The organism is Streptomyces sp. NPDC043908 (assembly GCF_056435525.1).
On record NZ_JBWKEI010000011.1, the window covers coordinates 54,596 to 112,266 of the forward strand.

The window sequence follows — 57,671 nt, forward strand, 5'->3', positions numbered from 1 at the left end:
GAGGGAGCGCCCGCGCGAGGCGAGGAAGAAGGCGGCCTGCCCGTGCGTGCCGTGCCGGGCGAGCAACTCCTCGTACTCCGTGGTGCGGTGGACCAGCACCGCGCGCGGGGCGAGGCTCACCGCTCCTCACCGCCCGGGCGCGCCAGCTTGGCGAGCAGGCCGGTGAGCACGTCGGGGGAGAGGGTGAGGCTGTCGATCCGGGGCAGGTTCTCGGCCAGCCGGGTCGCGGTGAGCGCGTGGAGCGTCGCCGTGTCGGTGTCGGTGTGCACCCGCAGCCAGGCGGCCTGCGCCTGGGCGCGCGCCTCGCCGGTGGTGCGGGCGGCCTCGGCCTCGGCACGGGCGAGCCGGACCGTACGGGCGGCCTCGGCCTCGGCGCGTACCCCGTCGGCGGCGGCGTTCTCCTCGGCCTCGCGGCGGGCGTTGGTGCCGCGCTGCTCGACCAACCGCTCCTCCCTGCGGGCGAGTTCGATCTTGCTGGCCAGCTCGTTCTCGGCGATCGTGCGCTCGCGCTCGACGGCCACCGCCCGCCGCTCGTACGTCGCCCGGTCGGCCTCCTGCTGGATCTGCTCGCGGGCCGGGGTGCGCAGCGCCCGCTCCACCTCCGACTCGGGGCGGATGGCGACCACGCGTACGGCCACCACCTCGATCCCGGTGGCGGGCAGCCGGGGCTCGGCCGCGAGACCGTCCGAGATCCGCTCGCGCACCGCGGCCACCCCGTCGACGAGGGCCGCCGCCAGCGGGGTGCGGGCGAGGACGTCGAGCGCGTGCTGCTGGGCGGTCTCGGTGAGCAGGGTGGACAGCTGCTCCAGCGGGGCGCCGCGCCAGACGCCGCTGTCGGGGTCGACGGAGAAGTCCAGCCGGGCGGCGGCGACGGCCGGGTCGCTGATCCGGTAGGTGACGGTGGCCTGCACGGTGACGTCCTGGAAGTCCGAGGTGCGGGCGTGGAAGGCCATCGCCAGCTCCCGGTCGTCGACCGGCACTTCGGAGAGCGCGGCGCTCAGCGGCCGGAACCAGAAGCTGAGCCCGGGCCCGTCGTGGACGAGCCGGCCGCGCTTGTGGTGGCGGATGTGGGAGGTGGGGGCGGAGCGCAGATGACGCAGGCCCAGTCTGCGGTTGATGTCGGCCATGGCGGCGGGACCTCCTTGTTTTCGTCACGGCGACGATATTGGGTCGCGTGAATATCGTCAAGGTGACGAAAGTGGAGGGCCGGCCGTGCGGCTTTACTCGTCCGGTATGCGCGAAGCCGTTGACATGTACCGGCCGCGTCATGAATCTTGATGCTCGAAACCCAGCAGTTCCAAGCATGAACGCGCACGCACCGCACCCCTGTTGTTCGACAGCGGCTTCGGCGGCAGCTCGGAGACACCCCCGGGCGCGGCTCGGAAGCGGCTCGGTACGAACGGAGAACACTCCTTGCGGAATCTTCGACACCGCCCGGGGAGAGTGGCCGCCGCCGTGCTCGCGGCGGCCGCGCTCACCCTCACCGCCCTCACGGTCCCGGCCGCCTCGGCGGCCGACGCCGCCCCGCCGTCCGGCACGCTCGACGGCGCCTCCACGAGCGTCACCTGGCAGAGCCCGGTCTACCCCAAGGGCACGGTCGGCTCGCCCGACAAGTGCGGCACCCCCGCCGAGGACCCGGCCAACGCCGTCTGCGCCCGGTTCGACCTGACGGTGAACCCGCCCGCCGGTGAGTGGGACGACAACCCCGAGGGCGGGGTCCCCGTCTCCATCCAGTGGGAGAAACCCACCGACGACTTCGACCTCTACGTCTACGACGCGGCGGGCAGGAAGGTCGCCGAGAGCGCCGGGACCGCCGACCCCGAGGCCACGGTCATCCCCAGGGCATCGGGCACGTACCACGTGGTCGTCGTCCCCTACGACGTGCACGACAACTCCTTCACGGGCAAGGCCTATCTGCCCGAGGCGAGCGACGCCGGGAACCTCACCGGCTTCACCGGCGGGCAGGGCAGGTACGAGATCGCGGCGGGCGCGCTCACGGCGCGGGCCGAGTTCTTCGCCGACGACACCCTGCGCCTCCAGGCGTCACCCGACGGCGTCCTCGCCGACCCGCCGGGCAGCCGCATGATCCAACGGCAGCCGGAGCCGCGTCGGGCCACCACCTCCTTCGACGCGGGCGCCTACCACGGCATCCGGGCCGGGGGCACCGTCCTGCGCGTCTACAAGAAGCCCCTGCGGTTCGCCCTCTACAAGGCCGACAACCGCACCCCGATATGGCAGGAGGCCGACCCGCTGCGCTGGACCACCGGCGGGCTGCGCCAGAGCCTGGCGCGCGGCGCGGACGAGCAGTTCTTCGGCGGCGGCGAGCAGAACGGCAGCTTCTCCCATCGCGACCAGGTCATGAACGTCGGCAACAACACCAACTGGAACGAGGGCGGCTACAACAACTCCCAGCCGTTCTACGTCTCCTCGGCCGGCTACGGCGTCTTCCGCAACACCTTCACCCCGGGCGTCTACGACTTCGGCCCCCACGTCCGCACCGGCCAGCAGGAACGGCGCCTGGACGCCTACTACTTCACCGGCGACGTGAAGTCCGTGATCGGCAAGTACACCTCCCTGGTGGGCAAGCCGTTCATGCCCCCGGTGTACGGGCTCGAACCCGGCGACTCCGACTGCTATCTGCACAACGCCAACCGGGGTGAGCGGCACACCCTGGACGCGCTCAAGGTCGCCGACGGGTACACGCGGAACCGGATGCCGCTCGGCTGGATGCTCGTCAACGACGGCTACGGCTGCGGCTACGAGAACCTCGCCGAGACCGGCCGGGGCCTCAACGCGCACCACGCCCAGCTGGGCCTGTGGACCCAGGACGGCCTCGACAAGCTCGCCGAGCAGGTCAAGGCCGGCCAGCGCGTCGCCAAGCTCGACGTCGCCTGGGTCGGCAACGGCTACGGCTTCGCCCTGAACGCCTGCGACCGGGCGAAGGCCGGCATCGAGGACAACAGCGACGCCCGCGGCTTCGTCTGGCTGCCCGTCTCCTGGGCGGGCGCCCAGCGCTGCGGCGTGCTGTGGAGCGGCGACCAGAAGCTGAGCTGGGACTACATCCGCTGGCAGATCCCCACCTACGCGGGCGCCACCCTCTCGGGCATCGCCTACAACACCGGCGACGTGGGCAGCATCTACGCCCACGACCCGAAGATGTACGCCCGCGACCTCCAGTGGAAGGCGTTCCTGCCCGCCATCATGACCATGGACGGCTGGTCCAGCGACCTCACCACGCACCAGCCGCACGACCAGCAGCCCTGGCTCGACGGCGAGCCGTACACCTCCATCAACCGCAAGTACCTCCAGCTCAAGGAGCGGCTCATCCCGTACATGTACGGGCTCTCCCGGGAGGCGACGAAGACCGGTGTCGGCGCGGTCCGGCCGCTCTCCCTGGAGTACCCGGACGACCCGGACACGCTCGGCCCGAACGCGAAGTACGAGTTCCTGGCGGGCCCGGACTTCCTAGTCGCCCCGGTCTACAGCGACACCGAGGTGCGCGACGGGATCTATCTGCCCAAGGGCACCTGGACGGACTACTGGACGGGGAAGACCTACCAGGGCCCGACCACGGTCAACGGCTACAAGGCACCGCTCGACACCCTTCCGCTGTTCGTGAAGGGCGGCTCCATCGTGCCGATGTGGCCCGAGGGCACGCTCTCCTGGCAGACCCGGGACAAGGGCGAGATGGACTACGACATCTACCCGCGGGCGGGCAGGTCCTCGTACACGCTGTACGAGGACGACGGCGTGACCCGGCGGTTCGCGCAGGGAGCATCGGCCACCCAGAAGGTCCAGGTGCACGCGGCGGGCCGCGCCTCGGTCATCGAGGTCGGCCCCAGCGTGGGCACGTACGCGGGCAAGCCCTCGGCGCGCGCGTACCGCTTCACGGTGCACGCCGCGTCCGCGCCCGCCGCGGTGGCCATGGGCGGCGAGCGGCTGCGCCGCTACGGCTCGGCGCGGGAGCTGGCCGCGGCCGGGTCGGGGTGGTTCCACGACGCCCGGACCGGTGTGACGGAGGTGAGGACGGCCTCCGTCCCGACCGCGCACGGCTTCACGCTCACCCTCGTCTGACCCCACACGGACAAGCGGGGCCGCACGGGGTTTCCCGGCGCGGCCCCGCTTGTCCGTCAGCGCTCTCAGACCGGTACGCGCGCCGGTTCCGGGGCGCGTGGGGCCGGGACCTGCGGGGGCTCGGCGCCGGTCAGCATCAGCACGCCACGGGCGGCGACCGCCGCCGCCACCGCGGCCGTGAGCCAGCCGAGCGGGCCGCCGTGGAACCGCTCGCCCAGCAGGGCCACCCCGATCACGGCGGCCGCCGCCGGGTTGGCGAGGTTCACCACGGCGAGCGGCGCCGCGAGGCCGCCCCGGAACGCGGACTGCGAGAGCAGCAGCCCGCCCACGGCGAACGCCGCCACGAGCACGGCCAGCAGAGCCGTCTGCCACCAGGCGAGCGGGCCGCCCGGCAGCTCGCGGGCGAGCGAGGCGGTGACGGTCTGGGTGAGGGCGGAGCCCACACCGGAGGCGACACCCGAGGCGGTGGCGTGGCCGAGACCGACGCGGCCGTGGCCCTCCCCGGCCCGGGAGGCCGCCGCGATCAGGAGCGCGGTGGCCGCCGCGACCGCGAGCGCCTCCCGCAGACTCAGCGCGTCCCCGGGCGAGGCGGGCCCGGTCACCGCGATCAGTCCGGCCAGCCCCGCCAGCGTCCAGGCGGCGCCGCGCCACTCGCGGCGGGTGACCCGGCGCCGCTGGTAGTACGCGCCGATGGGCAGCGCGGCGACGAGCGTGAGCGCGCCCAGCGGCTGCACCAGGGTGAGCGGGCCGTAGTGGAGCGCGGCGACGTGCATCAGGGCGCCCGCCGCGTTGAGCCCGACGGCCCACCACCACTGGGGGCGGGCGAGCAGCGCGGCCAGTCCGCCGCCCCCGTCGGTGGAGGCCAGCCGGGACTGGGCGACGGCGGCGAGGGCGTACCCGGCGGCCGAGGCGAGCGAGAGCAGGACGGCGAGGACCGCGGACTCGTTCATCGCAGGGCCTCCGCGAGCACGGGCTCGTCGGCGGACCGGGGGGTGCCCGTGCGCCCGGAGGTCAGGGCGGATTCCGGGGCACGGGCGGTTTCGGGGGCCACGGCGGGCCGGGGGGCGGGGGCACGGCGTACCCGCACGGCGAGGGTGCGTCCGGTGCGTACCGGCGCCGGGCGCGGCACCAGGTACAGGGCGGCGCCGAGCAGCGCGGTCGCGACGAGCGCGTCCAGCCAGTAGTGGTTGGCGGTGCCGACGATCACCAGCAGGGTGAGCACCGGGTGCAGCAGCCACAGCAGGCGCCACCGGCCGCGGGTCGCGGCGATCAGACCGATCGCCACCATCAGCGCCCAGCCGAAGTGCAGCGACGGCATCGCCGCGAACTGGTTGGCCATGGTGTCGGTGTCCGGCGTCGCCGCGTACACCGACGGTCCGTACACCTGCGCGGTGTCGACGAGCCCGGCCGCCGCCAGCATCCGGGGCGGCGCCAGCGGCACCAGGATGTGCAGGGCGAGCGCGGCCGTGGTCACCAGGGCCAGGACCCGGCGGGACCAGAGGTAGTGGGCGGGCCGGCGGACGTACAGCCAGACCAGGAAGGCGACCGTCGCGGGGAAGTGGACGGTGGCGTAGAAGGTGTTGGCGACATGGATCACGGTGTCGTCGTGGAGCAGCAGGCGCTGCACCGCGCCCTCGCCGGGCAGATGGAGCGCGCGCTCCCAGTCCCAGACGCGGTCGGCGTTGTCGAAGGCGCGTGTCTCGTGGCCGTTGGCCACCTGGCGGCCGAACTTGTACACGAGGAAGAGCGCGGTCACGAGCAGCAGCTCGCGCACCAGGGGCGGCCGGAGGGTACCGGTCGTCTCCGGTCCGGTGGGACGCCGGGTCCCTGGACGTATACCGGCAGTCATTCTCCGGCCCCTCTGAGACGAGAATTCGAGCAGAAATCGGACAAGCAAACGTAGGAAGGCTAGATCGGATTTCATCGAGACGCAAACGTCTCGATACGTTTGCGTCTCGGAGGGGCGGGGCTTACGCTCGTACCAGCAGGAGCCCTGCCCCACGCACCGGAGGGACACGATGTCCACGCAGGCCGCGACGGCCGCCGCACGCCGCAGCAAGATCAGCCCCGAGCGGGAGCTGGAGCTGTACGAGGCGGTGCTGGACCTGCTGCGCGAGGGCGGCTACGACGCCGTGACCATGGAGGGCGTCGCCGCGCGCACCAAGTGCGGCAAGGCCACGCTCTACCGCCAGTGGAAGTCCAAGCCGGTCCTGGTCACCGCGGCGCTCGGCGCGAGCCGCTGCTCGTTCTTCACCGGGATCGACACGGGCACCCTGGCGGGCGACCTGCGCGAGGCGGCCCGTGCCGCGTCACGCGGCAAGGGCCGCGACGCCGAGCTGATGGAGGCCGTGGGCCAGGCCTATGTGATGCACCCCGATCTGCGCGAGGCGCTGCGCGAGACCGTCCTGAACCCGGAGATCGCGGCGCTGGACGCGATGCTGCGGCGCGGGGTGGAGCGCGGTGAGGTGGCCGCGGACAACCGCGCGATCGACTTCGTGGCGCCCGCGTTCATGGGCGTCCTGCGGGTGGAACGCCTCTTCGAGGACCGGTTCACCGGCGAGGACACACTGCTCGACTTCCTGGAAGCGGTCCTGCTGCCGGCGCTCGGCCTGGACTGACGCTCCGTCAACTCGCCCGGTTTCCCAAGGGGTTGGCGGCCCAGTCCTCCCCCGGCGCACGGGCTCGAAAGCCTCCGTCGCCCGCGGTCGCCCAGCCACCCCCCCCAAGGCCCGCACCCGGACGGTCCTGCTCAGACCGCCAGCACCCTGACCCCCGCGTCGGTGAACCGCGCGACCGTTTCCGCGGAGACCCCCGCGTCGGTCACCAGCGTGCCCACCTGGTCCGTCGCGCAGATCCGCGCGAAGGTCCGCCGCCCCAGCTTCGTGGAGTCGGCGGCGACCACGACCCGCTCGGCCCGCTCGCACAGCAGCCGGTTGATCCCCGCCTCGTCCTCGTCGTGGGCGGTCGCCCCGTGCGCCACGTCGAACGCGCCGACCCCCAGCACGGCCACATCCATCGTGATCTGGTTCAGTACGCCGCCGGCCAGCGGGCCCGTGAGTTCGTACGACTGCGGCCGGGCCACCCCGCCCGTCACCACGATCTTGAACTGCGGCCGTACCGCGAGCTCGTTGGCGATGTTCAGCGCGTTGGTCACGATCGTCAACGCCGGTGAACCGGAGGCGAGTTCCGGCCGCACGGCGAGGGCCCGCGCCACCTCCGTGGTCGTCGTGCCGCCGGTGAGCCCCACCGCCTCGCCCGGCGCGACCAGGTCCGCCACGGCCTTCGCGATGCGCTGCTTCTCCGAGGCCTGCCGGGCGGTCTTGTAGCGCAGCGGCAGTTCGTAACTGACCCCGTGGACGACCGCGCCCCCGCGCGTACGCACCAGCATCTGCTGCTCGGCGAGCTGGTCGAAGTCGCGGCGGATGGTCGCGGCCGAGACGCCGAGCACCGTCGCCGCCTCCTCGACGTCGAGGCGGCCCTGCTCCACGAGCAGTTCGAGCAGTGCCTGCCAGCGGGCGTCGCGCGACATCCGGATCCTCTTCTCTCCCGTGCTCTCTCGCACATCTCGCACCTGTGCCGCCATCAGCGCCGGTGACGGCCTTCGGGTGAAGGCGCCGATGACAGTGACGACGGTGATGACCGTAGAGATGCGACTTTAACCCACCCCCAGATGCTTGATTGTGCTCGAAAGCTAGCTATATTTTGCAGAAACATGCATCCGTCGACGGATCCAGAGGGAGTGGGAGCCCGGCATGAGCCATGTCGAGAACGAACTCAGCAGCCAGCCCGAGTGCTGGAAGCGCGTCGCCGAGCTGGCGGTGCACCACAAGGACGCCCTTCCCGCGCCGGGCGAGCGGGTCGCGATCGTCGGCTGCGGCACCTCGCTCTTCATGGCCCAGGCCGCCGCCGCGCTGCGCGAGGGCGCGGGCCAGGGCGAGACCGACGCCTTCGCCGCCTCCGAGTACCCGGCGGGCCGCTCCTACGACCGGGTGGTCGCCCTCACCCGCTCCGGCACCACCACCGAGGTCCTCGAACTCCTCACCCGGGTGCGCGGCGGCGCCCGCACCACCGCGATCACCGCCGACCCGGAGACCCCGGTGATGCGGGCCGCCGACGACCTCGTGGTCCTGGAGTTCGCGGACGAGGAGTCCGTGGTGCAGACCCGCTTCGCCACCACCGCCCTCACCCTGCTCCGCGCCCACCTCGGCCTCCCCACCGAGCAGGCCGTCGCCGACGCGCGCACCGCGCTGGCCGAGCCGCTGCCCGAAGGGCTCGTCGGCCGGAGCCAGTTCACGTTCCTCGGGCGCGGCTGGACCGTAGGGCTCGCCCAGGAGGCGGCGCTGAAGATGCGCGAGGCCTCGCTGTCCTGGACCGAGGCCTACCCCGCGATGGAGTACCGCCACGGTCCGATCAGCATCTCGACCGCCACCACCGCCACCTGGATGTTCGGCGAGGCCCCGGACGGCCTCGCCGACCAGGTGCGGGCCACCGGCGCCCAGTGGGTGGCCGGGCACCTCGACCCGCTGGCCGAACTCGTCCGGGCGCAGCGGCTCGCGGTCGCCGTCGCCGCCGCCCGGGGCCTGGACCCGGACCGCCCGCGCCACCTCACCCGCTCGGTGATCCTCGACGGCTCCTGACCCGGGCCCGACAACGCCACGAGCACGAGGACACCACAGAACAGGGGAAGCACGATGCCACTCGCCCGGACCGGGGCACTGGTCGCCGAAGCCGCCGCCAAGCGCGGCGCCGTCGCCGCCTTCAACATCATCACGCTGGAGCACGCCGAGGCCGTCATCGCCGGCGCCGAGGCCGCGCACTCGCCGGTCGTCCTCCAGATCAGCGAGAACGCGGTGACATACCGCTACGGCCGGGTGCTGCCGCTCGCCCGGGCCGCCGTCGCCGCCGCCGAGGCCGCCGCCGTACCGGTGGCGCTCCACCTCGACCACGTCAAACGCGACGACCTGCTGCGGCAGGCGGCCGACGCCGGGTTCAGCTCGGTGATGTACGACGGCGGCCATCTGCCGTACGAGCAGAACCTCGCCGCGACGCGTGCCGCCGCCGATTGGGCGCACACCCAGGGACTGTGGATCGAGGCCGAGCTGGGGGAGGTCGGCGGCAAGAACGGCCGGCCGCCGCTGGACGCGCACGCGCCCGGCGCCCGGACCGACCCCGGGGAGGCGCGCGCCTTCGTCGCGGAGTCCGGGGTGGACGCGCTCGCCGTCGCCATCGGCAACACCCACGCCATGACCACCCGCACGGCCGCGCTCGACCACGCGCTCCTCGCCCGCCTCGACGCGGCGCTGCACGTCCCGCTGGTGCTCCACGGCTCCTCGGGCGTCCCCGACGAGGAGCTGACGGCGGCGGTCGCCGGCGGTATGTCGAAGATCAACATCGGTACGGCGCTGAACATCGCCATGACCGACGCGATCCGCGCCTATCTCGCCGCCCATCCCGAGGCGGTCGACGCCCGCGGCTACCTCACCGTCGGGCGGCAGGCGATGGTGCAGGCGGTCACCCGGCTGATCGGGGTGCTGACCACGGAGGGGTGAGGCGGGGACCGGGACAGGGCGGGGCCGGGCGGGGCGGGCTTGTCCCGGGGTACGGACCCCGCCGCCCCGCCCCCGGACATGTCCGCCCCTACCGGTGCTCTTCCCCTACCGGTGCTCTTCCGCCGGAGAGCCGCTTCGTACACGATGAGCCTGTGGACAGGCATGAGCACGCACGGCTCGACGCGCTCCAGCGCGACCCCTATCCGCACTACGCGCGCGCCCGCCGCGCCGAGGGCCTGACCTTCGTCCCCGAACTGGACGCCTGGCTGGTGGCGCGCGACGCCGACGTACGCGAGGTACTGCGCCGCCCCGAGGCCTTCTCCTCGGCGAACGCGCTGCGCCCCGACGTCATCCCCGGCCCCGCCGTCCTCGCCGAACTCGGCTCCGGCTTCGGCGGCCGCCCGGTCGTCGTCACCTCCGACGGCCCCCAGCACCACCGGCTGCGCGCCCCCATCGTCCACGGCCTCTCGGCCGCCCGGGTCGCCGCCGTGCTGCCGTACGCCACCGAGCGCGCCACCGCCCTGGTGGAGTCGTTCGCGGGGCGGGGGCGGGTGGAGCTGATGGGGGAGTACGCGACGCTGCTGCCCGGGGACGTCGTCGGACGGCTGATCGGCCTGGACCCGGCGGACGTGCCGGTGGCGGTACACGGCGGCAACCGGGCCGAGGAACTGCTGTTCCGGCCGCGGGAGGAGCCGGAGCAGATCGCGGCGGCGCGGGACGTGGTGACGATGCAGCAACTGCTCGACACGTATCTGCGCGCGAGACGGGCCCGGCCGCGCGACGACCTGTGCACGGCGCTGCTCACCGCGCTCGCGCCCGGCACGGGTGAACTGACCCTGGAGGAGCGCCACGAAATGGTGGCCCACCTCCAGAACTTCCTCCTCGCCGGGCATCTCACGACGAGCGCGCAGATCGGCACGACGGTGCTGCACCTGCTGCGCCATCGCGCGCAGTGGGAGCTGCTCTGCGAGAAGCCGGAGCTGATTCCGGCGGCGGTCGAGGAGGCGGCGCGGTACGACTCCGCCCTTCAGGGGTTCCGGCGCATCACGACGCGGCCGGTGCTGCTGTCCGGGACGGAGCTGCCCACGGGCGCGGCCGTCTTCGTGGCCTTCGGCTCGGCGAACCGGGACGCGCGGCGCCACGAGCGACCCGACGTCTTCGACATCACCCGACCTGCCTCCCGCCACCTCGCGTTCGGCCACGGGGCCCACAGCTGCCCGGGCGCGCAGCTGGCGCGCGAACAACTCCGCATCACCATCCAACTGCTGACCAGCCGCTTCCCCACCCTGTGCCTGGCGTCCCCGGACGCACCGGTACGGATGAGACCAACGCTGATCCACCGGTCACCGGAGGTGCTGGAGCTGGCGTGGTGAGGGGTGTTGTGGGCGGTCTTTCGTCTGCGGGTGGGTGGTCGGCCGGTCGCGCAGTTCCCCGCGCCGCTTCGAGGCCGGGCCTCGTGCCCCTGAGGGGGACGGTGTGGCGGGGGGGAACAGGGACCGAAGGCCCCGTTCCTTCAGGGGCGCGGGGAACTACGCGACTAGCCCCCACCGGCCCGCAGGAGAAGACGAAAGCGGGGCCCGGGGGCCGCAGGCCACCGCGCAGGGGCCCGGGGACCTCGCCCCCGCCCACCCGCCTCCGGAGGATTCAGGGAAGGGGCGGGGTGGGGGAACTATCCTCGGCCCATGCCCACCCCCGCCGACCCCCTGCCCCCCCACACCCTGATCCTCGCCGGCACCACCGAAGCCCGCGAGCTCGCCACCGCCCTCGACGCCGTCGGCATCCGCGTCACCACCTCCCTCGCCGGACGCGTCGGCACCCCCCGCGCGCTCCCGGGCGAGCTCCGCGTGGGAGGGTTCGGCGGCGCCGGGGGGCTCGCGGTGTGGATGCGGGAGCACCACGTCACCGCGCTCCTCGACGCCACCCACCCCTTCGCCCACCGCATCAGCGAGAACGCCGCCGAGGCCGCCCGCCGCACCGGCATCCCGCTCATCGCCCTGCGCCGCCCCGGCTGGGCCCCGGGTCCGGGCGACCGCTGGCACAGCGTGCGCACCCTCGACGAGGCCGCCGCCCTGTTGCCCTCGCTCGGCCGCCGGGTGTTCCTCACCACCGGCCGCCTCGGCCTCGCCGCCTTCGTACCCGTCGGCGACAGCGGTCCCGACCCGCTCCGGTTCCTCGTCCGGTCCGTGGAGCTTCCGGACCCGCCGACTCCCCGCCACTGCCAAGTCATCCTCGACCGGGGCCCGTTCACCCTCGACGGGGAGCGGCGGCTCCTGCGGGAGCACCGCATCGACGTGCTCGTCACCAAGGACAGCGGTGGCCCCGCCACCGCCGCCAAACTCACCGCCGCCCGCGAACTCGGCCTGCCGGTCGTCGTGGTGCGGCGCCCCGAGCCGCCCGCGGGGGTCACCACCGTCCCGGACGTGGACAGCGTCCTCGCCCTGCTCAGTCCCGCCGCAACAGATACGTGTCCATGATCCAGCCCTTGCGCTCCCGGGCCCGCGCCCGCAGCTCCTCGATACGGTCGGAGACCTCCGACAGGCGCCCCTGAACCAGGATCTCGTCCGGCGTGCCGACGTAGGCGCCCCAGTAGATGTACGCGTCCTGGTCGAGGTGGCGGGTGAACGCCTGGCGCGCGTCGAGCATCACCACCACGTCGTCCACCCCCTCCGGCCAGCCCTCCGCGAGCCGCCGCCCGGTGGTGATCTGCACGGGCCTCGCGACCCGGTTCAGCCCCGTACGGTGCTTGGCCAGGAGCGCCGAGACGCTGCTGATGCCCGGCACCACCTCGTGGTCGAACTCCACCGCGCCCCGCTCCAGGATCTCCTCCAGGATGCCGAGCGTGGAGTCGTACAGCGCCGGGTCGCCCCACACCAGGAACGCCCCGCACTCGTCCTCGGCCAGATCGTCCACGATGAACCGCTCGTAGAGGTCGGCCCGGCGGCGCCGCCAGTCGTCGACGGCCGGTGAGTAGTCCGATGTCCTGCGGTCGCGCTCCGGGTCGCGCGCCTCGACCAGGCGGTACGGGCGCCCGCCGGCATGCGCGTCGAGAATGTCCCGGCGCAGCCCGGTCAGATCGGACTTCTCCTCGCCCTTCTCCATGATGAAGAAGGCATCCGCCTTGTTCAGCGCCTTGACGGCCTGGAGCGTCAGATGGTCGGGGTCGCCCGCCCCGATGCCGATCACATAGATCTTTCTCACGGCCCCGAGTCTGCCGCATCCGTACCACGGCGCGAACAGCGAGGCCTGTCGGGACGGGGGAGCACCGCCTATCCTCCGACCATGCGTGTCGCACTCTTCGTCACCTGCGTCAATGACGCGGTGTACCCGGCCACGGGCATCGCGACGGTGAGACTCCTCGAACGCCTCGGCGTGGAGGTCGACTTCCCGGCCGGCCAGACGTGCTGCGGGCAGGCCCAGTTCAACACCGGCTACCGCCGCGAGACCGAGCCGCTGGTGCGCAGGATGGGCGCGGTGTTCGAGGGGTACGACCATGTGGTCACCCCGTCCGGCTCCTGCGCGGCGATGGTCCGCGACAACTACCCCCGCCTGGCCCGCCGGGCCGCCGCCGAGGGCCGGGGCACCGGGCTCGGCGAGATCGCCCGGTCGCTGGTCCCGAGGGTGTACGAGCTGTCGGAGTTCCTGGTCGACGTCCTCGGCGTCACGGACGTCGGCGCGTACTTCCCGTACACCGTCACGTATCACCCCTCCTGTCACGGTCTGCGCGTGCTGGGACTCGGGGACCGGCCGCGCCGGCTCCTGGACGCCGTCAAGGGGCTTGAACTGCGGGAACTGCCCGGCGCCGAGGAGTGCTGCGGCTTCGGCGGCACCTTCGCCCTCAAGAACCCGGACGTGTCGGCGGCCATGGGCACCGACAAGGCGGACAGCGCGCTCGCCACCGGCGCCGAGGTGCTCTGCGGCGCCGACAGCTCCTGTCTGATGCACCTCGGCGGCATCCTGCGCCGCCGGGGCGACCCCCTGCGGGCCCTGCACCTCGCCGAGATCCTGGCCAGTACGGAAGCGGAGCCCTACGTATGAGCGGCACCTTCGTCGGCATGCCCGCCTTCCCGGCGGCGGCCAGGGAGGCGGTCGGCGACCCCGTCCTGCGCGCCAACCTCCGCCACGCCACCCACACCATCCGCGACAAGCGCGCCGCGGCCGTCGCCGAGCTGGCCGACTGGCAGGAGCTGCGCGAGGCGGGCCGGCGGATCAAGGACCACACCCTGCGCCACCTCGACCGGTACCTGCTGCGGCTGGAGGAGTCCGTCGTCCGCGCCGGGGGCACCGTCCACTGGGCGGCCGACGCCGACGAGGCCAACCGCGTCGTCGCGGACCTGGTCAAGGCCACCGGCGAGCGCGAGGTCGTCAAGGTCAAGTCGATGGCCACCCAGGAGATCGGCCTCAACGAGGCGCTGGCCGCCGAGGGTATCTCCGCGTACGAGACCGACCTCGCCGAACTGATCGTGCAGCTCGGCCACGACCGGCCGTCCCACATCCTCGTCCCCGCCATCCACCGCAACCGGGGCGAGATCCGCGACATCTTCCGCGAGGAGATGGGGAAGTGGGGCCGCCCCGCCCCGGAGGGCCTGAGCGACAGCCCCGCCGAGCTGGCCGAGGCGGCCCGGCTGCATCTGCGGGAGAAGTTCCTGCGCGCCAGGGTCGGGATCTCCGGCGCGAACTTCATGGTGGCCGAGACCGGCACCCTGGTCGTCCTGGAGTCCGAGGGCAACGGCCGGATGTGCCTGACCCTGCCCGAGACGCTGATCTCCGTCGTCGGCATCGAGAAGGTCATCCCCACCTGGCGGGACCTGGAGGTCTTCCTCCAGACGCTGCCGCGCTCCTCCACGGCCGAGCGGATGAACCCGTACACCACCATGTGGACGGGCACCACCGACGGCGACGGCCCCTCCGCCTTCCACCTCGTCCTGCTGGACAACGGCCGCACCGACACCCTCGCCGACGAGGTGGGCCGCCAGGCGCTGCGCTGCATCCGCTGCTCCGCCTGCCTCAACGTCTGCCCGGTGTACGAACGGGCCGGCGGCCATGCCTACGGCTCGGTCTACCCGGGCCCCATCGGCGCCATCCTCAGCCCCCAACTGCGGGGCACGGCCAGCGAGATCGACGCCTCGCTGCCGTACGCCTCCTCGCTCTGCGGGGCGTGCTACGAGGTGTGCCCGGTCGCCATCGACATCCCCGAGGTGCTCGTGCACCTGCGCGAGCGCGTCGCGGACGCGGGCGGCAGGGGCCACCGGCTGGAGAAGGCGGCCTGGAAGGCGGCGAGTTGGGCGATGGACCGGCCGGCCGTGATGGCGGCGGCCGAGCGGGCGGTGACCCGGACCCGGAGGGTGCACCCGGCCAACCCGCCCGGCGCCGGAGCGTGGACGGCGAGCCGCGCCCTGCCCGAGATGCCGCCGGAACCGTTCCGCGACTGGTGGAAGAAGAGGAACCGATGAACTCCCGCGACCGCGTCCTGGCCCGCGTCCGCGCCGCCGTGGCCGACGCCCCCGAGGCGCCGGAGCCCGCCCGCGACTACCTCACCGGTCACACCCCGGACGACGACCCCGGCGCCCTCGTCGACCTGCTGCACGCGAACCTGGCCGACTACCGCGCGCTCGTGCACCGCACGGACACCGAGGGCCTGCCGGCGCTGCTGGCGCGGCTGCTCGCCGAGCGCGGCGCGGCGACGGTCCTGGCGCCCCCCGGGCTGCCCCCGAGCTGGCTGAGCACGGCCGGGGCCGTACAGGTGCGGGACCGGGCCGCGTCCACCCCGGCCGAACTCGACGCGGTGGACAGCGTGGTGACCGGCTGCGCCCTCGCCATCGCCGAGACCGGCACCCTCGTCCTGGACGGCTCCCCGGACCAGGGCCGGCGCCGGATCACCCTCGTACCGGACCACCACATCTGCGTGGTGCGGGTGCCGGACCAGGTGGTGGCGTCGGTCCCGCGGGCGATGGGGCGGCTCGCTCCGACGCGCCCGCTGACCTGGATCTCCGGGCCGTCCGCGACGAGCGACATCGAGCTGGACCGGGTGGAGGGCGTGCACGGCCCGCGCACGCTGGAGGTGGTGCTCGTCGGCGACCGACCCCCTGGCGTCAGCGGGCCGGCCGGGACGCCTCGGCCGCCGCGCTGACCCCCCTGGCGTCAGCGGGCCAGCCTTGGTGCCTCGGCCGCCGCGTCCACCGGCCCGGGCAGCCGGCCGGCCAGCGCCCGGGCCCACTCGATGAGCCCGGCCCGGTCGATCCCGTACAGCGGTGTCCCCGCGTACCGCCCCAGCGAGTCCGCGCCCCGCGCGAGCAGCGCGGCGCCGCCCCTGGCGTTGCCGCGCGCCGCGTGCGTGAGTCCCACGGCGAGCTGGGCGAGCCCCCGCCACAGCTCCCGCTCGCTCTCCGGCCCCGCCTTCCAGGCGTCCTCGAACACCTCGTGCGCGTGGAACGGCATCCCCGCGTCGAGCAGCCGCTGCGCCTGAGTCACGGTCTCGCCCGGGGTGCGCGCCACGCCCTCCGGCTGCCGCTCCACTCCGGGCGAGCCGTACGGCAGGGGGCGCCCCAGCCCGTCCCTGGGCCGGGCGTTGCGCGCCCGCCCCTCGGCGTCCCGGTCCCGGCGCGAAGAAGTCTCCATGCGCCCATTGTCCCCCGCCGTCGCTCCCCGTACCGGAACACCGCCCTGAGTGAGGTATGGTTCTCATGCACGACCGGCCGGGGGAAACCCCAGGTCAGACGGGCACCGGGACGTGGCGCAGCTTGGTAGCGCACTTGACTGGGGGTCAAGGGGTCGCAGGTTCAAATCCTGTCGTCCCGACTTGCGTGGACGCGAGTCAGAGGCCGTATCGGAAACATCCGATACGGCCTTCCGGCATTTCCGGGGCCGTTGGGCGCCCCGTCACGGTCACCCGGGGCCGAGAAGAGGCCGCCACCCGGTCGTTCCGCCCCTTCGCGGCGGGGATTTTCCGGTAAGGCGCGCGGCCCCGATAGGGGGCCCAATTCCCAGGGCTAGGGGTGGTTTAGGGGAATGACTGTGCCCGGCGGGCGTGAGTAATGTTCGCCGTAATTCGGTAAACGGAAAAGGGTGCAGAAGTGGCTAACTTTGACCAGGAATTGAGTCTGCCGGCCTGGCCGCAGTACGGCGACGAGGAGCGCGAGGGACTCATCCGCGCCCTGGAGCAGGGCCAGTGGTGGCGCATGGGCGGCAGCGAGGTCGACACCTTCGAGGCCGAGTTCGCCGCGTACCACGGCGCTCCCTACGCCCTCGCGGTGACCACCGGCACGCACGCGCTGGAGCTGGCCCTCGAAGTGATGGGGATCAAGCCGGGCGACGAGGTCATCGTCCCCGCCTTCACCTTCATCTCCTCCTCGCAGGCCGTGCAGCGCTTCGGCGCGGTCGCCGTTCCGGTCGACGTCGACCTCGACACCTACAACATCGACCCGGCCGCCGCGGCCGCCGCCGTCACCGACCGGACCCGGGCGATCATGCCCGTCCACATGGCGGGCGTCGTCGCCGACATGGACGCCCTCGGCAAGATCGCCGCCGACGCCGGCATCCAGCTGGTCCAGGACGCCGCGCACGCGCACGGCGCCAGCTGGAAGGGCAACCGGATCGGCGAGCTCGGCTCGATCGCCGCCATGAGCTTCCAGAACGGCAAGCTCATGACCGCGGGCGAGGGCGGCGCCGTACTCTTCCCCGACCGCGAGTCCTACGAGCTCGGCTTCCTGCGGCACAGCTGCGGCCGCCCGCGCGGTGACCGCACGTACCGGCACGCCACCTCCGGCTCCAACTTCCGGATGAACGAGTTCTCGGCGAGCGTGCTGCGCGCCCAGCTGAGCCGGCTCGACGCGCAGATCGACACCCGCGAGGAGCGCTGGCCGCTGCTGTCCCGGCTGCTCGCCGAGGCCGGTGTGGTGCCCCAGGGCGACGACGAGCGCGTCGACCGCCACCCGCACTACATGGCCATGTTCCGGGTCCCGGGGATCACCGAGGACCAGCGCAACGCGCTCGTCGACGACCTGATCGCCCTCGGTCTGCCCGCCTTCGCCTCGTTCCGCGCGATCTATCGCACCAACGCGTTCTGGGAGCACTCGGCTCCCGAGGAGACGGTGGAGCAGATAGCCGCCCGCTGCCCCAACAGCGAGCTGATCAACGCGGAGAGCATCTGGCTCCACCACCGCACCCTGCTGGGCACCGAGGAGCAGATGCACCAGGTGGCCGAGCGCGTCGCCGCCGCCGTGGCCGCCCGGTGAGCGAGTCCGCCCCGCCGATACCGGTGGCCGTCGTCGGCCTCGGCTGGGCGGCCAGGGAGATCTGGCTGCCCCGGCTGCGACGGCACCCCCGCTTCACCGTCGCCGCCGTCGTCGACCCGGTCGCCGAGGCCCGAGCCCGGGTCGCCGAACTGGCCCCGGGCGCACGGGCCGTGGCCTCCATCGAGGACATCGACCCGGCCGAGGCACGCCTCGTGGTCGTCGCCGTCCCCAACCACCTGCACGCCGCCATCGGCGTCGGCCTGCTGGAGCGCGGGCACACCGTCTTCATCGAGAAGCCGGTCTGCCTCAGCTCCGAGGAGGCGCGCCGGCTCGTCGAGGCCGAGGCCGCCGGGGACGGGGTGCTGCTCGCGGGCAGCGCCGCCCGCGGGCGCGCCGACGTACGCGCCCTGTACGAGGCCGTGCGCGGCCTCGGCGCCATCCGGCACATCGACGCCTCCTGGGTCCGCTCGCGCGGCGTGCCCGGCGCGGGCGGCTGGTTCACCAACGGCGAACTCGCGGGCGGCGGCGCCCTGCTGGACCTCGGCTGGCACCTGCTCGACGTGGTCGGCCCCCTGACCGGCGACGCCGACGCCGAGCAGGTCGTCGGCGCCGTGTCGGCGGACTTCCTCGCGGACGCCCGGGCGGCGGCCGGGTGGCGCGGCGACACCGAGACCGGCCCGGCGGCCGGCGTCGACGTCGAGGACACCGCCCGCGGCTTCCTGGTGTACGACAACCGGATCTCCCTCGCGCTGCGCGCGAGCTGGGCCTCGCACGAGGAGTTCGACACCACCACGGTCACTGTCGAGGGCACAGCCGGCACCGCCACGCTGCGCTGCACCTTCGGCTTCAGCCCCCGCCGCTCCGGCGGCTCCCGGCTCCTGCTCACCCGGTCCGGCGAGACCACCGCGGTGCCGTTCGCCGAGGAACCCATCGGTACCGAGTACGACCGTCAGCTCGACGACATCGCGGACCGGCTCGCCGCCCCCGACAGCAAGGGCCGGGCGGCCCGGGAGGCCCGGCGCACCGTCGGTGTGATCGAGCGTCTCTACCGCTCGGCGGGCTCACCGCGCCACAGCGCGGAACCCGCCGCCGCGACGCGGGTCACGCGGTGACACCGCACCCGATCCGTACCGGCACAGCCACAGCTCAGGAGTTCTGATGAAGATCGACATCGCTTCCCTGGCACGCGAAGGCCGGCCGACCGCCGTCGTCTTCGACCTGGACGGCGTGCTCGTCGACAGCTTCGACGTGATGCGCGAGGCGTTCCGCATCGCCTACCGCGAAGTCGTCGGCGACGGTCCGGCCCCGTTCGAGGAGTACAGCCGTCACCTCGGCCGGTACTTCCCGGACATCATGCGGACCATGGGCCTGCCCCTGGCCATGCAGGAGCCCTTCGTGAGGGAGAGCTACCGCCTGGAGGGGAAGGTCCGGCTCTTCGACGGCGTCCGGGAGCTGCTCGCCGAGCTGACCGCGGGAGGCGTCCGCCTCGCCGTGGCCACCGGCAAGAGCGGCGACCGGGCTCGTTCCCTGCTGCGGCGGCTCGATGTGATCGACCACTTCGAGTACGTCATCGGCGGCGACGAGGCACCCCGCGCCAAGCCCGCGCCGGACATGGTGCTCAAGGCGCTGCGCCTGCTCGGGGTGGGCCCGCACGAGGCCGTGATGGTCGGTGACGCGGTGACGGATCTGATCAGCGCCCGGGGCGCCGGCGTCTCGGCCGTCGCCGCGCTGTGGGGGGAGACCGAGGAGAAGGAGCTGCTCGCCATGCTGCCCGACGCGGTGCTGCGCGAGCCGGCCGAACTGCTCGACCTGGTCCACGTACGCGTCGCCATCTGACCCCCCCTACGGGGAAGGGCCCGGAACGCTTCGGCGTTCCGGGCCCTTCCCCGTTTCCCCGGAGGGTTACGCCGCCACCGGGGCCTCGCCCAGCACCAGCTGGTACGCGGTCTGCGCGTCGCGGTGGTCCGGGCCGGTCAGCGCGGAGCGCAGCGCCCGGGCGGCCGAGGCCGCGGCCTCGGGGCCGATGCCCAGCCGGGTGTGGACCTCGTGGGCGTGGTCGAACAGCTCGTAGTTGAGGGTCGGGGTGGTCCGTACGGTGTGCCGAAGGTCCTGCGCGTACCGGGCCCACACCGGGCGCAGCACGGGGTCGAGGGCGGTGGAGGCGGTGGTCGCGAAGAGGGCCTGCGCCTCCTTGCCCGCCCGCTTGTGCAGGTCGCGGCGGGCCGTCGGAGCCAGGGCGCGGCTCCAGTGCTGCCACCCGAGGAAGAGGAAGGGCAGCCGGTCCCGCTCGGGCAGCAGCTCGGTGAGCAGCCGCAGGTGCAGGGAGGCGACGGAGAACTCGTCGGCGGGGGCGAGCCGCTCGCCCCCGAGCAGGCCGAGGGCCAGATCGCCGGTCAGGATCGACAGCGCCGAGGGGCCCGCGGCAGCGCGCTCGGGAGTGCGGGCCACGTCGACGGCGAGGCCGAGCCGCGCCGAGTCGCGGGTGAGCCGCCGCTCCAGCGCGTCGACCGCCTCGGGCACGGCCTCGAAACGCACCTCGATGCCGGCGGGCTGCTGCCCGGCGGCATCGACGTGGTGGAAGCGCCACCGGCCCGAGCGGTCGGCGGCGCGCAGTTGCTCCACGAGGCCGGGAACGAGGTCGGAGACGAACAGCCCGACCGGGTCGCCGGCCGCGCGGTGGCCCGTCGCGGGCAGCGGGCGGATGGACAACGAATGATGCGTCATCGCGGGAATTCCTCGCGCTTCTGGGGGCGGAATGAGGGAATGGCTCGTCACCGACCCTAGGCTTCGTTCTCCACCCCCCGACACCCTTGGAATCCCCTTATTCCGAAGGTGAATCCCCCCGGTCCGGAACGAGCCGGAAGAATTCCCGGTACGCGTCGAGCTGATGGTCCAGCATGTGCGTTCCCGGGTGGGCGGGGCGGCCCAGGAGCGCCGCCCGCTCCAGGAGGGCGGTGCGCGGCGGCTTCATGATGATGTCGGCGACCACGGCGCCGGCCGGCAGCCCGTCCGGCTCGAACGGCAGCGGATCGTCCGGCCGCATGCCCAGCGGGGTCGCGTTCACCGCCAGATCGGCGTCGGCCAGCCGGGGCGCCGCCGTGGCCGCGGCCCGGCCGGGCCAGTGCGCTTCGAGCCGGGCCAGGAGCGCGTCCACGCGCGCGGTGTCGGGGTCGGCGACGGACAGGCGCGCGACCCCGGCGGCGAGCAGGGCCGCCGCGATCGCGCTGCCCGCGCCGCCGGCGCCCACCAGGGCGACGCGCCGGCCCGCCGGTTCGTGGCCCGCCGCCCGCAGCCCGCCGACGAAGCCGGTGCCGTCGAAGTTCTCCGCGTACCAGGTGCCGTCCGGGTCGCGGCGCATCGCGTTGGTGCTGCCCGCGACCGCCGCCGCGGTGCTCACCCGGTCGGCGAGCGCCAGGGCGGCGGCCTTGTGCGGCACGGTGAAGAGCATCCCGTCGAGGTTGCCGATCGCCTTCAGGCCTTGGACGACCCGGGTGAGGTCCGCCGCGGCGGCCCGCACCGGCACCAGGACCGCGTCGGTGCCCAGCCGTGCGAAGAGCGCGTTGAGCAGAGCGGGGGCGCGGACCTGGGCCACCGGGTCGCCGAGGACGGCGTAGAGCCGGGTGGTCCCGGAGATGGCGGGGGCGCCCGCCGGGCCGGACGTGCGGTCCGTGGTCATGCCGCCAGCAACTCCCCGACCGTGAGGGCCAGTTCGATGGCCTGACGGGTGTTCAGGCGCGGGTCGCAGAGGGTCTCGTAGCGGGCCACGAGATCGTCGTCGGAGAGCTCCTGGAGGCCGCCGAGGCATTCGGTGACGTCCTCGCCGCTCGACTCGACGTGCAGCCCGCCCGGCCAGGTGCCCAGCTCCCGGTGGACCTCGAAGAAGCCGCGCACCTCGTCGAGGATGTGGTCGAGCCGCCGGGTCTTGTAACCGCTGGGCGACTCCTGGGTGTTGCCGTGCATGGGGTCGCACTGCCAGACCACCGGATGGCCCTCGGCCGTGATCCGCTCCACGATCGGCGGCAGCGCCTCGCGGATCCTGCCGTGCCCCATCCGGGTGATGAAGGTGAGGCGGCCGGGGGTGCGGTCCGGGTCGAGGCGGCGCGCGTACTCCAGTGCCTCGTCGGGGGTGACGTTGGGGCCGATCTTGACGCCGACCGGGTTGTCGATCAGCTCGGCCAGCGCGATGTGGGCGTGGTCGAGCTGCCGGGTGCGCTCGCCGATCCACAGGAAGTGGCCGGAGCCGCCGTAGAGCCCGGGGGTGCGGCTGCCCGGCGGCCGCTCGCGCAGCAGCGCCTGCTCGTAGGGGAGGACCAGGGCCTCGTGGCTGACGAAGAGTTCGTGGCCGTCGTGGGCGGAGCCCCGTACGACGCTCATCGCGGCGGACGCGTGGGCGTGGGCCCGTACCAGCCGCTCGGGGTCGGGGACGCGGGCGGCCAGGTCCGGCTCGAAGGAGTTGACCATGTCGCCCCGGTAGGCGGGCAGTCCGAGCGCGTCGGTGTCCGAGGAGCGCGGCTTGGCGTACTGCCCCGCCATGCGGCCGACCAGCACCACGGGCGTGCCCACCGTGCGGGTCAGGGCCGCGCCCATCGTCACCAGGCAGCGGACGGTGGCCCGCAGCCGGGCCTCGGTGCTCGCCGCGAAGCTCTCCGCGCAGTCCCCGCCCTGGAGCAGGAACGCCTCGCCGCGCGAGACCGCCGCGAGGCGCTCGCGCAGCCGGTCGACCTCCGCGGGGGCGACGATCGCCGGCGCCTCGCGCAGCCGCTCGACCACGGCAGCCACGTGTTCCTGATCCGGCCAGCCCGGCTGTTGCAGCGCGGGCTTGGCGAGCGCTTCGGCGAGGGCCGGCCGGCGCCCGCCCTGTGCGGGCCCGAAGGGGCCCGGCCCGGCAAGGGCCGTCGTAGTGGCGGTCACGCCGACTCCCAGTGGTTCCTCGATGTCCGACTCAAGCTGACAGCCAGATTGTTTCGGCGCCCGGGGCCGCGAGGTACCCCACTTCGCCCCCTAACCGCCTCGTGGACGGCCGGGGAAGGGGGCGGCGCGGGGCAGGGTGGGACCATGACACGCACCATGACATCCGACGAAGCCCAGAACTGGATACGCCCCTTCGGCCCCGCGGGCACGGTCGACGACTCCGTCCCGAGGCTGGTCTGCCTGCCCCACGCCGGCGGCTCCGCCAGCTTCTACCGGCCGCTCGCCGAGGCGCTGGGGGAGCGCGTGCCCACCCTCGGGGTGCAGTACCCGGGCCGCCAGGACCGCTACCGGGAGCCGGTGATCAGCGATCTCAGGGAGCTGGCCGGGGAGGTCTTCACGGCGCTGCGGACGCTCGGACCGGGGCCGGTGGCGCTCTTCGGGCACAGCATGGGCGCCGTCGTGGGGTACGAGGTGGCGCTGCTGATGCGGCGCGCGGGGCTGCCCGGGCCGGTGCGGCTGTTCGCCTCCGGGCGCCGGGCTCCGTCCCGGTACCGCTTCGAGAACGTCTGGCGGCGCGACGACGCCGGGATCGGGGCGGAGCTGCGGCGGCTGGCCGGCACGCACGCCGAACTGCTGGCCGACCCCGAGGTGGTGGAGCTCGTCCTGCCCGCCGTACGCGGCGACTACCGGGCCATCGAGACCTACCGGCACGACCCCGCCGAGCGGCTGGGGTGCCCGCTGTCGGTGCTCACCGGCGACGCCGACCCGATGGTGAGCGCCGACGAGGCCGCGGACTGGCGCGGCCACACCGAGGGCCCGTTCTCCGTGCGGACCTTCACCGGCGCGCACTTCTACCTGCTCGACCACATCGCGTCGATCGCGGGTGCCGTCGAGGCGGACCTCGCCGCCGACCGGGTGGCCGGCGCGGTCTGAGCGGAACGCCGGACGCCCGTCGTCCGGGGCCGTGCGGCCCCCGGACGACGGGCGGTTCAGCTCGCGGCCTCCAGGTGCCAGCTGAGGTCCGACGGCAGCTGCTTGCGGTGCTTGATGTTCAACTTGCGGTAGACACGCGTCAGATGCTGCTCGACCGTGCTCGGGGTGACGTAGATCTTGGCCGCGATTTCCCGGTTGGTGTACCCCATCGCCGCGAGCGCCGCCACCCGCCGCTCGGAGTCGGTCAGGGCCGCGAGGTGGTCGGTGCCGCCGGAGTCGGCCACCACCTCCACCAGCTCGCGGCTGACCGACAGCAGCTCCCGTACGAGCGGCTCGGCCTCGCACATCCTGGCCATGTGCAGCGCGCGCCGGTGCAGCATGCGGGCCCGGCGGTTGTCGTCGAGGCGGTGGTAGGCGTCGCTCAGATCGGCCAGGGTGCGGGCCTGCTCGTAGCGGTCGCCGCAGCTCTCCATCAACTCCAGCACTTCCAGCAGCAGTTGCGGGCGGCGCGGAGCGGGGCTCACCGCGGCCATGAGCCGCAGGGCGAGCGCGCGGTTGCGGGCGCCGCGGTCGCCGGTGCGGGCCAGCAGGTCGCTGACGAGCTGCCGCGTCTGGTCGTGGTTGCCGAGCCCCAGCCACGCCTCGGCCGCGCCCGCCGCCCACGGGACGATCCCGACCGGGTCGAGGCCCCAGCCCCGGACCAGGTCGCCGCAGGAGAGGAAGTCGGCCAGCGCCACATGGTAGTGACGGGTCATCAGATAGAGCTGTCCGCGTCCGTACAGATAGTGCAGCCCGTACCGGGTGCGGAACATCGCGTCCGGCACCGGCTGCGCCAGCACCTCCGCGGCCTCGTCGAACCGCCCCAGCCGCGCGTACGCCTGGAGGAGGTTGCCCAGCGGCAGCCCGGCCGCGACGCCCCAGGCCCGTACGTTCAGCTCCTCCAGGGCGGCGGTGCACGCCTCGACCGTGCCGGTCAGGTCGCCGCGGCGCAGCGCGACCTCGGACTGCACGGCGAGGACGACGGCCCGCCACGGCAGGGTGCGGCCGCCCTTCTCGCGCTCGAAGAGCCGCTCGCACCACTCCATGACGCTGTCGAGCTGGTTCGCCGCGGTGAGGGTGGAGAAGGAGAGCAGCGCCGCCTCGTCGACCCAGCAGGTGTGCTGGCCCAGGTGGAGGTCGCGCAGGGTCTCCTTCGCCCGGGAGACCGCTTTCGCCGACTGCCCCCGCGAGAGCAGCCCGGAGAGCGCGGCGGTGGACTGGAGCCAGGGGTCGGCCAGGGGTGACAGCAGGTGGACGTTGCCGTCCGGGCCGCCGGACGGCGGTCCGACGCGCCGGGCCAGCGTCGGGTGGGTGATCGCCAGCCACTGCTCCAGTCCGCGCAGCTCGGCCGCGGCCTCGCTGTCCTGTTCGGCCTGCGAGCGCAGCAGGTCCAGCAGCTCCACCGCCTCGTCGGTCCGGCCGTGCCACAGCAGATGGCGTACGAGGTTGAGGCCCTCGCGCCGCTGCAGGTGGCCGGCCCGCAGCGCCGCCGTCAGCTGGGGGATGTGCCGCCCGGTCGAGCCCGGGGACATCGTCCACTCGGCGTGCGCGAGCCGGGCGCGGGTCATGGCGGCGACGGCCGGGTCGGTGGCGCCCTCCAGGGCCAGTTCGAGGTAGCGGGCGGCGCGCTGGAGGTCGTGGGCGCGCAGCGACTGCTCCGCGGCCTCCTGGAGGAGCGGCGTCGCCCACGGCGGCGGCGGGGCGCCGGCCTCCAGCAGATGGCCGGCCATCGCCGGCAGCGGCGCGCCGCAGTCGCCGAGCAGCTCGGCCGCCCGCCGGTGCAGGGCCGCCCGGTGCTCGGCGGGAATCTCGTCGAGGACGGCGGCGCGGGCGGAGGCGCGGCGGAAGCCCCCCGTCCCGTCCAGCACGCCGGCGTCCCGCAGCTGGGCCACGACCTGCTCCTCGGCCTTGGGCGCCAGGTCGATCAGACGGCCCGGCGCCACCCACTCGGCGCTCTCGTCGAGCAGCGCGCGGGCGCGGGCGACCTCGAGCATCCGCGGCCCGCCCCGGTGGAGGTAGCTGAGGACCGCGAGTTCATAGCGGCCCGAGCCGTCCCGCGAGGCGAACCGGTCCTCGACGAGGGCGTCGAGGAGCAGCGGGTTGCCGCCGGTCTCCTCGTGCAGGCGCTGCGCGTGGCGGTCGCCGGTGGCGGTGCCGACCCGCAGCGCGAGGAACTCCCGTACGCCCTCGGCGGAGAGCGGGGCGAGGGGGATCCGGTGCAGATGGGGCTGGCGGTGCAGTTCGGTGACGAACGGCGAGGGCACGCCCGACCGCTGCCCCTCGTCGGTGAGGACGATCATGATGCGGCCGGTCAGGCTGCGCCGGACCAGCTGGATGAGGAAGCAGAGGGAGGGGATGTCGGCGTGCTCGATGTCGTCGACGGTGACCACCAGCAGCCGGTCGGCCGCGACCTCGTTCAGCCGCAGGACCAGGTGGTGGTGGACGGCGAGCAGCTCCTCGGGCGCGACGTCGGAGCTGAAGCCCACCGCGTGCCGGGCGGCCTGGGCGAGCAGTTCCTTGATCTCCTCGGGGTGGCGGCCGGGCAGCGGCGCGCCGTGCAGGAGCTGGCGGACCACGCCCAGCGGCAGAGTGCTCTCGTTGGGCACACAGGAGGCGCTGAGGACCAGCGCTCCCTCACCGAGCTGCTGCTCGACGAAGGCCTGGAGCACCGAGGTGCGGCCGGTGGCGGGCGGGCCGGAGACCAGGGCGACCTGCCCCTGCCTCCCGCTGGAGCGGGCGGCCAGTTCTCCGAGCTGGGCGAGGTGTTCTCGCCGCTCCACTAGATGCATTACTTTCCCCCATTGATATCCGTCGCCCTGCCGTTTTGTGCTAGTGGGCTGGAAACGATCGGAAACATAACACCGACCGGCCACGGGCCGGTGAGGTTCGGCCCATGCCCCGGCAATGCCGGTCGGGGGAGAAGTCGGGTGTTTTCCCGGTCGGTCGACCGGTTTTCAAAAGGCCCGGGCCCCTGCCGCGGCGGATCCCGGCAGAATGCGGGGTTCCGCCAGCGAAAATCCGACCCCGGTGCCGGTTTTTACCGTTGATCTGCCGGTTCGTCGAAGGTGAGTGCTTATTACATTCAATTCGGCGGCGCCGGTGCCTCCTCATTACCGCCGCATGGGCGCACGCGTGGAGGGCTCCTCCAGCGAGCATTCCGCAATGGTGCAGCCATCCCGGGAAGACAGCGGATCCTCATGCGGAATAACCTGATCCGGAAATTCCGCGCCCGAATCGCCGTGCCATGCGGCGGCCCGCCGATATTTGGCGACCCGTGCCGTACGCGGCAGTTGTACGTACGCCACGCAGCGCACCAGGGGAGTACGGAAGGCGTACTCCATCTGGTCACCCGAGGCGAGGGCGGCGGGCACCCGGCGCAGCAGGCCGGCCTGTTCGAGATGGCGCAGGCAGTGCGCCGCCTCGTCGTGGTCCCGCCCGCCCACGGCCGCGACCGCCGCCGCCGTGACCCGGGTGCCGAGCGCGGCGGCGTCCTGGAGCACCGCCCGGTCGTGGTCCGGCAGGGTGTCGAGCCGGGTGGCGATGATGCTGTACACGGACTGCGGCACCGGGAGCCCGGTGGCGTCCGGGAGGTGGTCGGCCTGGCTCAGGGTGCGGGCGGACAGCTCCCAGGAGAGCGGTGTGCCGTCGCGCAGCGCCTCGGCGTACTCGACGGCGAAGCGCGGATTGCCGTCGATCCGCGCCATGAGCGCGGCCCGCGAGGGCAGGCCCACCCGGGTGTGCAGCCCGGCGCCGTTGCGCAGCGGCGGCATGGACAGGACCGCGTCGAACAGCTCCGCCGTGGCGTCCTCGGGCAGCGGTTCCAGGAACAGCGTGGACAGCTCCGGCCGCCCCTGCCCCCAGCGCGGGCGGCGCTGGAGCAGCTCGGGGCGGGCGGTCGCGACGATCAGCACCGGGACGGAGCCGGGCGAGGCCAGGTCGTCGAGCAGGTCGAGCACCGCGTCGTCGGCCAGGTGGAGGTCGTCAATGATCACGGTCAGCGGCGCGTCGGTCGCCAGCTCTTCGAGGAACCGCCGCCAGGCGGGCAGCGCCTGGGCCTCCTCCTGCTCGGCGTCACCGTCCGGCCGGGGCAGGGCCAGGGGGGCGAGCCGGGACATCAGCCAGTCGGCCGTCCGCGCGGTGCCGGCGAGCCCGCGCACCGCCCGGTCGAGCCTGTCCTGGGCGGCCTCGGGCGGATCGTCCGGGCCGATCCCGGCGTACGAGGCGAGCAGGCCGCCCAGCAGCCCCGGCCGGGCGGGCTCGCGGAACGGGGGGACCCGGCCGACGAGGCGGCGCACCCGCTCGTCGCCCGCGCCCGCCGCCGCGGCGAACTCGGCGGCCAGCCTGCTGCGTCCGCTGCCGGGCGGGCCGACCACGGTCACCAGATGCGGCCGGCCGCCGGTGCGCACCGCGTCGAGCCGTCCGCGCAGCGCCCCGAGCTCCTCGCCGCGGCCCGTGAACGGCGCGGGCCCGGTGGGCGCGGGGCCGCTCGGCAGCAGACCGGTCACCAGCCAGCCGCCGAGCTGGTCGACGGCCGGGGAGTGCACCACCGCGCAGTGGCCCGCCCGTGCCGTGGTGTCGCAGACCCGGATGGTGCCCGGGCGGACGAAGTCGAGAAGCTGCTGGCAGCGGTCGAGGACCCCGCCGGTCAGGTCGATCCGCCGGTCGCCGCCGCAGTGCCGGGAGAGCAGCGCCTCGCCGGTCGTCACGGCCGCGGAGACCTCCATCCGCGTGATCACCCCGTTCGGCGCGTGGTCGCCGAGCCGGCGCTGCACGGCCAGGGCGGCGCGCATGGCCCGCTCGGCGATGTCCTCCTGGCTCCTGGGCACCCCGAACGCGGCCTGCCACATCGACCCGATGACCCCGGTGACCACCCCGCCGTGCCGGCGCACCTCGTCCCGGACCGCCGCGCCCGCGAGCCGCAGCCCCTCGGCGACGCACTCCGGGTCGTGGTGCTGGGCGTGCGGGTCGAAGTGGGCGCGGACCATCAGCACGCTGACCAGCTTCCACTCGACGCTCACCGGGGGCGTGTCGTACCCCGGCTCGCGCTCGCCGCGATCCGCGGTCCACGGCGCGGCGGGCGTGTCCCCGGAGGCGGGCAGCAGGGAGGCGTCGTGGTTGAGGATCGACTGCTCCAGGTCGCGCAGCGCGCGGCCGGGATCCAGGCCCAGTTCCCGGGCCAGGGTGTCCCGGGTGCGGCGGTAGGCGCTGAGCGCCTCGGCGTGCCGGCCGCACCGGTAGAGCGCGAGCATCAGCTGCCCGCACAGCCGCTCGCGGGCCGGGTTCGCCTCGTACTCCGCCAGCAGCTCGGCGACGAGTTCGTGGTGGGAGCCGGCGGCCAGTTCGGCCTCGACGCAGTCCTCCAGGACGTCCAGGCGGGCGCTGCGGACGAGCCCCGTCTCCGGCCAGTCGACGCCGGCCTCGACGAGGTCGGCGAGGACCGGACCGCGCCAGAGCCCCAGCGCCTCCCGCAGCAGGGCGACGGCCGGTTCCCGGGCGCCGGCGGCCATCTCGGCCCGCCCCTGCTCCACCAGCGCCTGGTGGCGGTACCAGTCGATGTCCTGCTCGGGCACGCGCAGCACGTATCCGTGCGGCCGGGTCTCCAGGGCCACCGAGGTGTCCGTGGCCGAGTGCAGCGCCCGGCGCAGGCCGGCCACCACGTTCTGGAGCCCCTTGCGCGCGGTGGGCGGGACGTCGTCGCCCCACAGGGCGGTGAGCAGGCGGCTGGTGGCCACCGTCCGGTTGGCGTGCAGCAGCAGGATCCCCAGCGCGGCCCGCTGTTTGAGGCCGCGGATCAGCACCGTCTGCCCCTGGTGGACCACGGTGAGCGGTCCGAGGAGGTTGAACTGCATGCGCACGGCCCTCAATTCACGACGGGGAAGTGGGGAGCGGGGGAGCGGGGGTAGGGGGAGGGGTTGGCCGCGGAGCGGCACCGGCATTCTTCGTAGCTCGTTTTGCCTGGTCAAGCCGGATTACTGGGGTGGGGGGCCGGGGGAAGGCGAGGTCGGGACACCCAGCGTGATGACAGGTCTGGACCAGACCGGGGAAATGGGAGCACCCCTCCACCGGACGTTGACAGAGTGTCAACTTTTATGAAGTCGGTCACAGTGCCCGGCGATTGGCGGTCCATGACCACGGAATGGGTGGCTCCGTTCCGTGACGGCCTAGGCTCCCGGCTGTGATCGAAAACCCGGCAGACCGTACGTACCTGGGCATCGACGTGGGCGGCACCAAGGTCGCGCTGCGCCTGGAGGGGGCCGGACGGGCCCCGGCGCAGGACTCCTTCCCCTGGCACCCCGACGCCTCCGCCGCCGAGGACATGGCGGCACTGGCCCGGCATGTCCAGGAGTTCCTCGCCGGGGAGCGGGGGCCCCTCGCCGCGGCGGGCGTCGCCGTACCCGTGACGCTCGACGAGCGGCAGCACGTCACCGCCTGGCCCAACAGGCCGTCCTGGCGGGGTCTGGACCTCGGGGCACGGTTGCGCGCGCTGCTGCCCGGGGCGCGGGTGGAGATCGGGGACGACGGCGACCTGGCCGCCCTCGCCGAGGCCGCGCACGCGGGCAGCCGCGACCTGGTCTACCTCGGCGTCGGTACCGGCGTCGGCGGCGGCCTGGTCCTCGACGGGCGGCCCTGTCCGGGACCGGCCCGGGGGTCGAGCGAGCTGGGCCACATGGTCGTCGACCGGTCCGGGCCGCTGTGCGACTGCGGCCGGCGCGGCTGCCTCCAGGCCTTCGCCTCCGGCCCGGCCACGCTGCGCAGGGCGGCCCGGCTGCGCGGCCGCGCGGTGGAGTTCGCCGAGCTGCGGGCGGCCGTCGAGGCGGGCGAACCCTGGGCGCGGGAGACGGTCGCCGCGACCGGCGAGGCGCTGGCGCTGGCGGTGGTCTCGCTCGGCGAGGCGCTGCACACCGGCACCGCCGTGATCGGCGGCGGCTTCGCCGCGGCGATCCCCGCGGTGGTCGAGGAGACCGCCCGGTCCGTGGCCGCGCTGGTCCGGCCCGGGGTCCGCCCGCCGCGCGTGGCGGCGGCCGGCCTCGGCGGTCTCTCCTCGCTCCACGGCGCACTGCTGCTGGCCCGGCGGGGCTGAGACCCCCGCCGGGCCGGCGGTCCCGGACGCGGTCAGTGCGGGACCTTGGCGAGCAGCGCCCGGGCCGCGAGGCGGTAGCCGTAGGCCCCGAGCCCGACGATGATCCCGGACGCCAGCGGGGCGATCACCGACTCGTGCCGGAACGACTCGCGCGCCCACACGTTGGACAGGTGCACCTCCATCCACGGCCGCGGGTAGCTGGCCAGGGCGTCCCGCAGCGGCCAGCCCGTGATCATCAGGGCGCCCGGGTTCACGATCGCGCCCACGGTGTCGTACGAGCCGTGGATACGGCCGATGAGCTCGCCCTCGACGTCGCTCTGGAACGAGGTGACCGTCCAGCCGCGCCCGGCGACCTCGTCGGCCACCGCCTTCTCGATGTCGGCGAGCGTGTCGGTGCCGTAGATCTCCGGCTCGCGCCGGCCCAGGATGCCCAGGTTCGGTCCGTTGAGCAGCAGCAGTTCAGGCATGGTCGGCCCTTTCGCCGGTCGGGGAAGTACGGGGGGCCCGGTCCATCGCGGTCAGCGTCTCGGCGACCACGTGCCGGGGAACATCGGGGACGAGCTCGGCTCCGCCGGGCCCGTCGAGGACGAACGTCAGGCCGTGCGTGGCCTTCTTGTCGAGCGCCATCAGGGCGACGAGGCCGTCCACGTCGACCTCGGGCGGCAGCGCGGTGGGCAGCCCGAAGTGGCGTACCACGTCCAGGTGCTCGGCGACCCGGCTCGCGGGGATCCGGCCGAGCGCCCCGGCCAGCCGGCCCGCGAAGACCGTGCCGATGGCCACCGACTCGCCGTGCGAGAGCGCGAAGTCCGTCGCCCGCTCCAGCGCGTGGCCCAGCGTATGGCCGTAGTTGAGCAGATGGCGGTGGCCGGTGTCCCGCTCGTCGAGGGCCACGATCTGCGCCTTGCGCGCCACGCTGGCCGCGATCTGCTCGTGCAGCGGCAGCCCGCGCAGATCGCCCGCGCCGATGAAGAAGCAGCGGGCGATCTCGCCGTAGCCGCCGATCAGTTCGCGCTCCGGCAGCGTGCTGAGGTAGTCCGTGTCGCACAGGACGGCGCTCGGCTGCCAGTAGGTGCCCACCAGGTTCTTGCCCTCGGGCAGGTTGACCGCCGTCTTGCCGCCCACGCTGGCGTCCACCTGCGCGAGCAGCGACGTCGGCAGGTGCACCACGGGAACGCCGCGGTGGAACAGGGCCGCCGCCAGGCCCACCGAGTCGGTGGTGGTGCCGCCGCCGACGGACACCACCGCGTCCGACCGCGTCAGCCCGAACTCGGCGAACCGGCTGCACAGCCGCTCCACCGTGGCCAGCGTCTTGTCGTGTTCGCCGTCCCGGGCCGGCACGAACAGCGAGGGCACGCCGGGGTCCGGCACCCACTCCGGCGGCCGTGCGGAGACCACGACCACCCGCCGTGCCCGGGTGCGCGCCACCGCCTCGGGCAGCAGGTGCCGTACGCCCGGCCCGATGGTGACGTCGTACGAACGGTCCTCCAGGTCGACCGTGATGGTCCGGTGCGTACCGGTCGTCATATGAACCCTTTCCGGATGCGTGCGGGGACGCGTCGCCGTCCCCGTCCCACCTCCCGGATCCTCTGCCGGGAGGCGGGGCGGGGCCCCGTTCCGGCGCCCAAGTCAGGGAGGCCATAGGGGGACGGACAGGGGGTGAGCGACGGTGCCGCGCGATGAGACTGACGGGACGCCGGGACCATTTGCGAACAAGAGATGTGGTGACCATGCTCCGAACCGACCTGATCCGGCCGCTACCGGAACGACTGCGCGCTCATGCCGAGCAGTACGGGGACAAGATCGCTTACCGCGACGCCCGCCGCGCGGTCTCCTACCGGGACCTGTACGTCCGGACCGGCCGGCTCGCCGGGCACCTCGCCGCCCACCGGCTCCAGCCGGGTGACCGCGCGGCCATCCTGCTCGGCAACCGCGTGGAGAGTGTCGAGAGCTATCTGGCGATCACCCGGGCCAACGGGATCGGCGTCCCGCTCAACCCCCGTGCCACCGAGGACGAACTGGCCTACCAGCTCGACGACAGCGGCGCCCGCGTCCTGCTCACCGACCACACCCACCACGCCCGGCTGCGCGAAGTGCTGCGCGAGCGGCCCGGGATGACCGTGGTTCTCGTCGGCGACGCGCCCGGCCGCACCCCGGAGGGGACGCTCTCCTTCACCCGGCTGGTCACGGACGAGCCGGAGTTCCCGGCCCGCGACGACCTCGGCCTCGACGAGCCCGCCTGGATGCTCTACACCTCCGGGACCACCGGCCGGCCCAAGGGCGTGCTCTCCACCCAGCGCAACTGCCTGTGGTCGGTGGCCGCCGGATACATCCCGGTCACCGGCCTCACCGCCGAGGACCGCGTGGTGTGGCCGCTGCCGCTCTTCCACAGCCTCGCCCACATCTTCTGCGTCCTCGCCGTCACCTCCGTCGGCGCCAGCGCCCGCATCGTCGACGGCTTCGAGGCCGACGACGTGCTCGACGCCCTGACGGAGGAGTCCGCCACCTTCCTCGCCGGTGTGCCGACCATGTACCACTACCTGGTGCGCGCCGCCCGCAGGTCCGGCTTCACCGCCCCCGGACTGCGCATGTGCCTCGTCGGCGGCGCGGTCACCACGGCGGAGCTGCGCCGCTCCTTCGAGGAGGCGTTCGGCGCGCCCCTCATCGACGCCTACGGCTCGACCGAGACCTGCGGCTCCATCACCATCAACTGGCCCACCGGCAAGCGGGTCGAGGGCTCCTGCGGCCTGCCCGTCCCCGGCCTCGGCGTGCGCCTGGTCGACCCGGAGACCGGCTTCGACGTACCCGACGGAGCCGAGGGCGAGGTGTGGGTGCGCGGCCCCAACGTGATGCTCGGCTACCACAACCGGCCCGAGGCCACCGCCGAGGTCATGCGCGACGGCTGGTACCGCACCGGCGACCTCGCCCGCCGCGACGACGCCGGGTACTTCACGGTGACCGGCCGCATCAAGGAACTCATCATCCGCGGCGGCGAGAACATCCACCCCGGCGAGGTCGAGGAGGTCCTGCGGGGCCTGCCCGGCGTCGCCGACGTCGTGGTCGCCGCCAAGCCGCACGACGTCCTCGGCGAGGTCCCGGTCGCCTTCCTCGTGGCAGGCCCCGAGGGCTTCGACCCGCAGGCACTGCTCGCCGAGTGCCGGGCGCGGCTGTCCTCGTACAAGGTCCCCGAGGAGCTGTACGAGATCGACAGCGTCCCGCGCACCGCCTCCGGCAAGATCACCCGCCATCGGCTGGCCGCCGCGCCCGCCCGGCTGCGGGCCGTCGGCACCGGCCACTACGACTCCCTGCTGCGCCTCGACTGGTTCCCGCTGCCCCTCGCGGCACGGGACACGCCCGCGCCGCGCCGCTACGCCGTCGCCGGACCGGGCGCGCCGGCCCTCGCCGCGGCCCTGCCCGAAGACGCCGAGACGACCGTCCACGCCGACCTGGACGCCGTACGGCGCGCGGTCGCGGGCGGCGCCCCGCTGCCCGAGGTCACCCTGCTCGCCGTCGCCGATACGGCCGGCGAGCCCGGCGACGACCCCGTCACGGCCGCCCACGCACTCGTCGCGCGGCTCCACGAGCAGACCGACGACTGGGCCGGCGACCCGCGCACCGCCGGGGGCCGCGTGACCGTGGTGACCCGCGCCGCCGTCGCCGTCTCCGGCGAGGACCCCGCCGTCGACCCGGTCCAGGCCGCCGTGTGGGGCTGGGCCGCGGGCGCCCGGGAGCGTCACGGCGACCGGCTCACCGTCGCCGACCTCGGCGCCGGCGCCGAAGCGTTCCTCGCCGCCGCCCTCTCCTCGGACGAACCCCGCCTGGCCGTGCGGCCCTCCGTCGCGCTCCGGCCGCGCCTGACGCGGGTGCCCGCGGGCGACAGCGACCCCGACGCCCCGCGCCCGGCCGGGCCGGTCCTGGTCACCGGCGCGCACACCGACGTCGCCGCCACCCTCACCCGCCATCTCGTCGCCGTGCACGGCGTGCGCGACCTCGTCCTGCTCAGCCCGCACGGCCGCGGCGACGAGCGGGCCGCCGCCCTCAAGGCGGCCCTCGCCGAGCGGGGCGCCAAGGTGCGCCTGCTCGCCGGGGACCCGGCCGACCGCCGCGCCCTCGCCAAGGTGCTCGGCTCGCTGACCACCTCCCCGGCGCAGATCCTCCACACCGCAGGCGCCGCCCCCGCCTCCCCCGGCGGGCACCCCGACGCCGCCCTCCAGGGCGCCTGGAACCTGCACGAACTCACCCGCGGCACCGACGTGTCCGCGTTCGTCCTGCTCACCTCCGCCGCCGCCGTCCTGGAGTCCGCCGACCGCGCCGCGCAGGCGGCGCACGCCGCGTTCCTGGAGGGCCTCGCCCGGCTGCGCCACGCGCACGGCCTGCCCGCCCAGACCCTCGTCTGGGAGCCGGGCACCGCCCTGCCCGCCCAGACGGCCCTCGCCATGTGGGACGCGGCCCGCGGCACCGCCCAGCCGTACCTCGCGGTGCTGCGCGTCGACGCGGACGCGGCCCGCTCCGGCTCCGCGCCGGTCCTGCTGCGCGCGCTCATCGACACCGACGCGGGCACGGCGGCCCAGAGCCCCGACGCCGCCGCGACCGTGCTGCGCGACCTGCTCGACCCGCTGCCCGACGCGGCCCGGCTGCACGCCCTGACCGAACTGGTCCGGGCCGAGGCGGCGCGGGTGCGCGGACTCGCGGGCGCGCCCGACGTCGCCGCCGACCGCGCCTTCAAGGACCTCGGCTTCAGCAGCCTCGACGCGGTCTCCCTGCGCGGCGCGCTCATCACCGCGACCGGCGTGCCGCTCGCGGTGACCGTGGCCTTCGACCACCCCACCCCCGCGGCCCTCGCCGCCTACCTCAAGGCCGAGCTGTGGCAGGAGCAGCCGGTGGCCCCGGCCGTGCCCGAGCCCGCCGCGACCTCCGAGGACGAGGCCATCGCGATCGTCGGCATGGCCTGCCGCCTCCCGGGCGGGGTGACCTCACCGGCCGAACTGTGGCGCCTGGTCGAGGACGGCGTCGACGCCATCAGCCCCTTCCCCGAGGACCGCGGTTGGGACCTGGGCGAGCTGTTCTCCGACGACCCCGCCGCCCGCGGCACCTCGTACGCGCGCGCCGGCGGATTCCTCTACGACGCGGGCGAGTTCGACGCCGAGCTCTTCGGCATCTCCCCGCGCGAGGCGCTCGCCATGGACCCGCAGCAGCGGCTGCTCCTGGAGACCTCCTGGGAGCTCCTCGAAGGCGCCGGCATCGCCCCCGACTCGCTCCACGGCAAGGACGTGGGCGTCTTTGCCGGTCTGATGTACCACGACTACGCGTCCCATCTGCGCCGCGCCCCGCAGGACATCGAGGGCTACCTCGGCATCGGCGCCGCGGGCAGTGTCGCCACCGGCCGCATCTCCTACACGCTCGGTCTGCGCGGCCCCGCCGTCACCGTCGACACCGCCTGCTCCTCCTCGCTGGTGGCACTGCACCTGGCGGCCCGCGCGCTGCGCGAGGGCGAGGCGTCCATGGCCATGGCGGGCGGCGTCGCCGTGATGGCGAAGCCGTCGCCGTTCGTGGAGTTCTCCCGCCAGCAGGGCCTCGCCGCCGACGGCCGCAGCAAGGCGTTCGCGGACTCCGCCGACGGCACCAGCTGGTCCGAGGGCGTCGCCCTGGTCCTGCTCGAACGCCTTGAGGACGCCCGGCGCAACGGCCACCAGGTCCTGGCCGTGCTGCGCGGCTCCGCCGTCAACCAGGACGGCGCCTCCAACGGCCTCACCGCCCCCAGCGGCCCGGCCCAGGAGCGCGTGATCCGCCAGGCGCTCGCCCAGGCCGGGCTCACCCCCGCCGACGTCGACGCCGTCGAGGCGCACGGCACCGGCACCACCCTCGGCGACCCCATCGAGGCCGGCGCGGTGCTCGCCACCTACGGCCGCGACCGGCCGGGCGACCGGCCGCTCTGGCTGGGCTCGCTCAAGTCGAACATCGGCCACACCCAGGCCGCCGCCGGTGTCGCCGGTGTCATCAAGACGGTCCTCGCGCTGCGCCACGGCGTCCTGCCCAAGACCCTCCACATCGACCAACCGTCCACCAAGGTCGACTGGTCGCGCGGCGCCGTCGAACTGCTCGACGAGGCCCGGCCCTGGCCCGAGACCGGCCGTCCGCGCCGGGCCGCCGTGTCCTCCTTCGGCGTCAGCGGCACCAACGCCCACGTCATCCTGGAACAGGCCGAGGAGGAGGCGCCCGCCACCGCCGGGACCGCGCCCGCCGCGCCGGGCACCGTGGTCTGGCCGCTGTCGGCGAAGACCGCGCAGGCCCTCGCCGCCCAGGCGGCCCGGCTGGCCGACCACGCCGCCGCGCACCCGGACCAGTCGGCCGCCGACATCGCCCTCTCGCTGGTCACCGGCCGCGCCGCCCTCGACCACCGTGCCGTGCTCCTCGCCGAGGACCGGACGGCGGCCGTGGAGGCCGCCCGCGCACTGGCCGGGGGCCGCCCCACCGCCGACGCCGTCACCGGCGCGGTCGCCCCGGGCCGTAACGCGTTCGTCTTCTCCGGACAGGGCAGCCAGCGCCTGGGCATGGCCCGCGAACTCCACGCGGCCGAGCCCGTCTTCCGCGACGCCTTCGACGAGGTGTGCGCCGCACTCGACCCGCACCTGACGGGCCGTCCGCTGCGCGAGGTGGTCTTCGGCGACGACGCCGGACTGCTCGACCGCACCGAGTACACCCAGCCCGCGCTCTTCGCCGTCGAGGTCGCGCTCTTCCGCCTCCTCGCGTCGCGCGGCGTCGAGCCCGCCCTGCTCTGCGGCCACTCCATCGGCGAACTCGCCGCCGCCCATGTCGCCGGGGTCTGGTCCCTCGACGACGCCGCACGGCTCGTCGCCGCGCGCGGCCGGCTGATGCAGGCGCTGCCCGCCACGGGTGCCATGGTCGCCGTACAGGCCACCGAGGAGGAGGTCACCGGGCTGCTCACCGACCGGGTGAGCCTCGCCGCCGTCAACGGCCCCCGGGCCGTGGTGGTCTCCGGCGCCGAGCCCGACGTCACGGCCATCGCCGCCGAACTGGAGCGGCGCGGTCACAAGACCAAGCGGCTGCGCGTCAGCCACGCCTTCCACTCGCCGCTCATGGAGCCGATGCTGGAGGACTTCCGGGCCGTCGCCGAGAGCATCGCGTACGCCGAACCGGTCATCCCCGTCGTCTCCGACCTCACCGGCCGGCTCGTCGCCCCCGGCGAGCTGACCCGCCCCGAGTACTGGGTCCGGCACGTCCGCGGGACGGTCCGCTTCGCCGACGCCGTACGCACCCTGTACGCCGAGGGCGCCCGCACCTTCGTCGAACTCGGCCCCACCGGGGTCCTCACGGCGATGGTCCAGGACTGCCTGGGCGACGACGGCGACGGCGCCGTCGCGGCGCTCGCCGTGCTGCGCCGCGACAGGCCCGAGCCGCGCTCCCTGACCACCGCCCTCGCGCAGCTGCACGTGCGCGGCGTCACGGTGGACTGGGCCGGGCCCCTGACGGAAGCGGGCGCGCGCGCCGTACCGCTGCCCACCTACGCCTTCCAGCGCCGCCGCTACTGGCTGCCCGCCTCCGACGGCGGCGCCGCCGACGTCGCCGCGGCCGGTCTCGCGGCCGTCGACCACCCGCTGGTCGCCGCCGTGGTCGCCGTCCCCGACGAGGACAAGGTGGTCGGCACCGGCCGCCTCTCGCTCGCCACGCACCCGTGGCTGGGCGAGCACCGCGTCTCCGGCCACGCCGTGGTGCCGGGCACCGCCGTGCTCGACATGGTGCTCCGCGCCGGTGACGAGGCCGGCACGCCGCTCGTCGACGAACTGGTCATGGAGGCGCCCCTGGTCCTGCCCGAGCGGTCCGCCCTCCAGGTCCGGATCACCGTCTCGGCCCCCGACACCACCGGCCGGCGCCCGGTCACCGTCCACGCGCGCCCCGACGAGGCGTCCCTGCTCGCGCCGTGGACCCTGCACGCCTCCGGCTTCCTCGCCGACGAGGAGAGCGGCGGCAGCGGCGCCGGGACGCCGTTCCCGGCCGCGTGGCCGCCCGCCGGTGCCGTCTCCGTGGACACCGACGGCTTCTACGAGCGCCAGGTGGCCGAGGGCTTCGGCTACGGCCCGGCCTTCCAGGGGCTGCGCGCCGCCTGGACCGACGGCGACGTCCGGTACGCCGAGGTGGCGCTGCCCGACGACAAGGCGTCCGAGGCCGAGCGGTTCGGCCTGCACCCCGCCCTGTTCGACGCGGCCCTCCACTCCGACAAGGCCACCGAGGCGCCCGGCGCCGCGCCCCACCTGCCGTTCGCCTTCGCCCGTGTGGCGCTCCACGCGACCGGCGCGACCGCGCTGCGGGTCCGGATCGCCCCCGCGCCCGGCGGCGGCACCCGGGTCGACCTCGCCGACCCCTCGGGCAGCCCCGTCGCCACCCTCGGCGCGCTCACGCTGCGCCCGGTCGCCGCGGAGAAGCTGGGCGGCCCCCAGGACACCTCGGCGGACCTGCTCTTCCGTACCGACTGGAAGCCGCTGCCCCTGCCGGGCGGCGCCGCCCACGACGGCATCGCCGAACTCCGGTTCGGCGCCCCCTTGCCGGAGGCCCCCTGGCCGGTCCACGACGACCTGGACGCCTGGCTGAGCGGCCCGGACACCCCCGGGGTGCTCCTCGCCCGGCTGCCCGCGTCCGGCGCCGACGACGCCCAGGCCGTGCGCGACGCCACCGGCCGCGTCCTGGACCTGCTGCGCGACTGGCTCGGCCGGGATGTCCCGGAGACCGCCCGCCTGGTGGTCCTGACCCGGGGCGCGGTCGCCGTGCACAGCGCCGACGAGGTCACCGACCCGGCCGCCGGAGCCGTCTGGGGGCTGCTGCGCGCCGCGCAGTCCGAGCACCCGGGACGCTTCGTCGTGGCGGACACCGGCGACGACGTCCCGGCCGGGCTGCTCGCGGCGGCCCTGGCCACTGCGGAGCCCCAACTGGCCGTCCGCGCGGGCGAGGTGAGCGTGCCGCGGCTCGCCCGCCTCAACGCCGAGCCGCCGCTCGCGGTCCCGTCCGGCGCCCCCACCTGGCGTCTGGCGGCCACCGCGGACACCGGCTCCCTGAGCGACCTGGCCCTGGTCGCGGGGCCCGACCCGGACGCGCCGCTCGCGGCGGGCCAGGTGCGGGTCGCGGTCCGCGCCTGCGGCGTCAACTTCCGCGACGTCCTGGTGGCGCTGGGCATGGCGCCCGGCCAGACCGGCCTCGGCGGCGAGATCGCCGGTGAGGTCCTGGCCGTCGGCCCCGGCGTCACGGACCTCGGGCCCGGTGACCGCGTGATGGGTCTGACCGACGACTTCGGCGGCTTCGGCCCCGTCGCCCTCACCGACCACCGGATGCTCGCCCGCGTCCCCGCCCACTGGTCCTTCGAGCAGGCCGCCGCGGTGCCGGTCGCCTACCTCACCGCGTACTACGGCCTGAGCGACCTGGCGCGGCTGGCGCCGGGGGAGTCCGTCCTGGTGCACGCCGCCGCCGGTGGCGTGGGCACGGCCGCGGTCCAGCTCGCCCGGCACTTCGGCGCCGAGGTCTACGGCACCGCCAGCCCCGGCAAGTGGCCCGCGCTGCGCGCCCAGGGCTTCGACGACGCCCACCTGGCGTCCTCCCGCGACGCGGACTTCGCCGACCACTTCCGCACCGCTTCCGGCGGCCGGGGCGTCGACGTCGTCCTCAACTCGCTGGCCGGTGAACTCACCGACCGCTCGCTGGAACTGCTGGCGCCCGGCGGCCGGTTCCTGGAGCTCGGCAAGACCGACATCCGCACCGCCGAGGAGGTCTCCGGCACCCACCCGGGAGTCCGCTACCAGGTGTACGACATCCGCGACGCCGGCCCCAGCCGCATCCGCCGGATGCTCACCGAGCTGGTCGCGCTCTTCGAGAGCGGCGCGCTGTCGCTGCCGCGGATCACCGCGTACGACGTGCGGCGCGCCCCGACCGCGTTCCGCAACCTCGGGCAGGCCCGGCACACCGGCAAGGTGGTCCTCACCGTGCCGCGGCCGCTCGACCCGGACGGCACGGTGCTCATCACCGGCGGTACCGGCACCCTCGGCGGTCTCGTCGCCCGTCATCTCGTCGCCGAGCACGGGGTACGCCGTCTGCTGCTCACCGGCAGGCGCGGCGCGGACACCCCGGGAGCGGCCGAACTGGTCGCCGAACTCACCGGGGCGGGCGCCGAGGTGACGGTCGCGGCGTGCGACGTGGCCGACCGCGAGCAGGTGCGCGCGCTCCTCGCCGCCGTCCCCGCCGAACACCCGCTGACCGGCGTCGTGCACACCGCGGGCGTGGTCGACGACGGCATCGTCACCGCCCTCACCCGCGAGCGCTTCGACACCGTGCTGCGGCCCAAGGCCGACGGAGCGCTCCACCTCGACGAACTGACCCGGGGCGCCGACCTCGCGGCGTTCGTGATGTTCTCCTCGGCCGCGGGCACCCTCGGCAACGCCGGACAGGGCAACTACGCGGCGGCCAACGCGTTCCTGGACGCGCTGGCGCACCGCCGGCACGCCGCGGGGCTGCCCGCCGTGTCCCTCGCCTGGGGCCTGTGGGCGCAGGCCAGCGGCATGACCGCCGCCCTCGACGAGTCCGCCGTCGCCCGCACCCGGCGCGGCGGCATGCGGGCCCTGACGAGCGAGGAGGGCATGGCGCTCCTCGACGCGGCACTGCGCGGCGCCGACCCGGCGCTGCTGCCGGCGGCGCTCGACCTCGGCACGGCCCCCGACGGGGACGTCCCCGTCCTGCTGCGCTCGCTGGTGCGCCCGGCGCGCCGGGCCGCCCGCAAGGCGGCCGACCAGGCGGCGCCGCACCTGGCCGGGCTCGCCCCGGAGGCCAGGTCGCGGGCCCTGCTCGAACTCGTACGGGCCCAGGCCGCCGAGGTGCTGGGCCACGGCTCCGCCGACGACGTCGCCGCCGAACGCGCCTTCAAGGACGCCGGGTTCGACTCGCTGACCGCCGTCGAGCTGCGCAACCGGCTCACGGCCGCCACGGGCCTGCGGCTGTCGGCGACCCTCGCCTTCGACCACCCGACCCCGCAGGCGCTCGCCCGGCACATCGAGAGCGAGCTGACCGGCACCGCCGCCGAGGCCGCGCCCGTACGGACCGCGGCGCCCGCCGACCCGGACGACGACCCGATCGCGATCGTCGCCATGGGCTGCCGGTTCCCCGGCGGCGTCGGCACCCCCGAGGAGTTCTGGCGGGTGGTCGAGGACGGCACCGAGGTCATCGGCGGCTTCCCGGCCGACCGCGGCTGGGACCTCGACGCGCTCTTCGACCCCGACCCGGACCACACCGGCACCTCCTACACCGACCGGGGCGCGTTCCTGGACGCCGCCGCGTTCGACGCCGAGTTCTTCGGCATCTCGCCGCGCGAGGCGCTCGCCATGGACCCGCAGCAGCGGCTGCTCCTCGAAGTGGCGTGGGAGACCTTCGAGGGCGCCGGGATCGACCCGACGTCCCTTCAGGGCAGCGACGTCGGCGTCTTCACCGGTGTCATCAACCACGACTACGCCCAGCGGCTCCAGCAGGCCCCGGCGGAGCTGGAGGGCTACCGGCTGACCGGTATCTCCGGCAGCGTCGCCTCCGGCCGCCTCGCCTACACCCTGGGGCTGCGCGGGCCCGCCCTCTCCGTCGACACCGCCTGCTCCTCCTCGCTGGTGGCGCTGCACCTCGCGGTGCGCTCGCTGCGCCAGCGCGAGTGCTCCATGGCGCTCGTCGGCGGGGTCACCGTCATGGCGACGCCGGACAACTTCATCGAGTTCTCCCGGCAGCGCGGCCTCGCCGCCGACGGCCGCGTCAAGGCGTTCGCCGCCGAGGCCGACGGCACCGTGTGGGCCGAGGGCCTGGGGCTGCTGCTCGTCGAGCGGCTCTCCGAGGCACGCCGTCGCGGCCACCCGGTGCTCGCCCTGGTCAAGGGCACCGCCGTCAACCAGGACGGCGCGTCCAACGGGCTGACCGCGCCCAACGGCCCGGCCCAGCAGGACGTCATCCAGCAGGCCCTCGCCGACGCCGGGCTGACGGCCGCGGACGTCCAGGCCGTCGAGGCGCACGGCACCGGCACCGCCCTCGGCGACCCCATCGAGGCGCAGGCGCTGCTCGCCACCTACGGCCGGGCCCGCACCCCGGACGAGCCGCTGTGGCTCGGCTCGGTCAAGTCCAACATCGGCCACACCCAGGGCGCCGCGGGCGTCGCCGGGCTGATCAAGATGGTCCTGGCGATGCGGCACGAGCTGCTGCCCAGGACGCTCCACGCCGACACCCCGTCCCCGCACATCGACTGGGAGTCCGGCGCCGTCGAACTCCTCCAGGAGGCCCGGCCGTGGACGGTCGGGGCGGACGAGCCGCGGCGCGCGGCCGTCTCCTCCTTCGGCGTGAGCGGCACCAACGCCCACATCGTCCTGGAACAGGCCCCCGCCGAGCCGGTCGTGTCCGGGACCGGTGCCACCGCGGCCCCGGCCGGGGACGCCGCCCCGGCGCTCCCCGTCCTGCTCTCCGCGCACTCCGCGACGGCCCTGCGCGCCCAGGCCGCCCGGCTCGCCGCGCGGGTCGCCGACGCCCCCGAGGTGCCGGTCGCCGACCTGGCGTACTCACTGGCGACCACACGCGCCCGGCTCGACCACCGGGCCGTGGTCGTCGCGGCCGGCTACGACGACCTGCGGGCGGCGCTCGACGCGCTGGCCGCCGGCGGCCCCGGCGCCGTCACCGGCTCCACCGCGCCGGGCGGCACCGCGTTCCTCTTCACCGGACAGGGCAGCCAGCGCCCCGGCATGGGACGCGAACTGTACGAGCGGTTCCGGCCGTTCGCGGCGGCGTTCGACGAGATCTGCGCCGCGTTCGACCCGCTGCTGCCGCGCCCCCTCGCGGACGTGGTCATGGAGGGCGACCCGGAGCTGCTCGCGCGCACCGAGTTCACCCAGCCCGCGCTCTTCGCGGTGGAGGTCGCGCTCTTCCGGCTGCTCCAGGCGTGGGGCGTACGCCCCGACCACCTCGCCGGGCACTCCATCGGCGAGCTGGCGGCGGCCCATGTGGCGGGCGTGCTCGACCTGGACGACGCGGCGGCCCTCGTCGCGGCCCGCGGCCGGCTCATCCAGGCCCTGCCCGAGGGCGGCGCGATGATCGCCGTCCAGGCGGCGGAGGCGGACGTCCTGCCACTGCTGGAGGGCGTCGGCCACCTGGTGGGCGTCGCCGCCGTCAACGGCCCCGAGGCCGTGGTGATCTCGGGTGACGCCGAGGAGGCCGGCCGCATCGCCGACGTGCTCGCGCAGCGCGGTCTGAAGACCAAGCGGCTGCGGGTCAGCCACGCCTTCCACTCCCCGCTCATGGAGCCGATGCTGGAGGAGTTCCGCTCCGTGGCCGGGCGGCTGACCTACCACGAGCCGGAGATCCCGGTGGTGTCCGGCGTCACCGGCGCGCTCCTGGCGCCCGAGGAGCTGTGCTCGCCCGAGTACTGGGTCGGCCATGTCCGCGCCGCGGTCCGCTTCCACGACGTGGTGCGGACCCTGGACGCCCTGGGCACCGGCACCTACCTGGAGCTCGGCCCTGACGCGGTGCTCACCGCGATGGTGCGCGAGTCGCTCGCCGGGCAGGACGCGGACCCCGCCGACGGGGCCGCTGCCGCCGCCCTGCTGCGGCGCGGGCGCGACGAGGCCACGACCCTGCTCACCGCGCTCGCCGAGGCGTACGTCCGCGGCGCCGCCGTCGACTGGACCGCCGCCTTCGAGGGCCTCGGCGCCCACCGCGTCGACCTGCCGGGCTACGCGTTCCAGCGGCAGCGGTACTGGCCGGAGACGGCCACCGCGACCGGCGGCGCCGCACCCGGGCTGCGCGCCACCTCGCACCCGCTGCTCGGCGGCGGCCTCGACATGGCCGACGGCGGCGGGGTCGTGCTCACCGCGCGGCTCTCCGCGCGCGGCCACGCCTGGCTCGCCGACCACGAGGTGTCCGGCACCGTCCTGGTGCCGGGGGCCGCGCTGGTGGAGATGGCGGTCCGGGCCGGTGACGAGGTCGGCTCCGGCCACCTCGCCGAACTCGTCCTGGAGGCACCGCTGGTGCTGCCCGCCGAAGACGCCCTCCAGGTGCAGGTCGTCGTCGGCTCCGGCGACGGCGCCGGGCGCCCGGTGAGCATCCACTCGCGGGCCGCCGACGCCCCGGCGGGCGCGCCGTGGACCCGGCACGCCCAGGGCACCGTCACCGACCGGCCCGCCGAGCCGGGCACCCCGCTCGCCGCCTGGCCGCCGGCCGGGTCCGAACGGCGCGACATCGACGGCTTCTACGCCGCCAAGGCCGGGCAGGGCTTCGCCTACGGGCCCGCGTTCCAGGGCCTGAAGTCGGTGTGGACCCGCGACGAGGAGATCCTCGCCGAGGTCGAGCTGCCCGCTGAACTGGCCGCGGAGGGTACCCGGTTCGGGCTGCACCCCGCGCTCTTCGACGCCGCGCTCCACGCCGCCGACCTCGCCTGGGCGGACGACGCCCCCGGCGCGGACGGGGAGCGCACGGTGGCCCTGCCGTTCGCCTGGAACGACGTCACCCTGCACGCCTCCGGCGCCACCGCGCTGCGGGTACGGATCGTCCCCGCCGGGACGGAGGCCTTCTCCCTGCAGGCCACCGACCCCACCGGCGCGCCGGTCCTCACGGTCGGCTCCCTGGTGCTGCGCCGCATGCCGGCCGCGCGCCTCGGCGCCGCCGCCGACACCACCGGCGACCAGCTGTTCCGGGTGGTGTGGCAGCCGGTGCAGACGCGGGCGCCCCGGTCGCAGACGACCTGGGCGGTCCTCGGCGGCGACGCCGGACCCGTGGCCGCGCCCAACGCCGCGTACGCCGACGCCACCGCCCTCGCCGACGCCATCGAGGCGGGCACCGCCCCGATGGACGCGGTGCTGCTCGGGGCGGTCGACGGCGGAGTCGGCGACACCCCGGCGCGCACCCGCGCGCTCACCGGCCGGGTCCTCGGCCTCCTGCAAGGGTGGCTCGCCGAGCCCCGCCTGGAGGAGGGCACGCTGGTGGTGGTCACCCGGCGCGCGGTCCCGGCGGCGGGGAGCGAGGAGTCCTGCGACCCGGCCGCTGCCGCGGTGTGGGGCCTGGTGCGCACCGCGCAGTCGGAGCACCCGGGGCGGGTCACGCTGCTCGACATCGACGACGAGACCGCGCTCGCCGCGCTGCCCGCCGTGCTCCACAGCGGCGAGCCGCAGAGCGCGGTGCGCGGCGGCCGGATCCTGGTGCCGAGGCTGGACCGGGTCGCCCCGGGCGAGCAGGCGGGCGCGGGCACGGCCCGTGCGCTGGATCCGGAGGGCACCGTCCTCGTCACCGGCGGCACCGGCACCCTGGGCGGATTGGTCGCCCGGCGCCTGGTCACCCACCACGGGGCGCGCAGGCTGCTCCTGGTGAGCCGGCGCGGTCCGCAGGCCGACGGGGCCGCGGCGCTCAAGGACGACCTGCGGGCCCTGGGCGCGCGGGTGACGATCGCCACGGCCGACGCCGCCGACCGGGCGGCCCTCACCGAGGTGCTCGACGCGATCCCGCCGGAGCACCCGCTGACGGCCGTGGTGCACGCCGCGGGCACCGTGGACGACGGCGTGGTGACGGCGCTCGACGCCGCGCGCCTCGACAGCGTCCTCGCGCCCAAGGCGGACGGCGCCTGGCATCTGCACGAGCTCACCCAGCGCCTGGACCTCGCGGCCTTCGTGACGTTCTCCTCGGCGGCCGGTGTGCTCGGCAACCCCGGGCAGGCCAACTACGCGGCGGCCAACGCCTTCCTGGACGGCCTCGCGGCCCTGCGCCGCGCACAGGACCTGCCGGCGCTGTCGCTGGCCTGGGGCCTGTGGGACACCGACAGCGAGCTGACGGCCCATCTGAACGCCGACGGCGGCGGCCGCGGCGCCCTGCCGCAGCTCTCGCAGGACGACGGGCTCGCCCTCTTCGACCGGGCGCTCACCCTGGACGAGGGGCTGCTGGTGCCGGCGGCGCTCGACCTGCCGGGCGTCCGCGAACGGGCCAGGACCGGTTCCGTACCGGCCCTGCTGCGGGCGCTGGTCCGGCCGGTGCGCCAGGCGGCCGGCGCCGCGAGCGCGGGGGAGCACGGTCTGGCCGAACGGCTGGTGGCGCTGTCGCCCGCCGAGCGGGAGGCCGCCGTACTGGACCTGGTGCGGACGGCCGCCGCCGCCGCGCTCGGCCACTCCGGGGCCGGGGCCGTCAACCCCGACCAGGCGTTCAAGGACATCGGCTTCGACTCGCTGGCCGCGGTCGATCTGCGCAACCGGCTCGCCGCCGCCAGCGGCGTGCGGCTTTCGGCCACGCTGGTGTTCGACTTCCCGACGCCCGGGGCGCTCGCCGCGGAGCTCGGCCGGATGGTGCTGCCGGAGCGGGACACCGCGCCCGAGGCGCTCCTCCTCGACGAGGTGGAGCGGCTGGAGCGGGCGCTGGCCGGCGGCGGGGCCGACGACGACGCGGTCCACGCGCAGGTCACCGGACGGCTGCGCGGACTGCTCGCCCGCTGGGAGGCGGGGCGCGGCGCCGTGGGAGGGGACGTCCTCGATCTGGAGACGGTCTCCGACGACGACCTGTTCGAGCTGGCGGAGCGCGAGCTCGGCCTGTCCTGAGAGCCCCCGGGCCCGGCGCGGTGAGCCCCGCGCCGGGCCCGGGCGCCGCCCCGGCCCGGCAGGGCCGCCCGCGGCCGGGCGCGCCGTGCCGCCGTGTTCCCCCGGGAACACGGCGGCATGCGGCGTTCAGGAGGGAATCGGCCTTTCCGTGCCCGTCCAAAGAGGCCGCCATCCCCCTTGACAGCAAGCCGATATAGGGGTTGATGAGGGGTGGGCGCGGGGTGTCGCGGTCTTCCATCATGCTGGCATGACATCGATTGTTCGCGAATTCGCCGTAGCCGCCGACGAAAAGACAGCATGGGCCGCCCTCGCTGATGTCGGCGCGGTCAACAAGCTGATCCCCTTTCTCGGCCCCGTCACCGTCGACGGTGACGTCCGCAAAATCGACATGGGCGAGTTCGGAATCATCGAAGAGCTCGTCGTGACCGTCGACGACGAGCGCCGCCGCGTCGCCTACAGCGTGCGCCGGTCGCCGTGGCCGCTGGTCCACCACCACTCCTCGATGCAGATCCTGCCGCCCGCGCCGGGCGAGAGCGGCAGCCGTCTGCTGTGGCTCGTCGACCTGCTTCCGGCGGACGTCGCGCCGGAATTCGCCTCCGGAATGGACGGCGCCGTCGAGGCCATCCGCGATTCCCTCGCCGAGCCCGCTTCATGAGACCGTTCACGGGGGTCGAGCGGGATTACGACGAGAACCGTCGCCGCAACGACCTGCCCTCGCTGACCGGACTGCGGTTCTTCGCGGCGCTGCTGGTCTTCTTCGCCCACGCGTCGCTGCTCAACAATCCGCTGGATCTCACCGGTCCGGTGAACTTCTACGCGGACGACGACATCGCGCGGGGGATGGCGGACTTCTTCGAGCCGGCCGGGTACGTGGGGGTGTCGTTCTTCTTCGTCCTCAGCGGATTCGTCCTCACCTGGTCCTGGTCCCGCAAGAAGACGAACTCCGCGGGCTCCTTCCTGCGCCGCCGGCTGGTGAAGGTCTTCCCCAACCACCTGGTCGCCTGGGCCGTGGTCATGTGGCTGTACGCCGGCGCCTTCACGCCGATGCGCGCCTGGCTGCCGAACCTGTTCCTGCTGCACTCCTACAGCTGGCGCCCCGACATCAGCAGCAGCGTCAACGTGCCCGCCTGGTCGCTCTGTTCGGAGGTGCTGTTCTACCTCCTCTTCCCGCTGATCATCGGGCCGCTCACGCGGATCGCCGACCGGCGGCTGTGGCTGTGGGCCGGCGGCATGGTGGCGGGGATCGCCGCGGTCGCGCTGGTCGCGAAGTACCTGATCCCCTCGGGCCAGTCCTTCCCGCTCGCGCCGCTGCCGATGACCAAGATGTGGTTCGCGTACCTCTTCCCGCCCGCCCGGCTCTTCGAGTTCGTCCTGGGCGCGCTGCTCGCCCGGATCGTCGCCGCGGGCCGCTGGCCGCGCGTCGGAGCCGTGCCGGTGCTGCTGCTCGCCGCCGCCGGCTACACCGCGGCGCTGAACGTCCCGGCGCCGTACGACTTCTCGCTCACCACGGTCGTGCCGATCGCCGCGATCATCTGCACCGCCGCCTCGGCCGACCTGCGCGGGGAGCGCGGCCTGCTCAACGGGCCGGTGATGGTGTGGCTGGGCACCGTCTCCTTCGGCTTCTACATGATCCAGGCCGTCCCGATCTTCTACGGCCGGCTGCACCTGTTCGACACCCACACCTACGGCTTCCTCACCGCCACCGCGCTGCTGGTGCTGCTCTTCGCGGCCACCCTGCTCGCCGGCTGGCTGCTGTACCGGTTCGTGGAAACGCCGGTCATGCGCCGCTTCGGCCGCGGCCGCCGCGACCGGACGCCGATCCCCGCGGTCCCGGCCCAGCAGCCGGGCCCGGTCCCCGCACCGACTCCGGCACCGCCGGGCACCTCCCTCTGAAAGGTTCCATCCGATGACGGCAGAGACGGCAGAGCCGTACCCGTTCGGCCCCTACGAGCGCCTCGACATGCACCCCAAGTACGCCGAGTACCGGCAGGAGTGCCCGGTCAAGCGGGTCTCCATGCCGTTCGGCGGCGAGGCCTGGCTCGCCACCCGCTACGACGACTCCAAGACGGTGATGGCCGACCCGCGCTTCAGCCGGGCCGCCACCATCGGCAAGGACGTGCCGCGCAGCCGCCAGGCCTTCGAGGACCCCATCATCGTGGCCCTCGACCCGCCGGAGCACACCCGGCTGCGCAAGCTGGTCGCCAAGGCGTTCACCAACCGCCGCATCGAGAGGATGCGCCCGCACGTCGAGTCGATCGTCACCGATCTGGTCGACCGGTTCATCGCGCTCGGACCGGGCGCCGACCTCGCGGAGAACGTCGCCTGGCCGCTGCCGATCACGGTCATCTGCGAACTCCTCGGCGTGCCCAGGGAGGACCAGCAGACGTTCCGCGGCCTGGTCGACGTCTGGCTCACCACCGGTGAGGAGCGCCCGCTGGAGGAGGTGTCCGCCGCCCTCGACGAGCTGGTGCGGTACATGGGCGACCTGCTCGCCAAGCGACGCGCCGAGCCGAGGGACGACCTGCTCTCCGCGCTCGTCGCCGCGCGCGAGGGCGACGACCAGCTCGGCGAGGAGGAGCTGGTGATGCTCGGCATCACCCTGCTCGCGGCCGGCCACAAGACCACCGCCAACCAGCTCAGCAGCCACATCTTCGCCCTCCTGGAGGACCGCGAGCGCTGGGAGGAACTGGTCGCGGACCCGGACCTGGTGCCCCGTGCCGTGGAGGAGCTGCTGCGGTACTCGCCGCTGTCGCCCGCCTCCGACAACACCCGTATCGCCAAGGAGGACATGGTCCTCGGCGGCCGTGCCATCAAGGCCGGCGACGCCGTGATGATCAACTACGCGGCGGCCAACCGCGACCCCGAGGTCTTCCCCGACCCGGACCGGCTGGACTTCCACCGCGAGAGCAACCCGCACGTCGCCTTCGGGCACGGCCTCCACCACTGCCTGGGCGCCCCGCTCGCGCGCATGGAGCTCCAGAGCGCCCTGCGCGCCCTGGTGACCCGGCTGCCCGGCCTGCACCTGGCCGTCCCCGCCGAGGAGGTGCCCTGGCGCATGGAGTCCGTCGCCCGCGGGGTGCGCGAGCTCAAGGTGACGTGGTGAGCGGTGTGACGGAGACGGCCTGGCGGGTCGAGGTCGACCGGAAGGTCTGCATGGGCACCGGCATCTGCGCCAGCGCCTTCCCGGCCCACTTCACCCTCGAAGGCAACAAGTCCCGCCCCACGGCGGAGCACGCCGCTCCCGACGAGGGTCTGCTCGACGCGGTGGACCTGTGCCCCATGAGCGCCATCCGCGTCACCGACACGGTCACCGGCGACCTCGTCCTGTCGGACGACTGACGCGTCGAGGTCACCGCTGCCCGGGCCACCAGGCCCCGACCGGCCCCGAGTCCGCCCCGAGCGGCGCCAACGGGCCGCTCGGGGCCGTTGGTTGTTCCCGCGCCGTCCCTTGGCCGAAACCGCATAGGTGCAGTTCAGCCCCTCAGTGCATTTCTTGTAACAGTGGGGCTGTTGTGTGACCATGCGGGCATCGGAAGAAAGGCTTTCCCCATGCCGAGCACTGCCGCCATGACCAGAGTGCCCAACCGTGCCGACGCCTGTACGGTGCTCGACGTACTGAACCGGGTCAGCGGGAAATGGAGCATCGGAGTCCTGCTCATCGCCCTTGAGGGGCCGGTCCGCTTCACCGAGCTGGAGCGTTCGCTCCCCGGCATCAGCCGGCGCATGCTCACCCTGACCCTGCGCAACCTGGAGGCCGACGGCCTCCTGGACCGCACGGTGTACGCCACGGTCCCGCCGAAGGTCGAGTACCGGGCGACGGAGATGGCCGGCGAGCTCTACGAGTCGCTGACCGGGCTGACCGAGTGGGCGCGCCGCCACCAGGACACCATCGCGGCCCGGCGTACCGTGCCGTCCTGCGTCTCCGACGGCGCCGCCTGACCCGACGCACCGCGAAGCCCGATGGGGCGCCCCCGCTTCGGGGGCGCCCCATCGGGCTTCGGTCACACCTGTCGCGGCGCGGTCAGCTGCCGATGCTCTGCGGGTGGTTGAAGAAGTTCGGCGCGTCGTAGCGCCGCTTGACCGCGACCAGCCGGTCGTAGTTCTCGGCGTAGTACGCCCGGCGCCAGTCGTCCCGCTCCCCGTTGGGGAAGTTCAGGTACGTCTCGCCGCTGGAGAGCGGGTCGATGATGGAGAAGGCGCGGGTCGGCCACACCATGGCGGCCGCGGCCTCCTCGGCGGTCGGCTCCTTGAACGCCATGCTCGCCATCGCCACGAAGAACTCGGCGTCGCGGTGGACATAGGCGGTCTCGGTACGGAACGGCCGCTTGGAGACACCGCCCAGAGCCATGAAGTACAGGTTGCGGGCCTGTCCGGGCCGGCGGTCGGCCTCGAACGCGGCCAGCAGGTCGGCGACGCCCTTGCGGCCGGTGGGCCGGTCGAGCAGCCGGGTCAGCTCGCGCATGAACGGGACGCGCTGGAGCTGCGCGGCCGGGTTGGAGCCGGTGCGGTGGCACTGCTCCGCCGTGAGCTGCTCGCAGCCGTACACGTGCTTCATGGCGTCGGCGTACGGCAGGTCCTGGACGGTGCGCAGCGTGGGCGTCGCGCCGGCCTCGGCGGCGAGCTCGTTGAGGGCGGTCTCCAGCTCCGCCTGCGGGCCGAGGTAGCCACCGGTGATCTGGACCATCGGTACGTTGCCGGAGGCGCCGTCGGCGAGGAACACGCTCAGCGTCGACCCCAGGTTGTCCGAGCCGAAGTAGAGCCACTCCTGCCAGGCGTTGATGACCTCGAGCGCCTTGTCGTACGGCCACAGGGTGTTGTAGAAGACCATGGTCGGGGCGTTGATCGGGCGCACCTCGAACTCGGTGACCACACCGAAGTTGTTGCCGCCGCCGCCGCGCAGCGCCCAGAACAGGTCGGCGTTCTCCGAGGAGCTGGCGCGCACCTGCGAGCCGTCGGAGAGCACCAGCTTGGCCGAGACCAGACGGTCGCTGCCGATGCCGAACTTGCGGGTCTGGAGGCCGATGCCGCCACCGGAGAGGTAGCCGCCGGGGCACACGGTCGGGCAGGTGCCGCTGATGACCTGCTTGCCGAGCGGCTTGAGCTTGGTGAGGACGTCGACGCCCTGGGCGCCGGGGCCTACCTTGACGGTGCTGGTGCCGACCGTGGCGTGGTTGATGCGGCCGACGTCCAGGATCATGCCCTTGGTGGTGGACCAGCCGGCCAGGTTGTGGCCACCGCTGCGGATCCGGGTGGCGATGCCGTTGTTGCGGGCGAACTTGATGGCCGTGGCCACGTCCGCCGGGGTCTCGCAGTAGACGATGCCCTCGGGGTTGAGGGAGTCGAACTCCCCGAGGATGACCTGCTTGGCGTAGGTGTAGCCGGTGTCCGTGGGCAGCACCACGTCACCCTGGAGCATCGGGCGCAGCTTCTCCCACTCACTGGTGGTGGCGCTGTACGCCGCCCTGGCGGTGATTCCCGCGGCGGTCGTGGCGAGCGCCACGCCCGCGCCACCGCGGAGAATGGACCGTCGACTCAGCATGATTCCTCCTGGACGAGTTCGCCGTGGCGGCAGAACAATTCCCTGTCATTCGCTGTGAGCCTAGGAGGGGGTGGCGGGCCAGGGGCACCCCTATCCCACCCCGGTCATTTCCGCGAAACGACAGGAAGAGGGGACGGAGAAAAAGGAAAAGGAAAAGGGAGAAAGGGGTGTGGCGGTGGACGCGGGCGCGGGCGGAAACGACGACATGACGAAGCCCGGCAAGCGACTGCCGGGCTTCGCCATGGGCGCCGGCGGCGGATGCCGCCGGCAACGGGTTCCGTCCAGGAGCGGGGGATGTCCCGTCCGGACCCGAACTCAGGGGTTACGCGATGACCGTCGGCACCGCCTGCTGCTCGTCGGCCGGCTCCACGGCGCCGCCCTGCGGGGCCTTGGGGGTGCGGATGACGACGGCGGCGACCACCAGCGCGGCGGTGACGAGCCCGGCGGAGACCATGAACGCGAGGTGGTAGCCCTCGGTCACGGCGTGCACCAGGTCCTTGCCGTCCTCGGTGGCCTTGTCGGTACGGGACGCCGCGAGCGTGGCGAGGATCGCGAGGCCGACGGCGCCGCCGATCTGCTGCATCGTGTTGTTGATGCCGGAGGCCAGACCGGAGTCCTCGGGGCGGGCGTTCGACATGGCGAGACCCACCAGGGCGGGGAAGGCCAGACCGCCGCCGATACCGAGCAGCACCAGGGCCGGGAGCACGTCCTGGACGTAGGAGCCGCCGACCGGGGCGCGGCCGAACAGCGCCAGACCGCCGGCGATGAACGCCAGGCTCGGCAGCAGGACCGCCTTGAGGCCGAACCGCATGTTCAGCTTGGGGGAGACCGTCATCGACAGGACACCGATGAGCACGGCCAGCGGCAGGAACGACAGGCCGATCTCCAGCGGCTCGTAGCCGAGGACCCGCTGGAGGTAGAGCGTGCCGAGGAAGAACTGGCCGAACATGCCCGCCAGCATCAGGGCGAGGACGCCGTTGGCGGCCGAGAGGTTCGGCACGCGCAGGATCGACAGCCTCATCAGCGGCGTCTTCGCGGTGGCCTGGCGGCCGATGAACGCGGCGAGCAGCAGGACGGCGACGGCGCCGAGACCCAGGGTGTGACCCGAGAGCCAGCCGTGCTCCTCGACCTTGAGGATCGTGTAGACACCGACCATCAGGGCGCCGGTGACCAGCACCGAGCCGAGGTAGTCGACACCGGCGCCGAGCCCCTGCGGCTCGTCCTTGGAGAGCAGCTTCATCCCGGCGATCACGACGATCACGCCGATCGGCACGTTCACGTAGAAGATCCAGCTCCAGTTGATGCCCTGGGTGAGGGCACCGCCCGCGAGCAGGCCGATGGCGGCGCCGCCGGAGCCGACGAAGCTGTAGATGCCGATGGCCTTGGCCTGGCCGGCCGGGTCCGGGAAGAGCGTCACCAGCATGCCCAGGATCACCGCGGAGGAGATCGCGCCGCCGGCGCCCTGGACGAACCGGGCCGCGATCAGCATGCCCTGGCTGGTGGCGGCGCCGCACCACAGCGAGGCGCCCGTGAAGACGACGACGCCGACGACGAAGAGGTTCTTACGGCCGAGGAGGTCGCCGAGCCGGCCCGCGAGGAGCAGCAGACCGCCGAACGCGATCAGATACGCGTTGACGACCCACGCGAGGTTGGACGGGGAGAATCCCAGATCGCTCTGAATGGACGGCAACGCCACATTGACGATCGTCTGGTCCAGGATAATCATCAGGAATCCGGCGCACAGCACAATGAGTGCTGCCCATCGGTTAGTCGGCGGAGCCTTTTCAGCTGCCGAAGACATGGCGGTACCTCCGCTGGGTAAATCGTGGGGACGATGAGGGAAATCTTGGGGACGTTTTCCAGCGTGCTCGACGGCGGGAGAACGCACAAGAAGGAACTTTTTTGTTTCACAGGAACATCGATGTTCCCGAGCAGGTCACAGGCGTGCGGCCGGGAAAAGTCACCCGGTCGCACGGGCGGGGGGCTCACACCACGACGACGACCTTGCCGGTGATCTGCCCAGTGTCGGCGAATTCATGGGCCGCCACCAGCTGTTCGAGCGGAAAAGTACGCTCGACGTGCGGGCGCAGCGCTCCCTCCTCGACCAGACCGGTGATACGGCGCAGTTCCTCGCCGGTCGGCCGCAGCGACACCCAGGCGTAGCGCCGGCCGAGTTCGACGGCCTCCCGCTCGGTGACCCCGGGGTCCAGGGTCGCGCCGAGCAGCAGCCCCCCAGGCCGCAGCGCCGCCAGCGACCGCTTCCCGTACGCCCCGCCGACGAGGTCGAGGACGACGTCCACGTTCCGCGCCGCCTCGGTGAAGTCGACGGCGGTGTAGTCGATCGGCTCGTCCACCCCCAGGGAGCGCAGGAAGTCGTGTTTGACCGCACGGGCGGTGCCCAGGACGTACGCGCCGCGCAGCTTGGCGAGTTGGACGGCGAAGTGCCCCACGCCACCGGCGGCCGCGTGGATCAGGATCCGGTCGCCGGCCCCGAGCGAGGCCTGCTCGACGGCCCGCAGCGCGGTGAGCGCGGCCACGGGCAGCGCCGCGGCCTCGACGTGTCCCAGGCCCGCGGGCCCGGGCGCGAGCGCCGCGGCGGGCACGGCGACGTACTCGGCGTACGTACCGATGAAGTACACCCCGTACACCGCGTCGCCCGGGGCGAACCCCGTGACACCGGGACCGGTCCCGGCCACCACCCCCGACAGGTCGGAGCCGAGCGTGAACGGCGGCTGGCCGGCCTGCGCCAGACCTGAACGCACCTTGGTCTCACCGAAGTTGACGGATGCCGCGTGCACCCGCACCAGCACCTCGCCGGGCCCCGGCGACGGCCGTTCCGCCTCCACCACCCGCAGCACCCGCGGCCCGCCGAACTCGTACTGGATCGCGGTCCGCATCCGGTGCCTCATCCCTGCTCCTCCTGTCGTCCTGCGCCGTGCCCCCAGCCTTCCGGCACGGGCCCGGACAGCGGGGACGCGGCGGGAAGTTAGGGAGGCCATAGGGGGAGGCTCTGGGGATCGGACCGGCCCCGGCGCGGCAAGACTGGGCGGCGAACACGCTGGGTGACCAAGCACCTCTCCGCGAATTCGCGCAGCGGCGGTGGGCCGATCGGAAGGATCACATGGATGTCGAGTGACGAGAAGCTGCGCGACTACCTCAAGCGCACGCTTGCCGACTTGCGGCAGGCGCGGAACCGGTTGAGCGAGGTCGAGTCGGCGGGCAGCGAGCCGATCGCGGTCGTGGGGATGGGCTGCCGCCTGCCGGGCGGTGTCGGTTCGCCGGAGGACCTGTGGCGGCTGGTGGCCGAGGGCCGCGACGCGGTCTCGGAGTTCCCCGTCAACCGCGGCTGGGACCTGGAGAACCTGTACGACGCGGACCCCGACCAGCCCGGCAAGAGCTATACGCGCCACGGCGGGTTCCTGCATGACGCCGACGCGTTCGACAACGAGTTCTTCGAGGTCTCGCCGCGTGAGGCGCTGGCGATGAACCCCCAGCAGCGGCTGTTGCTGGAGGTGGCGTGGGAGACGTTCGAGCACGCCGGGCTCGACCCGGCCGCCCAGCGCGGCAGCGACACCGGCGTCTACGCCGGTGCCATGTACTACGACTACGACCCGGGCATCGGGCAGACGCCGGAGGACGTCGAGGGGCACCTCGGCATCGGCAACTCGGGCAGCGCCACCACGGGCCGTATCGCCTACACCCTCGGCCTCGAAGGCCCGGCGGTGACCGTCGAGACGGCCTGCTCCTCGTCGCTGGTCGCGATCCACCTCGCGGTGCAGGCGCTGCGGCAGGGCGAGTGCTCGATGGCCCTGGCCGGCGGCGCCGCCGTGATGGCGACTCCCGCGACGTTCGTGGAGTTCTCGCGCCAGCGGGCGCTTTCGGCGGACGGCCGCTGCAAGGCGTACGCGGCGGGCGCGGACGGCACCGGCTGGGCCGAGGGCGCCGGGCTCGTCCTGCTTGAGCGGCTGAGCGACGCCCGGCGCAACGGGCACCAGATCCTGGCCGTGATCCGTGGCTCGGCCGTGAACCAGGACGGTGCCTCCAACGGTCTGACCGCGCCGAACGGCCCGGCCCAGCAGCGCGTCATCCACCAGGCCCTCGCCAACGCCCGGCTGACGACCCGTGATGTCGACGTCATCGAGGGCCACGGCACCGGAACGACCCTCGGTGACCCGATCGAGGCGCAGGCCCTGATCAACACCTATGGCAAGGGCCGGGAGAAGGACCAGCCGCTGTGGCTGGGGTCGCTGAAGTCCAACATCGGCCACACCCAGGCCGCCGCCGGTGTCGCCGGTGTCATCAAGTCGGTCATGGCCCTGCGCAACGGGGAGCTCCCGCGCACCCTGCACGTGGACGAGCCCAGCCCGAAGATCGACTGGGAGGCTTCCTCCCTGCGGCTGCTGACCGAGGCCCGGCCGTGGCCCGAGGCCGACCGTCCGCGCCGGGCCGGCGTCTCCTCCTTCGGCGTGAGCGGCACCAACGCCCACCTCATCGTGGAACAGGCGCCCGAGGCGACGCCGGCGGAGGAGGCGGAGGAGCCCGGCACGCCGGCGTTCACCGACGCGGCGCCGCTGGTGCTCCCGCTGTCGGCGAAGTCCCCGGCCGCGCTCCGCGCCCAGGCCCGCCGGCTCGCGGACCATCTGGCCCGCCACCCGGAGCTGACCCCGCACGCCATTCTGCCCACCCTCACCCGCCGTACCGCGCACGCCCACCGCGCCGCCGTGATCACCA

Annotated in this window: 38 protein-coding genes and 1 tRNA gene (2 of these 39 running past the window's edge); 22 read left to right on the top strand and 17 right to left on the bottom strand. The window is 74.1% G+C overall.

Going from position 1 to position 57,671, the window contains the following annotated elements; genetic code table 11:
* Positions 1-120, bottom strand: partial view of an NAD(+)/NADH kinase gene (locus AC069K_RS23890; RefSeq protein WP_478619568.1) — the start only. It extends 771 nt beyond the left edge of the window; 120 of the gene's 891 nt are visible here — the first part of the coding sequence; it begins with the start codon at positions 118-120; its stop codon lies off the left edge, out of view.
* Complete coding sequence (locus tag AC069K_RS23895; RefSeq protein WP_478619571.1) at positions 117-1,127, bottom strand: SPFH domain-containing protein; 1,011 nt, start codon at positions 1,125-1,127, stop codon at positions 117-119. The genes AC069K_RS23890 and AC069K_RS23895 overlap by 4 nt, the downstream gene beginning before the upstream one ends.
* A gap of 286 nt (positions 1,128-1,413) precedes the next feature.
* On the opposite strand from AC069K_RS23895, the gene AC069K_RS23900 reads away from it, so the two are divergent.
* Positions 1,414-4,074 carry a glycoside hydrolase family 31 protein gene (locus AC069K_RS23900; protein ID WP_478619574.1) on the top strand — a complete coding sequence of 887 codons (2,661 nt, stop codon included), beginning with the start codon at positions 1,414-1,416 and terminating at the stop codon, positions 4,072-4,074.
* Between the two features lie 65 nt (positions 4,075-4,139).
* Here AC069K_RS23900 and AC069K_RS23905 read toward each other — a convergent pair whose 3' ends face one another.
* Both AC069K_RS23905 and AC069K_RS23910 read right to left on the bottom strand, forming a co-directional pair.
* Positions 4,140-5,024, bottom strand: a complete 885-nt coding sequence (locus tag AC069K_RS23905) for a DMT family transporter (RefSeq protein WP_365106569.1) — start codon at positions 5,022-5,024, stop codon at positions 4,140-4,142.
* Complete coding sequence (locus AC069K_RS23910; protein ID WP_478619578.1) at positions 5,021-5,923, bottom strand: phosphatase PAP2 family protein; 903 nt, start codon at positions 5,921-5,923, stop codon at positions 5,021-5,023. Before AC069K_RS23910 ends, AC069K_RS23905 begins: the two co-directional genes overlap by 4 nt.
* Positions 5,924-6,092: 169 nt before the next feature.
* On the opposite strand from AC069K_RS23910, the gene AC069K_RS23915 reads away from it, so the two are divergent.
* Positions 6,093-6,692 carry a TetR/AcrR family transcriptional regulator gene (locus AC069K_RS23915; protein ID WP_358835317.1) on the top strand — a complete coding sequence of 200 codons (600 nt, stop codon included), beginning with the start codon at positions 6,093-6,095 and terminating at the stop codon, positions 6,690-6,692.
* A gap of 131 nt (positions 6,693-6,823) precedes the next feature.
* On the opposite strand, the gene AC069K_RS23920 is transcribed toward AC069K_RS23915, so the two are convergent.
* The gene (locus AC069K_RS23920) at positions 6,824-7,603 is read right to left on the bottom strand and encodes a DeoR/GlpR family DNA-binding transcription regulator (protein ID WP_365106575.1); all 780 of its coding nucleotides are present in this window, start codon (positions 7,601-7,603) and stop codon (positions 6,824-6,826) included.
* Between the two features lie 223 nt (positions 7,604-7,826).
* Here AC069K_RS23920 and AC069K_RS23925 point away from each other — a divergent pair, with 223 nt between their 5' ends.
* From AC069K_RS23925 to AC069K_RS23940, 4 genes are all read left to right on the top strand, one after another.
* Positions 7,827-8,711 (top strand): SIS domain-containing protein, encoded by an 885-nt coding sequence (locus AC069K_RS23925; protein WP_478619583.1) that lies wholly within the window; start codon positions 7,827-7,829, stop codon positions 8,709-8,711.
* Positions 8,712-8,765: 54 nt separating this feature from the next.
* Positions 8,766-9,623: a class II fructose-bisphosphate aldolase gene (locus tag AC069K_RS23930; protein WP_365106581.1), complete on the top strand. Its 858-nt coding sequence runs from the start codon at positions 8,766-8,768 to the stop codon at positions 9,621-9,623.
* A 152-nt stretch (positions 9,624-9,775) separates the two neighbouring features.
* Entirely contained in the window at positions 9,776-10,996 is a 1,221-nt protein-coding gene (locus AC069K_RS23935) for a cytochrome P450 (RefSeq protein WP_478619586.1), read from the top strand.
* A gap of 309 nt (positions 10,997-11,305) precedes the next feature.
* Positions 11,306-12,097, top strand: coding sequence for a cobalt-precorrin-6A reductase (locus AC069K_RS23940; RefSeq protein WP_478619589.1), 792 nt, complete (start codon positions 11,306-11,308; stop codon positions 12,095-12,097).
* On the opposite strand, the gene cobF is transcribed toward AC069K_RS23940, so the two are convergent.
* A complete protein-coding gene (gene cobF, locus AC069K_RS23945) occupies positions 12,066-12,821 on the bottom strand; it encodes a precorrin-6A synthase (deacetylating) (protein ID WP_478619591.1) in 756 nt (251 codons plus the stop codon). The two genes, AC069K_RS23940 and cobF, sit on opposite strands and share 32 nt — an antisense overlap.
* Before the next feature lie 81 nt (positions 12,822-12,902).
* Here cobF and AC069K_RS23950 point away from each other — a divergent pair, with 81 nt between their 5' ends.
* From AC069K_RS23950 to AC069K_RS23960, 3 genes are read left to right on the top strand one after another with little or no spacing between them, the layout of a single operon-like run.
* Entirely contained in the window at positions 12,903-13,658 is a 756-nt protein-coding gene (locus AC069K_RS23950) for a (Fe-S)-binding protein (RefSeq protein WP_478619595.1), read from the top strand.
* The gene (locus AC069K_RS23955; RefSeq protein ID WP_478619598.1) at positions 13,655-15,073 is read left to right on the top strand and encodes a LutB/LldF family L-lactate oxidation iron-sulfur protein; all 1,419 of its coding nucleotides are present in this window, start codon (positions 13,655-13,657) and stop codon (positions 15,071-15,073) included. The genes AC069K_RS23950 and AC069K_RS23955 overlap by 4 nt, the downstream gene beginning before the upstream one ends.
* Positions 15,070-15,750, top strand: a complete 681-nt coding sequence (locus tag AC069K_RS23960) for a LutC/YkgG family protein (protein ID WP_478619601.1) — start codon at positions 15,070-15,072, stop codon at positions 15,748-15,750. Before AC069K_RS23955 ends, AC069K_RS23960 begins: the two co-directional genes overlap by 4 nt.
* Before the next feature lie 11 nt (positions 15,751-15,761).
* On the opposite strand, the gene AC069K_RS23965 is transcribed toward AC069K_RS23960, so the two are convergent.
* A complete protein-coding gene (locus AC069K_RS23965) occupies positions 15,762-16,238 on the bottom strand; it encodes a DUF309 domain-containing protein (RefSeq protein WP_478619604.1) in 477 nt (158 codons plus the stop codon).
* A gap of 106 nt (positions 16,239-16,344) precedes the next feature.
* On the opposite strand from AC069K_RS23965, the gene AC069K_RS23970 reads away from it, so the two are divergent.
* The 4 genes from AC069K_RS23970 to AC069K_RS23985 all read left to right on the top strand — a co-directional run bounded on the left by AC069K_RS23970 (position 16,345) and on the right by AC069K_RS23985 (position 19,690).
* A tRNA-Pro gene (locus tag AC069K_RS23970) sits at positions 16,345-16,418 on the top strand.
* A gap of 275 nt (positions 16,419-16,693) precedes the next feature.
* Positions 16,694-17,854, top strand: a complete 1,161-nt coding sequence (locus AC069K_RS23975) for a DegT/DnrJ/EryC1/StrS family aminotransferase (RefSeq protein ID WP_365106601.1) — start codon at positions 16,694-16,696, stop codon at positions 17,852-17,854.
* A complete protein-coding gene (locus tag AC069K_RS23980; protein WP_478619608.1) occupies positions 17,851-18,966 on the top strand; it encodes a Gfo/Idh/MocA family protein in 1,116 nt (371 codons plus the stop codon). Before AC069K_RS23975 ends, AC069K_RS23980 begins: the two co-directional genes overlap by 4 nt.
* Positions 18,967-19,012: 46 nt before the next feature.
* Entirely contained in the window at positions 19,013-19,690 is a 678-nt protein-coding gene (locus tag AC069K_RS23985) for an HAD-IA family hydrolase (protein WP_365106606.1), read from the top strand.
* A gap of 66 nt (positions 19,691-19,756) precedes the next feature.
* Here AC069K_RS23985 and AC069K_RS23990 read toward each other — a convergent pair whose 3' ends face one another.
* The 3 genes from AC069K_RS23990 to AC069K_RS24000 form a co-directional block, all read right to left on the bottom strand.
* Complete coding sequence (locus AC069K_RS23990; RefSeq protein ID WP_365106608.1) at positions 19,757-20,578, bottom strand: hypothetical protein; 822 nt, start codon at positions 20,576-20,578, stop codon at positions 19,757-19,759.
* A 97-nt stretch (positions 20,579-20,675) separates the two neighbouring features.
* Positions 20,676-21,530, bottom strand: a complete 855-nt coding sequence (locus AC069K_RS23995) for a shikimate dehydrogenase family protein (RefSeq protein WP_365106611.1) — start codon at positions 21,528-21,530, stop codon at positions 20,676-20,678.
* Complete coding sequence (locus AC069K_RS24000; protein ID WP_478619613.1) at positions 21,527-22,765, bottom strand: 3-deoxy-7-phosphoheptulonate synthase; 1,239 nt, start codon at positions 22,763-22,765, stop codon at positions 21,527-21,529. The genes AC069K_RS23995 and AC069K_RS24000 overlap by 4 nt, the downstream gene beginning before the upstream one ends.
* Before the next feature lie 156 nt (positions 22,766-22,921).
* Between AC069K_RS24000 and AC069K_RS24005 the strand changes: the two genes are divergently transcribed.
* Positions 22,922-23,698 (top strand): thioesterase II family protein, encoded by a 777-nt coding sequence (locus AC069K_RS24005; protein ID WP_478619616.1) that lies wholly within the window; start codon positions 22,922-22,924, stop codon positions 23,696-23,698.
* A 56-nt stretch (positions 23,699-23,754) separates the two neighbouring features.
* Here AC069K_RS24005 and AC069K_RS24010 read toward each other — a convergent pair whose 3' ends face one another.
* The gene (locus AC069K_RS24010) at positions 23,755-26,517 is read right to left on the bottom strand and encodes a helix-turn-helix transcriptional regulator (protein ID WP_478619619.1); all 2,763 of its coding nucleotides are present in this window, start codon (positions 26,515-26,517) and stop codon (positions 23,755-23,757) included.
* Between the two features lie 330 nt (positions 26,518-26,847).
* The gene (locus AC069K_RS24015) at positions 26,848-29,586 is read right to left on the bottom strand and encodes a BTAD domain-containing putative transcriptional regulator (protein ID WP_478619622.1); all 2,739 of its coding nucleotides are present in this window, start codon (positions 29,584-29,586) and stop codon (positions 26,848-26,850) included.
* 326 nt (positions 29,587-29,912) lie between these two features.
* Between AC069K_RS24015 and AC069K_RS24020 the strand changes: the two genes are divergently transcribed.
* A complete protein-coding gene (locus AC069K_RS24020) occupies positions 29,913-30,818 on the top strand; it encodes an ROK family protein (RefSeq protein ID WP_478619625.1) in 906 nt (301 codons plus the stop codon).
* 32 nt (positions 30,819-30,850) lie between these two features.
* Here the strand turns inward: AC069K_RS24020 and AC069K_RS24025 are convergent, their stop codons facing one another.
* On the bottom strand, positions 30,851-31,285 hold the full coding sequence (locus tag AC069K_RS24025) for a type II 3-dehydroquinate dehydratase (protein ID WP_365106625.1): 435 nt from the start codon (positions 31,283-31,285) through the stop codon (positions 30,851-30,853).
* Positions 31,278-32,342 carry a 3-dehydroquinate synthase family protein gene (locus AC069K_RS24030; protein ID WP_478619630.1) on the bottom strand — a complete coding sequence of 355 codons (1,065 nt, stop codon included), beginning with the start codon at positions 32,340-32,342 and terminating at the stop codon, positions 31,278-31,280. The genes AC069K_RS24025 and AC069K_RS24030 overlap by 8 nt, the downstream gene beginning before the upstream one ends.
* Before the next feature lie 203 nt (positions 32,343-32,545).
* On the opposite strand from AC069K_RS24030, the gene AC069K_RS24035 reads away from it, so the two are divergent.
* The 6 genes from AC069K_RS24035 (at position 32,546) to AC069K_RS24060 (ending at position 51,340) form a co-directional block, all read left to right on the top strand.
* Positions 32,546-47,401: an SDR family NAD(P)-dependent oxidoreductase gene (locus AC069K_RS24035; RefSeq protein WP_478620037.1), complete on the top strand. Its 14,856-nt coding sequence runs from the start codon at positions 32,546-32,548 to the stop codon at positions 47,399-47,401.
* 247 nt (positions 47,402-47,648) lie between these two features.
* Entirely contained in the window at positions 47,649-48,056 is a 408-nt protein-coding gene (locus AC069K_RS24040) for an SRPBCC family protein (RefSeq protein WP_478619633.1), read from the top strand.
* Positions 48,053-49,294: an acyltransferase family protein gene (locus AC069K_RS24045; RefSeq protein ID WP_365106631.1), complete on the top strand. Its 1,242-nt coding sequence runs from the start codon at positions 48,053-48,055 to the stop codon at positions 49,292-49,294. Before AC069K_RS24040 ends, AC069K_RS24045 begins: the two co-directional genes overlap by 4 nt.
* Before the next feature lie 13 nt (positions 49,295-49,307).
* Positions 49,308-50,504 (top strand): cytochrome P450, encoded by a 1,197-nt coding sequence (locus AC069K_RS24050; protein ID WP_478619637.1) that lies wholly within the window; start codon positions 49,308-49,310, stop codon positions 50,502-50,504.
* Positions 50,501-50,740: a ferredoxin gene (locus AC069K_RS24055; RefSeq protein ID WP_358830629.1), complete on the top strand. Its 240-nt coding sequence runs from the start codon at positions 50,501-50,503 to the stop codon at positions 50,738-50,740. The genes AC069K_RS24050 and AC069K_RS24055 overlap by 4 nt, the downstream gene beginning before the upstream one ends.
* 210 nt (positions 50,741-50,950) lie before the next feature.
* Complete coding sequence (locus tag AC069K_RS24060) at positions 50,951-51,340, top strand: winged helix-turn-helix transcriptional regulator (protein ID WP_365106638.1); 390 nt, start codon at positions 50,951-50,953, stop codon at positions 51,338-51,340.
* A gap of 82 nt (positions 51,341-51,422) precedes the next feature.
* Here AC069K_RS24060 and AC069K_RS24065 read toward each other — a convergent pair whose 3' ends face one another.
* The 3 genes from AC069K_RS24065 to AC069K_RS24075 form a co-directional block, all read right to left on the bottom strand.
* Complete coding sequence (locus tag AC069K_RS24065; protein ID WP_365106640.1) at positions 51,423-52,940, bottom strand: FAD-dependent oxidoreductase; 1,518 nt, start codon at positions 52,938-52,940, stop codon at positions 51,423-51,425.
* Between the two features lie 322 nt (positions 52,941-53,262).
* Complete coding sequence (locus AC069K_RS24070) at positions 53,263-54,741, bottom strand: DHA2 family efflux MFS transporter permease subunit (RefSeq protein ID WP_365106643.1); 1,479 nt, start codon at positions 54,739-54,741, stop codon at positions 53,263-53,265.
* Between the two features lie 184 nt (positions 54,742-54,925).
* Positions 54,926-55,849 (bottom strand): NADP-dependent oxidoreductase, encoded by a 924-nt coding sequence (locus AC069K_RS24075; RefSeq protein WP_365106645.1) that lies wholly within the window; start codon positions 55,847-55,849, stop codon positions 54,926-54,928.
* A 234-nt stretch (positions 55,850-56,083) separates the two neighbouring features.
* Here AC069K_RS24075 and AC069K_RS24080 point away from each other — a divergent pair, with 234 nt between their 5' ends.
* Positions 56,084-57,671 carry the 5' end (the start) of an SDR family NAD(P)-dependent oxidoreductase gene (locus AC069K_RS24080; RefSeq protein ID WP_478620040.1) on the top strand. The gene runs 3,752 nt beyond the window's last position, so the window shows 1,588 of its 5,340 coding nt (coding positions 1-1,588); it begins with the start codon at positions 56,084-56,086; its stop codon lies off the right edge, out of view.

Bases quoted from the DNA above. Each gene is read 5' to 3' on its own strand.
- AC069K_RS23895 (WP_478619571.1), bottom strand. From the start codon at position 1,127: ATGGCCGACATCAACCGCAGACTGGGCCTGCGTCATCTGCGCTCCGCC.
- AC069K_RS23905 (WP_365106569.1), bottom strand. From the start codon at position 5,024: ATGAACGAGTCCGCGGTCCTCGCCGTCCTGCTCTCGCTCGCCTCGGCC.
- AC069K_RS23910 (WP_478619578.1), bottom strand. From the start codon at position 5,923: ATGACTGCCGGTATACGTCCAGGGACCCGGCGTCCCACCGGACCGGAG.
- AC069K_RS23915 (WP_358835317.1), top strand. From the start codon at position 6,093: ATGTCCACGCAGGCCGCGACGGCCGCCGCACGCCGCAGCAAGATCAGC.
- AC069K_RS23920 (WP_365106575.1), bottom strand. From the start codon at position 7,603: ATGTCGCGCGACGCCCGCTGGCAGGCACTGCTCGAACTGCTCGTGGAG.
- AC069K_RS23925 (WP_478619583.1), top strand. From the start codon at position 7,827: ATGAGCCATGTCGAGAACGAACTCAGCAGCCAGCCCGAGTGCTGGAAG.
- AC069K_RS23930 (WP_365106581.1), top strand. From the start codon at position 8,766: ATGCCACTCGCCCGGACCGGGGCACTGGTCGCCGAAGCCGCCGCCAAG.
- AC069K_RS23940 (WP_478619589.1), top strand. From the start codon at position 11,306: ATGCCCACCCCCGCCGACCCCCTGCCCCCCCACACCCTGATCCTCGCC.
- AC069K_RS23950 (WP_478619595.1), top strand. From the start codon at position 12,903: ATGCGTGTCGCACTCTTCGTCACCTGCGTCAATGACGCGGTGTACCCG.
- AC069K_RS23955 (WP_478619598.1), top strand. From the start codon at position 13,655: ATGAGCGGCACCTTCGTCGGCATGCCCGCCTTCCCGGCGGCGGCCAGG.
- AC069K_RS23960 (WP_478619601.1), top strand. From the start codon at position 15,070: ATGAACTCCCGCGACCGCGTCCTGGCCCGCGTCCGCGCCGCCGTGGCC.
- AC069K_RS23965 (WP_478619604.1), bottom strand. From the start codon at position 16,238: ATGGAGACTTCTTCGCGCCGGGACCGGGACGCCGAGGGGCGGGCGCGC.
- AC069K_RS23985 (WP_365106606.1), top strand. From the start codon at position 19,013: ATGAAGATCGACATCGCTTCCCTGGCACGCGAAGGCCGGCCGACCGCC.
- AC069K_RS23990 (WP_365106608.1), bottom strand. From the start codon at position 20,578: ATGACGCATCATTCGTTGTCCATCCGCCCGCTGCCCGCGACGGGCCAC.
- AC069K_RS23995 (WP_365106611.1), bottom strand. From the start codon at position 21,530: ATGACCACGGACCGCACGTCCGGCCCGGCGGGCGCCCCCGCCATCTCC.
- AC069K_RS24005 (WP_478619616.1), top strand. From the start codon at position 22,922: ATGACATCCGACGAAGCCCAGAACTGGATACGCCCCTTCGGCCCCGCG.
- AC069K_RS24015 (WP_478619622.1), bottom strand. From the start codon at position 29,586: ATGCAGTTCAACCTCCTCGGACCGCTCACCGTGGTCCACCAGGGGCAG.
- AC069K_RS24025 (WP_365106625.1), bottom strand. From the start codon at position 31,285: ATGCCTGAACTGCTGCTGCTCAACGGACCGAACCTGGGCATCCTGGGC.
- AC069K_RS24030 (WP_478619630.1), bottom strand. From the start codon at position 32,342: ATGACGACCGGTACGCACCGGACCATCACGGTCGACCTGGAGGACCGT.
- AC069K_RS24035 (WP_478620037.1), top strand. From the start codon at position 32,546: ATGCTCCGAACCGACCTGATCCGGCCGCTACCGGAACGACTGCGCGCT.
- AC069K_RS24040 (WP_478619633.1), top strand. From the start codon at position 47,649: ATGACATCGATTGTTCGCGAATTCGCCGTAGCCGCCGACGAAAAGACA.
- AC069K_RS24045 (WP_365106631.1), top strand. From the start codon at position 48,053: ATGAGACCGTTCACGGGGGTCGAGCGGGATTACGACGAGAACCGTCGC.
- AC069K_RS24050 (WP_478619637.1), top strand. From the start codon at position 49,308: ATGACGGCAGAGACGGCAGAGCCGTACCCGTTCGGCCCCTACGAGCGC.
- AC069K_RS24060 (WP_365106638.1), top strand. From the start codon at position 50,951: ATGCCGAGCACTGCCGCCATGACCAGAGTGCCCAACCGTGCCGACGCC.
- AC069K_RS24065 (WP_365106640.1), bottom strand. From the start codon at position 52,940: ATGCTGAGTCGACGGTCCATTCTCCGCGGTGGCGCGGGCGTGGCGCTC.
- AC069K_RS24070 (WP_365106643.1), bottom strand. From the start codon at position 54,741: ATGTCTTCGGCAGCTGAAAAGGCTCCGCCGACTAACCGATGGGCAGCA.
- AC069K_RS24075 (WP_365106645.1), bottom strand. From the start codon at position 55,849: ATGAGGCACCGGATGCGGACCGCGATCCAGTACGAGTTCGGCGGGCCG.